Annotated in this window: 57 protein-coding genes (2 of these 57 running past the window's edge); 26 read left to right on the top strand and 31 right to left on the bottom strand. The window is 75.0% G+C overall.

Translation table 11 applies throughout. The features are described from left to right. Both Cpa01nite_RS00845 and Cpa01nite_RS00840 read left to right on the top strand, forming a co-directional pair. A protein-coding gene (locus tag Cpa01nite_RS00845) for an AAA family ATPase (RefSeq protein ID WP_275406178.1) crosses the window boundary here: on the top strand, positions 1-19 show its final stretch. 971 nt of this gene lie to the left of the window's left edge; the window shows 19 of its 990 coding nt (coding positions 972-990); its start codon lies beyond the left edge, outside the window; the stop codon is at positions 17-19. Beyond that, positions 16-1275 carry a ParB/RepB/Spo0J family partition protein gene (locus Cpa01nite_RS00840; protein WP_203666828.1) on the top strand — a complete coding sequence of 420 codons (1260 nt, stop codon included), beginning with the start codon at positions 16-18 and terminating at the stop codon, positions 1273-1275. Before Cpa01nite_RS00845 ends, Cpa01nite_RS00840 begins: the two co-directional genes overlap by 4 nt. A gap of 119 nt (positions 1276-1394) precedes the next feature. Here the strand turns inward: Cpa01nite_RS00840 and Cpa01nite_RS00835 are convergent, their stop codons facing one another. The 8 genes from Cpa01nite_RS00835 to Cpa01nite_RS00800 form a co-directional block, all read right to left on the bottom strand. Then, a complete protein-coding gene (locus Cpa01nite_RS00835) occupies positions 1395-2354 on the bottom strand; it encodes a D-alanine--D-alanine ligase family protein (RefSeq protein ID WP_203666925.1) in 960 nt (319 codons plus the stop codon). Positions 2355-2516: 162 nt separating this feature from the next. Continuing rightward, positions 2517-3857, bottom strand: coding sequence for an aminotransferase-like domain-containing protein (locus Cpa01nite_RS00830; RefSeq protein WP_203666827.1), 1341 nt, complete (start codon positions 3855-3857; stop codon positions 2517-2519). Between the two features lie 150 nt (positions 3858-4007). Beyond that, positions 4008-4349: a thioredoxin gene (trxA, locus tag Cpa01nite_RS00825; protein WP_203666826.1), complete on the bottom strand. Its 342-nt coding sequence runs from the start codon at positions 4347-4349 to the stop codon at positions 4008-4010. A gap of 7 nt (positions 4350-4356) precedes the next feature. Continuing rightward, a complete protein-coding gene (gene trxB, locus Cpa01nite_RS00820) occupies positions 4357-5418 on the bottom strand; it encodes a thioredoxin-disulfide reductase (RefSeq protein WP_203666825.1) in 1062 nt (353 codons plus the stop codon). A gap of 108 nt (positions 5419-5526) precedes the next feature. Continuing rightward, positions 5527-8481 (bottom strand): protein kinase family protein, encoded by a 2955-nt coding sequence (locus tag Cpa01nite_RS00815; RefSeq protein ID WP_203666824.1) that lies wholly within the window; start codon positions 8479-8481, stop codon positions 5527-5529. A 166-nt stretch (positions 8482-8647) separates the two neighbouring features. Beyond that, positions 8648-10360 carry a murein biosynthesis integral membrane protein MurJ gene (gene murJ / locus Cpa01nite_RS00810; protein ID WP_203666823.1) on the bottom strand — a complete coding sequence of 571 codons (1713 nt, stop codon included), beginning with the start codon at positions 10358-10360 and terminating at the stop codon, positions 8648-8650. Further along, positions 10357-12771 carry a DUF6049 family protein gene (locus tag Cpa01nite_RS00805; protein WP_203666822.1) on the bottom strand — a complete coding sequence of 805 codons (2415 nt, stop codon included), beginning with the start codon at positions 12769-12771 and terminating at the stop codon, positions 10357-10359. Before Cpa01nite_RS00805 ends, murJ begins: the two co-directional genes overlap by 4 nt. Further along, the gene (locus tag Cpa01nite_RS00800; RefSeq protein WP_203666821.1) at positions 12768-13316 is read right to left on the bottom strand and encodes an NUDIX hydrolase; all 549 of its coding nucleotides are present in this window, start codon (positions 13314-13316) and stop codon (positions 12768-12770) included. The genes Cpa01nite_RS00805 and Cpa01nite_RS00800 overlap by 4 nt, the downstream gene beginning before the upstream one ends. Before the next feature lie 226 nt (positions 13317-13542). Between Cpa01nite_RS00800 and Cpa01nite_RS00795 the strand changes: the two genes are divergently transcribed. After that, entirely contained in the window at positions 13543-15009 is a 1467-nt protein-coding gene (locus Cpa01nite_RS00795) for a CCA tRNA nucleotidyltransferase (protein ID WP_373307292.1), read from the top strand. Between the two features lie 28 nt (positions 15010-15037). Here the strand turns inward: Cpa01nite_RS00795 and Cpa01nite_RS00790 are convergent, their stop codons facing one another. Continuing rightward, complete coding sequence (locus Cpa01nite_RS00790) at positions 15038-16333, bottom strand: MFS transporter (RefSeq protein ID WP_203666820.1); 1296 nt, start codon at positions 16331-16333, stop codon at positions 15038-15040. 84 nt (positions 16334-16417) lie between these two features. Here Cpa01nite_RS00790 and Cpa01nite_RS00785 point away from each other — a divergent pair, with 84 nt between their 5' ends. Beyond that, entirely contained in the window at positions 16418-16894 is a 477-nt protein-coding gene (locus Cpa01nite_RS00785) for a hypothetical protein (RefSeq protein ID WP_203666819.1), read from the top strand. Positions 16895-16907: 13 nt separating this feature from the next. Here the strand turns inward: Cpa01nite_RS00785 and Cpa01nite_RS00780 are convergent, their stop codons facing one another. The 4 genes from Cpa01nite_RS00780 to Cpa01nite_RS00765 all read right to left on the bottom strand — a co-directional run bounded on the left by Cpa01nite_RS00780 (position 16908) and on the right by Cpa01nite_RS00765 (position 19652). Continuing rightward, entirely contained in the window at positions 16908-17516 is a 609-nt protein-coding gene (locus tag Cpa01nite_RS00780) for a hypothetical protein (protein WP_203666818.1), read from the bottom strand. After that, positions 17506-17850: a DUF4333 domain-containing protein gene (locus Cpa01nite_RS00775; RefSeq protein ID WP_203666817.1), complete on the bottom strand. Its 345-nt coding sequence runs from the start codon at positions 17848-17850 to the stop codon at positions 17506-17508. The genes Cpa01nite_RS00780 and Cpa01nite_RS00775 overlap by 11 nt, the downstream gene beginning before the upstream one ends. Before the next feature lie 70 nt (positions 17851-17920). Further along, a complete protein-coding gene (locus Cpa01nite_RS00770; RefSeq protein ID WP_203666816.1) occupies positions 17921-18913 on the bottom strand; it encodes an NADH-quinone oxidoreductase subunit I in 993 nt (330 codons plus the stop codon). A 1-nt stretch (position 18914) separates the two neighbouring features. Next, positions 18915-19652, bottom strand: coding sequence for a TorD/DmsD family molecular chaperone (locus tag Cpa01nite_RS00765; protein ID WP_203666815.1), 738 nt, complete (start codon positions 19650-19652; stop codon positions 18915-18917). Positions 19653-19818: 166 nt separating this feature from the next. Here Cpa01nite_RS00765 and Cpa01nite_RS00760 point away from each other — a divergent pair, with 166 nt between their 5' ends. Then, entirely contained in the window at positions 19819-20127 is a 309-nt protein-coding gene (locus tag Cpa01nite_RS00760; RefSeq protein ID WP_203666814.1) for a DUF6457 domain-containing protein, read from the top strand. Here the strand turns inward: Cpa01nite_RS00760 and Cpa01nite_RS00755 are convergent. From Cpa01nite_RS00755 to Cpa01nite_RS00725, 7 genes are all read right to left on the bottom strand, one after another. Then, the gene (locus Cpa01nite_RS00755) at positions 20124-22562 is read right to left on the bottom strand and encodes a DMSO/selenate family reductase complex A subunit (protein ID WP_203666813.1); all 2439 of its coding nucleotides are present in this window, start codon (positions 22560-22562) and stop codon (positions 20124-20126) included. The two genes, Cpa01nite_RS00760 and Cpa01nite_RS00755, sit on opposite strands and share 4 nt — an antisense overlap. An 11-nt stretch (positions 22563-22573) precedes the next feature. Beyond that, positions 22574-23506, bottom strand: coding sequence for a dimethyl sulfoxide reductase anchor subunit family protein (locus tag Cpa01nite_RS00750; protein ID WP_203666812.1), 933 nt, complete (start codon positions 23504-23506; stop codon positions 22574-22576). Then, positions 23506-24135 (bottom strand): DMSO/selenate family reductase complex B subunit, encoded by a 630-nt coding sequence (locus tag Cpa01nite_RS00745; protein ID WP_203666811.1) that lies wholly within the window; start codon positions 24133-24135, stop codon positions 23506-23508. The genes Cpa01nite_RS00750 and Cpa01nite_RS00745 overlap by 1 nt, the downstream gene beginning before the upstream one ends. A gap of 242 nt (positions 24136-24377) precedes the next feature. Continuing rightward, complete coding sequence (locus tag Cpa01nite_RS00740) at positions 24378-25646, bottom strand: ATP-binding cassette domain-containing protein (protein ID WP_203666810.1); 1269 nt, start codon at positions 25644-25646, stop codon at positions 24378-24380. After that, positions 25643-26401, bottom strand: a complete 759-nt coding sequence (locus tag Cpa01nite_RS00735) for an ABC transporter permease (protein ID WP_239068422.1) — start codon at positions 26399-26401, stop codon at positions 25643-25645. Before Cpa01nite_RS00735 ends, Cpa01nite_RS00740 begins: the two co-directional genes overlap by 4 nt. A gap of 119 nt (positions 26402-26520) precedes the next feature. Next, positions 26521-27339 carry a molybdate ABC transporter substrate-binding protein gene (modA, locus tag Cpa01nite_RS00730; RefSeq protein WP_239068421.1) on the bottom strand — a complete coding sequence of 273 codons (819 nt, stop codon included), beginning with the start codon at positions 27337-27339 and terminating at the stop codon, positions 26521-26523. After that, complete coding sequence (locus Cpa01nite_RS00725; protein ID WP_203666808.1) at positions 27336-27731, bottom strand: TOBE domain-containing protein; 396 nt, start codon at positions 27729-27731, stop codon at positions 27336-27338. Before Cpa01nite_RS00725 ends, modA begins: the two co-directional genes overlap by 4 nt. A gap of 171 nt (positions 27732-27902) precedes the next feature. Here Cpa01nite_RS00725 and Cpa01nite_RS00720 point away from each other — a divergent pair, with 171 nt between their 5' ends. Next, positions 27903-28466, top strand: coding sequence for a molybdenum cofactor biosynthesis protein MoaE (locus Cpa01nite_RS00720; protein ID WP_203666807.1), 564 nt, complete (start codon positions 27903-27905; stop codon positions 28464-28466). Positions 28467-28479: 13 nt separating this feature from the next. Here Cpa01nite_RS00720 and Cpa01nite_RS00715 read toward each other — a convergent pair whose 3' ends face one another. Both Cpa01nite_RS00715 and moaA read right to left on the bottom strand, forming a co-directional pair. Continuing rightward, a complete protein-coding gene (locus Cpa01nite_RS00715; RefSeq protein ID WP_239068420.1) occupies positions 28480-28743 on the bottom strand; it encodes a MoaD/ThiS family protein in 264 nt (87 codons plus the stop codon). Continuing rightward, positions 28740-29780 carry a GTP 3',8-cyclase MoaA gene (gene moaA / locus Cpa01nite_RS00710; protein ID WP_203666806.1) on the bottom strand — a complete coding sequence of 347 codons (1041 nt, stop codon included), beginning with the start codon at positions 29778-29780 and terminating at the stop codon, positions 28740-28742. The genes Cpa01nite_RS00715 and moaA overlap by 4 nt, the downstream gene beginning before the upstream one ends. An 87-nt stretch (positions 29781-29867) precedes the next feature. Here moaA and Cpa01nite_RS00705 point away from each other — a divergent pair, with 87 nt between their 5' ends. Genes Cpa01nite_RS00705 through Cpa01nite_RS00695 form a run of 3 tightly spaced genes read left to right on the top strand, consistent with a single transcriptional unit; the run spans position 29868 to position 32045 of the window. Then, a complete protein-coding gene (locus tag Cpa01nite_RS00705) occupies positions 29868-31082 on the top strand; it encodes a molybdopterin molybdotransferase MoeA (RefSeq protein WP_203666805.1) in 1215 nt (404 codons plus the stop codon). A gap of 44 nt (positions 31083-31126) precedes the next feature. Then, positions 31127-31555: a cyclic pyranopterin monophosphate synthase MoaC gene (moaC, locus tag Cpa01nite_RS00700; protein WP_239068437.1), complete on the top strand. Its 429-nt coding sequence runs from the start codon at positions 31127-31129 to the stop codon at positions 31553-31555. After that, a complete protein-coding gene (locus Cpa01nite_RS00695; RefSeq protein WP_239068419.1) occupies positions 31548-32045 on the top strand; it encodes a MogA/MoaB family molybdenum cofactor biosynthesis protein in 498 nt (165 codons plus the stop codon). Before moaC ends, Cpa01nite_RS00695 begins: the two co-directional genes overlap by 8 nt. On the opposite strand, the gene Cpa01nite_RS00690 is transcribed toward Cpa01nite_RS00695, so the two are convergent. From Cpa01nite_RS00690 to Cpa01nite_RS00680, 3 genes are all read right to left on the bottom strand, one after another. Then, positions 32039-33208, bottom strand: coding sequence for a ThiF family adenylyltransferase (locus Cpa01nite_RS00690; protein ID WP_203666803.1), 1170 nt, complete (start codon positions 33206-33208; stop codon positions 32039-32041). The genes Cpa01nite_RS00695 and Cpa01nite_RS00690 overlap by 7 nt on opposite strands. 273 nt (positions 33209-33481) lie before the next feature. After that, positions 33482-34576, bottom strand: a complete 1095-nt coding sequence (locus tag Cpa01nite_RS00685; protein ID WP_166941576.1) for an inositol-3-phosphate synthase — start codon at positions 34574-34576, stop codon at positions 33482-33484. Further along, positions 34573-35229 (bottom strand): PadR family transcriptional regulator, encoded by a 657-nt coding sequence (locus Cpa01nite_RS00680; RefSeq protein WP_203666802.1) that lies wholly within the window; start codon positions 35227-35229, stop codon positions 34573-34575. Before Cpa01nite_RS00680 ends, Cpa01nite_RS00685 begins: the two co-directional genes overlap by 4 nt. Positions 35230-35570: 341 nt before the next feature. On the opposite strand from Cpa01nite_RS00680, the gene Cpa01nite_RS00675 reads away from it, so the two are divergent. The 6 genes from Cpa01nite_RS00675 to Cpa01nite_RS00650 all read left to right on the top strand — a co-directional run bounded on the left by Cpa01nite_RS00675 (position 35571) and on the right by Cpa01nite_RS00650 (position 40287). Then, positions 35571-37952 carry a penicillin-binding protein gene (locus tag Cpa01nite_RS00675; RefSeq protein ID WP_203666801.1) on the top strand — a complete coding sequence of 794 codons (2382 nt, stop codon included), beginning with the start codon at positions 35571-35573 and terminating at the stop codon, positions 37950-37952. Between the two features lie 172 nt (positions 37953-38124). Next, positions 38125-38418, top strand: coding sequence for a 30S ribosomal protein S6 (gene rpsF, locus Cpa01nite_RS00670; protein WP_147795064.1), 294 nt, complete (start codon positions 38125-38127; stop codon positions 38416-38418). Between the two features lie 67 nt (positions 38419-38485). Continuing rightward, positions 38486-39025 (top strand): single-stranded DNA-binding protein, encoded by a 540-nt coding sequence (locus tag Cpa01nite_RS00665; RefSeq protein ID WP_147795063.1) that lies wholly within the window; start codon positions 38486-38488, stop codon positions 39023-39025. 113 nt (positions 39026-39138) lie between these two features. Continuing rightward, positions 39139-39375, top strand: coding sequence for a 30S ribosomal protein S18 (gene rpsR, locus Cpa01nite_RS00660; RefSeq protein ID WP_013772910.1), 237 nt, complete (start codon positions 39139-39141; stop codon positions 39373-39375). A gap of 14 nt (positions 39376-39389) precedes the next feature. Beyond that, positions 39390-39839, top strand: coding sequence for a 50S ribosomal protein L9 (gene rplI, locus Cpa01nite_RS00655; RefSeq protein WP_203666800.1), 450 nt, complete (start codon positions 39390-39392; stop codon positions 39837-39839). Positions 39840-39966: 127 nt separating this feature from the next. Then, positions 39967-40287, top strand: a complete 321-nt coding sequence (locus tag Cpa01nite_RS00650) for a YbaN family protein (RefSeq protein ID WP_203666799.1) — start codon at positions 39967-39969, stop codon at positions 40285-40287. Here the strand turns inward: Cpa01nite_RS00650 and Cpa01nite_RS00645 are convergent. Next, positions 40274-40705 (bottom strand): arsenate reductase ArsC, encoded by a 432-nt coding sequence (locus tag Cpa01nite_RS00645; protein ID WP_203666798.1) that lies wholly within the window; start codon positions 40703-40705, stop codon positions 40274-40276. The two genes, Cpa01nite_RS00650 and Cpa01nite_RS00645, sit on opposite strands and share 14 nt — an antisense overlap. Then, positions 40702-41466 carry an arsenite methyltransferase gene (arsM, locus tag Cpa01nite_RS00640; protein WP_203666797.1) on the bottom strand — a complete coding sequence of 255 codons (765 nt, stop codon included), beginning with the start codon at positions 41464-41466 and terminating at the stop codon, positions 40702-40704. Before arsM ends, Cpa01nite_RS00645 begins: the two co-directional genes overlap by 4 nt. A gap of 101 nt (positions 41467-41567) precedes the next feature. On the opposite strand from arsM, the gene Cpa01nite_RS00635 reads away from it, so the two are divergent. Further along, positions 41568-41936, top strand: a complete 369-nt coding sequence (locus tag Cpa01nite_RS00635) for an ArsR/SmtB family transcription factor (protein WP_373307287.1) — start codon at positions 41568-41570, stop codon at positions 41934-41936. A gap of 26 nt (positions 41937-41962) precedes the next feature. On the opposite strand, the gene Cpa01nite_RS00630 is transcribed toward Cpa01nite_RS00635, so the two are convergent. Then, positions 41963-43279 (bottom strand): MATE family efflux transporter, encoded by a 1317-nt coding sequence (locus tag Cpa01nite_RS00630; RefSeq protein WP_239068418.1) that lies wholly within the window; start codon positions 43277-43279, stop codon positions 41963-41965. Positions 43280-43608: 329 nt separating this feature from the next. Here Cpa01nite_RS00630 and dnaB point away from each other — a divergent pair, with 329 nt between their 5' ends. The 3 genes from dnaB (at position 43609) to Cpa01nite_RS00615 (ending at position 45862) form a co-directional block, all read left to right on the top strand. After that, on the top strand, positions 43609-44979 hold the full coding sequence (dnaB, locus tag Cpa01nite_RS00625; RefSeq protein ID WP_203666794.1) for a replicative DNA helicase: 1371 nt from the start codon (positions 43609-43611) through the stop codon (positions 44977-44979). Positions 44980-45133: 154 nt separating this feature from the next. Continuing rightward, complete coding sequence (locus Cpa01nite_RS00620) at positions 45134-45541, top strand: hypothetical protein (RefSeq protein ID WP_203666793.1); 408 nt, start codon at positions 45134-45136, stop codon at positions 45539-45541. A 36-nt stretch (positions 45542-45577) separates the two neighbouring features. After that, positions 45578-45862: a hypothetical protein gene (locus Cpa01nite_RS00615; protein WP_203666792.1), complete on the top strand. Its 285-nt coding sequence runs from the start codon at positions 45578-45580 to the stop codon at positions 45860-45862. A 382-nt stretch (positions 45863-46244) separates the two neighbouring features. On the opposite strand, the gene Cpa01nite_RS00610 is transcribed toward Cpa01nite_RS00615, so the two are convergent. After that, positions 46245-46985, bottom strand: coding sequence for a hypothetical protein (locus Cpa01nite_RS00610; RefSeq protein WP_203666791.1), 741 nt, complete (start codon positions 46983-46985; stop codon positions 46245-46247). Positions 46986-47243: 258 nt separating this feature from the next. Between Cpa01nite_RS00610 and Cpa01nite_RS00605 the strand changes: the two genes are divergently transcribed. From Cpa01nite_RS00605 to Cpa01nite_RS00585, 5 genes are all read left to right on the top strand, one after another. Then, positions 47244-48443 (top strand): XRE family transcriptional regulator, encoded by a 1200-nt coding sequence (locus Cpa01nite_RS00605; protein ID WP_203666790.1) that lies wholly within the window; start codon positions 47244-47246, stop codon positions 48441-48443. Next, positions 48440-48913 carry a DUF4411 family protein gene (locus Cpa01nite_RS00600; RefSeq protein ID WP_203666789.1) on the top strand — a complete coding sequence of 158 codons (474 nt, stop codon included), beginning with the start codon at positions 48440-48442 and terminating at the stop codon, positions 48911-48913. The genes Cpa01nite_RS00605 and Cpa01nite_RS00600 overlap by 4 nt, the downstream gene beginning before the upstream one ends. Before the next feature lie 537 nt (positions 48914-49450). Then, positions 49451-52894, top strand: coding sequence for a VWA domain-containing protein (locus Cpa01nite_RS00595; RefSeq protein ID WP_203666788.1), 3444 nt, complete (start codon positions 49451-49453; stop codon positions 52892-52894). A gap of 29 nt (positions 52895-52923) precedes the next feature. Further along, entirely contained in the window at positions 52924-53493 is a 570-nt protein-coding gene (locus tag Cpa01nite_RS00590; RefSeq protein WP_203666787.1) for a hypothetical protein, read from the top strand. Next, the gene (locus Cpa01nite_RS00585) at positions 53486-53899 is read left to right on the top strand and encodes a hypothetical protein (protein ID WP_203666786.1); all 414 of its coding nucleotides are present in this window, start codon (positions 53486-53488) and stop codon (positions 53897-53899) included. The genes Cpa01nite_RS00590 and Cpa01nite_RS00585 overlap by 8 nt, the downstream gene beginning before the upstream one ends. Positions 53900-54070: 171 nt before the next feature. Here the strand turns inward: Cpa01nite_RS00585 and Cpa01nite_RS00580 are convergent, their stop codons facing one another. Further along, positions 54071-54259, bottom strand: a complete 189-nt coding sequence (locus tag Cpa01nite_RS00580) for a hypothetical protein (RefSeq protein ID WP_203666785.1) — start codon at positions 54257-54259, stop codon at positions 54071-54073. Between the two features lie 95 nt (positions 54260-54354). On the opposite strand from Cpa01nite_RS00580, the gene Cpa01nite_RS00575 reads away from it, so the two are divergent. Both Cpa01nite_RS00575 and Cpa01nite_RS00570 read left to right on the top strand, forming a co-directional pair. Further along, complete coding sequence (locus tag Cpa01nite_RS00575; protein WP_203666784.1) at positions 54355-54708, top strand: lipopolysaccharide assembly protein LapA domain-containing protein; 354 nt, start codon at positions 54355-54357, stop codon at positions 54706-54708. Next, positions 54705-55142: a hypothetical protein gene (locus tag Cpa01nite_RS00570; protein ID WP_203666783.1), complete on the top strand. Its 438-nt coding sequence runs from the start codon at positions 54705-54707 to the stop codon at positions 55140-55142. The genes Cpa01nite_RS00575 and Cpa01nite_RS00570 overlap by 4 nt, the downstream gene beginning before the upstream one ends. Before the next feature lie 177 nt (positions 55143-55319). On the opposite strand, the gene Cpa01nite_RS00565 is transcribed toward Cpa01nite_RS00570, so the two are convergent. After that, a protein-coding gene (locus tag Cpa01nite_RS00565; protein WP_203666782.1) for a DUF6221 family protein crosses the window boundary here: on the bottom strand, positions 55320-55474 show its 3' end. It continues 199 nt past the right edge of the window; the window shows 155 of its 354 coding nt (coding positions 200-354); its start codon lies off the right edge, out of view; its stop codon occupies positions 55320-55322.

Genomic DNA, 55474 nt, shown 5'->3' with positions numbered 1-55474 from the left:
GCAGAAGGAGGACGCGTGAGCGAGAAGCGGCGAGGTCTCGGGCGCGGCCTGGGTGCGCTCATCCCGACCGGTGCCGAGCCGCGCGACGGCGACCGTCCCGTCGACGTGTTCTTCCCGGACCGCAGCCAGGACGCCCGTCCGGCCGCCAGCAGCGCCCTGACCAGCGGGAACGGGCGCGCCGACGACGACGACGACGGCCGGGCCGCGGGGGAGCGGGCCGCCGACCGGGCCGCGGGGGAGCGGGCCGCCGACCGGGCCGCGCCGACGGCCGCGCCGGCCGAGACCTCGGCCCCGCCCGCGGCACCGACCCGGTCGAACGGCCGCAAGGGCGTCCCCTCGCTCACGGTGCGCCAGCCGCGGTCCCGGGCGCAGGCGGACGCGCCGACGCCCGAGGCGGCAGCGCCGGTCGCCGAGGTCCCGCCGATGCCGCCCACCGCCGAGGTCGACGACCTCGTCCCCGTGCCCGGCGCGACGTTCGCGGACCTGCCGGTCACGGCGATCCGGCCCAACCCGCGGCAGCCGCGGTCCGTGTTCGACGAGGACGCGCTCGACGAGCTCGTCGGCTCCATCCAGGAGATCGGCGTGCTCCAGCCGGTCGTGGTGCGGCCCGTCGACGACGGCTACGAGCTGATCATGGGTGAGCGGCGGTGGCGCGCGACCCAGGCCGCCGGCTTGGACACGATCCCCGCCATCGTCCGGCAGACGGAGGACGCGGACCTGCTCCGCGACGCCCTCCTGGAGAACCTCCACCGGTCGCAGCTCAACCCCCTCGAGGAGGCCGCGGCCTACCAGCAGCTGCTGGACGACTTCGGCTGCACGCACGACGAGCTGGCCCAGCGCATCCACCGCTCGCGCCCGCAGATCTCGAACACCCTGCGCCTGCTCCGGCTGCCCCCGCTCGTGCAGCGGCGGGTCGCCGCCGGCGTGCTGTCGGCGGGGCACGCGCGGGCCCTGCTGGGCCTGGCCGACGGTGCCGCGATCGAGCGCCTCGCGCAGCGGATCGTCGCCGAGGGGCTGTCCGTCCGCGCGGTCGAGGAGATCGTCGCGCTCGGTGCCGAGGACGGCGCGCCGAAGCAGCGGCGCCCGCGGGCGGGCCTGCGGAACGAGGCGCTGGACGACCTGGCGAGCCGCCTGTCGGACCGGTTCGAGACGCGGGTGAAGGTCGACCTCGGCAAGCAGCGCGGCAAGCTGACGGTCGAGTTCGCCTCGGTGCAGGACCTCAACCGCATCCTGTCGAGCCTCGCGCCCGACGACCCGGGCATCCTGCGCTCCTGACGGGTCGGCGGCCCGTGCGGCCACCGCGCAGGACCGACGAAGGCGCCGGTACCCTCCCCGGGGTGTCGGCGCCTTCGTCGTCGGCGGGTGCCGGGCCGTCGCGGGCCGCGGCGCGGCCGTCAGGAGGCGGCGAGACCGGCCTCGACCAGGCGGCGGTACAGCGTCGGCAGGTGGTGCCCGCCGGCCTCGGCGCCCTGGGGGAACAGCGACGTCTCGGTCATGCCCGGGGCGACGTTCACCTCGAGGAACCAGGGCTGCCCCTCGGCGTCGATGATGAGGTCGGTCCGCGACAGGTGCCGTAGGCCGAGGACCTGGTGCGCGGCCACGGCCGTCTCGGCGGCGCGCGCCGCGAGCTCGTCGGAGAGCCGCGCCGGCGCGAAGTACTCCGTGCGCCCGGGGTTGTACCGCGCGTCGTAGTCGTACGGGCCGTCGGTGACGACCTCGACGGCGGGCAGCGCGACGGGCGAGCCGTCGAGCTCCACGACGCCCACGGCGACCTCGACGCCCTCGACGGCGCGCTCGATCAGCGCGGTGTCGCCGTACGCGAAGCACGCGACCATCGCCCCCGGGAGCTCCTCCGCCGTCCGCACGAGGGTCACCCCCAGGGCGGAGCCCCCGCGCGACGGCTTCACGACGAGGGGCAGGCCCAGCCGCGCCACGACCGCGTCCATGACGCGGCCGGCCCCGAGCTCGCGGAACAGGCTCTGCGGCAGCGTCACGAACTCCGGCGTGGCGATGCCCGCCCGGGTCACCGTCGTCTTGGCGATCGGCTTGCTCCAGGCGACGCGGCTGGCGCGCGGGCCCGTGCCGAGGCTCCGGACGCCGAGCAGCTCCAGGACGTCGCGGACCGACCCGTCCTCGCCCCCCGCGCCGTGCAGCAGCGGCCAGACGAGGTCCGGGCGCGTCTCGGCGAGGGCCGGGACCAGGTCGGCGTCGACGTCGTGCACGGAGACCTCGACGCCGGAGGAGCGGAGCGCCTCGGCCACGCGCCGGCCGGAGCGGATCGAGACGTCCCGCTCGTGCGAGAGGCCGCCGGCCAGGACGACGACGCGCGGGGTGGCGGGGACGGGGTGCGGCACGGTCGGGGCCTCCTGGTGGCGGCCGCGCGGCGGCCGGTCGTGGACGGTGGGGCGGCGGGACGGGACGAGCGGCACCGGGAACCCGGCGGACCCGCCGAGCACCGCGCGCCTCCCCGACCGTACTAGCCGCGGGGACGCGCCCGGACGCGCCGGGGCGGCGCGTCAGGCCAGGTCGGGGCCGGGGGACTGCACGTCGCCGCGGACGGCCTGCCCGCCGGTGCCGAACAGCGACACGAGCTCGCTCTCGGCGGAGACGACACCCGCCAGCCGGCGGACGCCCTCGCGGATGCGCTCCGGGGTCGGGAAGCAGAACGACAGCCGCATGTGGTCCGCGCCCTGCCCGTCGAAGTAGAACGCCGTGCCGGGCACGTACGCCACGCGGGCTGTGACAGCGCGGGGCAGCATCGCCTTGGCGTCCAGGCCGTCGGGCAGCCGGACCCAGGTGTAGAAGCCGCCGTCGGGGACGGTCCAGGAGGCGTCGGGCAGGTGCTCGGCCAGCGCGCCGATCATCGCGTCCCGCCGCTCGCGGTACAGCTCGCGGAAGGCCTTGACCTGGCCGCGCCAGTCGCACGTCGCCAGGTAGGCGCTGATGGCCAGCTGCGAGGCGTTGGAGGGGGACAGGATCGCCGACTCGGACGCCAGCACGAGCTTCTCCCGGACGGCGTGCGGCGCGACGGCCCAGCCGACCCGGTAGCCGGGTGCGAACGTCTTGGAGAACGACCCGAGGTAGATGACGCCCTCGTCGCTCATCGAGCGCATGGCGGGCAGGGGCTCGCGGTCGAAGCCGAGGAGCCCGTACGGGTTGTCCTCGAGGACGAGCACGCCGTACCGGGCCGCGATCTCGAGGATCCGGGGCCGGCGCTCGGCCGAGAGGGTCACGCCGGCCGGGTTGTGGAAGTTGGGCACCGTGTACAGCAGCTTGACCCGACGGCCCTGACGGGCGAGGTCGGCGAGCGTGGCCTCCAGCGCCTCGGGGACGAGCCCCTCGGCGTCCAGCGGCACGTGCACCACGTCGGCCTGGTACGCGCGGAACACCCCCAGCGCGCCGACGTACGACGGCGCCTCCGCGACGACCACGTCACCCGGGTCGACGAAGAGCCGGGTGACGAGGTCGAGCGCCTGCTGCGACCCCGTCGTGACGACCACGTCGTCCGGGTGCGCCTCGATGCCCTCGAGCCGCATGACGTCGAGGATCTGCTCGCGCAGGGTCTCGTCGCCCTGGCCGGAGCCGTACTGGAGGGCGGTGGTGCCGCGGGTGGCGACGACGCGCTGGGCGAGGTCGCCGAGCACGTCGAGGGGGAGGCCCTCGAGGTACGGCATGCCGCCGGCGAGCGACACCACCTCGGGGCGGTTCGCGACGGCGAACAGCGCGCGGATCTCGGAGGCGCGCATGCCGTGCGTGCGCTCGGCGTAGGAGCCGAGCCAGCGGTCGAGCCGCGTGCCGGCGGCCGGGGTCGGGTGGGGGCCCGACGCCGTGCCGTCGGGCCGCTCGAGAGCGGTCATCTCCCGAGTGTGCCACGCCACTCCGGCGGTCCGGGGCCCCGTCCACCACGGGCGCGCCGCCCGCGCACGAAGCCTCCCCGTCCGCGCGACGGGCGCACGCCGGGGTCGGCGGGGCGCGACGCCCGGCTCAGCCGGCGCGCGGCCCCGGAGTCACCAGGTCGCGATCTCCGTCAGCGCCGCGTCCAGCTCGGCGGCGTAGGCCCGCTTCTCGCGCGCCCCGACCAGCGTCCGGACGAGCTCGCCGGAGTGGAACACGTACAGCGTGGGGATCGAGACGACGTTGTACCGGGCGGTCAGGTCCTGCTCCGCCTCGGTGTCCACCGCGACGAACCGCAGCCGGCCCGCGTAGACGCCCGCGAGCTCCTCGAGCACGGGCGTGACCATGCGGCACGGCACGCACCAGGCCGCCCAGAAGTCGACGACGACGGGCAGCGGCGACCGCAGGACCTCCTGCTCGAAGGTCGGTGCGGTCACCGCGAGCGCGGCGACCACGGCGCGGTCAGTGCCCGGCGGCGGCCGCGGCCGACGCGGTGTCGGCTCCCTGCGCCTCGAGGGCGTCGGCGGCGTCGACCTCGGCCTGCTCGACGGCGGGCGGGATCTCCGACGGCGAGGCCGGGTCCACGTCGCCGAGCGCGGCGAGGTAGTGCTGCGCGTCGAGCGCGGCGGAGCAGCCGGACCCGGCCGCGGTGATCGCCTGGCGGTAGGTGTGGTCCACCGCGTCGCCGGCCGCGAACACGCCCGGCAGGTTGGTCCGGGTCGACCGGCCCTCGACGACGATGTAGCCGTTCTCGTCCAGGTCGACCTGCCCGGCGAGCAGCTCGGTGCGCGGCACGTGACCGATCGCCACGAACACGCCGGTGGCGCCGTGCTCGCGGGTCTCCCCGGTCACGGTGTCGCGGAGCGTCACGCCGGTGACCTTCTCGTCGCCGTGGATCCCGACGACCTCGGAGTTCCAGGCGAACTGGATCTTCGGGTCGTTCTTCGCGCGGTCGGCCATGATCTTCGACGCCCGGAGCTCGTCACGGCGGTGCACGATCGTCACCGACTTGCCGAACCGGGTGAGGAACGTGGCCTCCTCGACCGCGGAGTCGCCGCCGCCGACCACGATGATGTCCTGGTCGCGGAAGAAGAACCCGTCGCAGGTCGCGCACCACGAGACGCCACGGCCGGACAGGCGCTTCTCGTCGTCCAGGCCCAGCTCGCGGTACGCGGAGCCGGTCGACAGGATCACGGCGCGGGCGCGGATGGTCTCGCCGCCCCCGGTGACGACCGTCTTGACCGGGCCGGCCAGGTCGAGCTCGACGGCGTCGTCCCAGAGCACCTCGGCGCCGAACCGCTCGGCCTGCTTCTGCAGGTTGTCCATGAGGTCCGGGCCGAGGATCCCGTCCGGGAAGCCCGGGAAGTTCTCGACGTCCGTGGTGTTCATCAGCGCGCCGCCGGCGGTCACCGACCCGGCCACCACGTAGGGGGCCAGGCCCGCGCGCGCCGCGTAGATCGCGGCGGTGTACCCGGCGGGGCCGGAGCCGACGATGACGATGTCGCGGACGGGGGTCTCGGTCACGGTGCTTCCTCGAGGTCGGGGAACTTGCTGATGCAGCGGAGAACAGATCCTAGGCGCGGTCTGTTCCGCCCCCGCCGGACCCGAGGCGGGACCCGGCGGGGACGGAGGTCAGGACACCGCGAGGTTGGAGATCTCGATCCGGTTCTGGCCGTCCGGGGTCTGCGCGAGGGCCGGGAACCACAGCACGATGCTCTGGGTCTCGGTCGGCTGCGCGAGCGTCAGGACGGTCTGCGGCGCGAGCGCGCTCGACGCCAGCACGTCGCCGGCGGTCGGGTTCGCCGCGTCGGTCGACCGGACCTCGACGGCGCCGCCGGAGCCGTTGACGTCCAGCGTGATCGCCGTGACGGTGGCCGGCTGCTGGAGCGTGATGACCAGGCCCACCGCGTCCTTGAAGCCGGCGTAGTCCGGGCGGTTGTAGGTGTGCGTGTACCAGGTGGTGGCCGGGTCGCCGTCGGTCAGCCGGCCGACGAGCTCCTCGTGCTCGCCGTCGCCGTCCGACGGGTCGATGCTGTTCACCGCCGCGATCGCGGGCGGGACGGCCGCCGGGGGCTCCTCGCCGGCCGCGCCCTCCTCGCCCTCGGCGGGGGCCGGCTCGGCGGCCGGGGCGGAGGTCGCCGGCGCCGGTGCGGGCTGCGCGTCGCCGTCACCCGGGGACCGGAACGGCGAGAGCACCGTGTTGATCGCGACGACCAGGCCGATGACGACCGCCAGCGCCACGCCGCCGAGCACCCAGCGGGTGGGGTCGATCCGGCGCTGCGCGATCGGTGCGTCGCGGTCCTCGGACGGGAACGGGAGGTCCCACCGGGGGCTGGCCGCGGTGTCCTCCGCCGCGTCCGCGGCGGAGGGCGCGCCGGTCCCGTCGCCGCGCGCGGGCGTCGCCGCCCCGGGCAGGAGCGCCGGGGGCTCGTCGGCGTCCGCGGGGACGGGCGGCGTCCAGGCGGCGGGGACCCCGGCCCCGGACGCGGTGCCGGCTGCAGCGGTTCCCCCCGCCGCAGCAGTGCCCGCCGCCTCAGCGGGGGTGGCGCGCTCGGCGGACGGGCGGCGGAACACCGAGGTGGCGCGCCGGACCACGGCGGCCGCGGAGCCCGTGCCGGCGCCGTCGGAGGCGGTCGCGGACGGGTCGCGACGGTCGTCGTCGCCGGCTCCGGTGATGCCGGCCACCGCGAGGTCCGCGGCGTCCGGCTCGCGCGACGCGGTGGCCGGGGTCGACGCGGCGGCCGGCGCCGCCTCGGTCCGGGGGGCGTCGGCGGACGTCCCGGCGCGGGTGGCCGCGCGCGCGCCGGCCGCCTCCGCGGCGGGCTCGGCGGCGGGTTCCGTCGCGGGCGCGGGCTCGGCGGGGGACGAGGAGCGGGCCGGGGGCACGGCGGGCGGGGCGTCGGGCGTCGTCGAGGCGGCCGGGGTCGTCCGGCCGGGGTCGGGCGCGCCGGAGTCGTCCGTACCGGCCCGGGCCGGTGCACCGCCGGTGGCGGTCGCGGCGGTGGCCGTCGCGCCGGTGGCCGCCGGCGTGCCCGAGGCGGTCGGACCGCCGCCGGACGCCGCGCCGCCGCCGGACGCCGCGCCGCCGCCCGACGCCGCGGCGTCCGCCGTCGGGGCCGGCACCGCAGGCGTGCCCCGGGTCGAGGTGCGGACGGGCGACCGACCGGAGGGCGGGATGGCCGCGGGCTGGCCGGCCGGCGGGATCGCGGGGGGCGGGGTGCCCGGTCGGCGGGCGCCCGCGCTGGGCGTCGACCCGAACGCGGACCGCACCGACTGCCGCGCGACGCCGGTCGCGCCCGCGGCCGCAGCACCCGCAGCGGCCGCACCCGCAGCGCCGGCACCCGCGCCGGCAGCGCCCGCGGCACCGGCCGCGGCAGCACCCGCCTGGCCACCCGCGCCACCCGCGCCGGCCTCAGCCGCCGCACCGGCGCCGGCCGCTCCGGCGCCCGGTCGGGACCCGTCGCGCGGGCTGCCCGTCGCCGGGGTGGCCGTGTCGTCGGAGGCGGGCTGCTGGTCGTCGCTCATCGGGCTGCTTCCCGTCGGAGGTGCGGTGGTGGTGCGGGGGGCCGCGCCGGGGGCCGGGGTCACGCGGGACGAGGCGACGCCGACCGCGGCGGCACCCGCCGCGGCGGCGACCCCGGCCGCCCCGGCACCGGTGCCCTGCGACGGCAGCGCGGGCCAGCGCCCGGCGTCCGCGGCGCGGTAGATCTCGTCGACGCGGACGGCCCGCCACGGCTCGAGCTCGCGCACGAGCTCGCCCGGGCTGTGCGGCCCGTCGTCGTGCGGGCCGAGGGTGACGGCGCAGAGCGTGTCGAGGTCCGCGGGGACGCCGGGCACGAGGTCGACGGGCGGCAGCGCGGTCCCGTCGTGCTCGGGGGCGTCGGGCAGGCCGGCGTCCAGCTCGACCACGGCGGGCGCGGGCGCGCCGTCGGCAACCGACCACGCGGCGAAGCTCGGCACCGGGGCGGAGCCGGGGGCCACGGCCGGCCAGCGGCCGGTGAGCGCGGCGTACAGCACCCGGACCAGCCCGACGGCATCGGCGCGGCTCATGGCGTGCGCGGTCCCCCCGGCGGCGCCGACGAGCTCGCCGTCGACGGCCAGGCCCTCGAGGACGACGCGGCCGCCCGGCGTGAGCACGAGGGCGTCGGGACGCAGGGCGAGGTGGTGCACGCCGCGCCGGCGCGCGGCCTCGAGCGCGGCGGCGGCCTCGCCCACGACGGCCCGGGCCTGGTCCGCGGGCAGCGGCGCGCGCCCGGCCAGCGCGGCCAGGCTGCGGCCCTCGACGGCGGCGGTCACGACGTACCCCGTGCCGTCGGCGGTGCCGACGTCGAGGATGCGGGCCAGGCGCGGCTCGACGACGAGCGCGGCGCGCCTGGCGGCGTCGAGCACGGCGGCCGTGCGGGCGCCGGACACCAGGGTCACGGCGACCGGGCGCGCCAGGATCGTGTCGGTGGCGGACCACCGCTCGGCCTCGGGCAGGTCGGTGGGGCGGCGCTCGTCGAGCCGGTACCGGCCGGCGACCGTGCCGCCGAGCCGGCCGAGCGCGGGGGCGTCGGGGCGTCCGGGGTCGCCGGGGCGGGCCTGCACCACTCGGTCCTCCGTCCGTCGTCGGGTCTGCGCGCGGGCGCGGCCGGTCGGGGCCGCGCCTCCCGGTCATGCTAGACGGGAGGAGGGGTCCGGCGTCCGGCACGGGGCCGCACCCAGCGCCGGACCGGGCCTCCGCGAGCCGCGCGCCGGGGGAGGCGCCGCCGGGTCAGCCGCGCCCGAGGCGGCGCAGCACGGGCGCCGCGAGCGTGCGCAGCTCCCGGACCCGGAGCAGGGCGAGCACGCCGACGTACACCGCGGTCATCAGCGCTCCGCCCAGCACGCACGCCAGCACGGCCCGGCCCCAGGAGTCGACCGGTCCGAGCAGGGCGAGCAGCCCGAGGCCCGCGCCCGCGGCCAGGACGGCGCCGACGGCGGCCTTGAGGTGCAGGGTCAGCACCCGGCGGCCGTCGACCCCGCCGAGCCGCCTGCGCACGGACACGAGCGCGACCACGGCGCCGACCGCGTACGACACCGCCATCGAGAGGCAGGCCGCGGCGACCCAGTACCGGTCGTCGAGCGTGGCGCGCCCCAGCTCGGTGCCGCCGACCACGACGGCCGCCATCAGCAGCTGGACCGGCACCATCGACCGCGCGTCCTCGTAGGCGTAGTAGACGCGCTGGCACAGCGACCACACGCCGAACGCGACCAGGCCGAGCACGAGGGCGACCACCGACATCGCGAGCGCGTGCACCTCTCCGTCCGGCTGGTCCGGGAACAGGGCGCGGCCCAGCGGGAACGCGAGCACCGCGATGCCGGTGGTGGCCAGCACGGTGAAGACGCCGACGGTGCGGAGGCCGAGCGACAGGTCGGTGCGCACGCCGGCGGCGTCGCCGGAGGCCGCCCGGCCGGACAGCCGGGTGAACAGCGCGGTCGCGAGCGACACCGTCACCAGCGAGTGCGGCAGCATGAAGATGAGGAACGCACGGTCGTACACCGCGTTGCCGGCGGCGCCCTCCGTGGCGACCGAGCTGGCGACCACGCTGATCCGCCAGACGCCGACCTGCCCGATGAGCAGCCCGAGGAACGTCCAGGTCGCCACGCGCCCGGCGCTGCCGAGGCCGGACCCGCGCAGGCCCCACCGCGGCCGGTAGCGGAACCCGCTGCGGTACAGCGGGACGAGCAGCACCAGCGCCTGGACGACGATGCCGAGCGTGGCCGCGCCGCCGAGCAGCGCCGTCTGGCCGGCGGTCCAGTCGCCGGCGGTGTCGCCCTCGCCCGTCCGCCCGGCCACCTGCACGAGCACGAGGAGGCCGACGACGAACACGACGTTGTTCACGACCGGCGCCCACATGTAGGGGCCGAACGACCCGCGCGCGTTGAGCACCTGCCCGAGCAGCGAGTACAGCCCGTAGAAGAACACCTGCGGGATGCACCAGAACGCCAGCGCGGTGGCGAGCCGCGTCACCTCCGGGTCGGGGAACGAGGAGTAGAACGCGACGAACAGCGGCGCGGCGGCGGTCAGCACGAGCGTCAGGCCCAGGAGCCCGACGACGCCCACCGTCAGCAGCCGGTCGACGTACTGCTGGCCGTCGGCCCGGCGGTACGCGCGCACGACCTGGGGGACCAGGACGGCGTTCAGCACGCCGCCGGCGATGAGCAGGTAGAGCGTGTTCGGCAGCTTGTTCGCCACGGAGAACGCGTTGGCGACCTCGCCCGTCAGGCCGATCGCCCAGCCGAGCAGCGCGGTGTTGACGACGCCGAGCACGCGGGACGCGGCGGTGCCGGACGCCATGACGAGCGACGAGCGGCGCAGGCCCACCGCGGGGGTCGAGGCGCCGGCCGGCGCGCCGGCGCCGCCGTCCGTGCCGCCGCCGGCCGTCGTGCCGGCCGCGGTGCCGTCCGGGTCGCCGGCGCGCGCGTCGCTGGCGGGGGTGGTCATCGCGGGTCCTGTCGTCCGGGGGAGGTGCCGGGGCCGCCGGCGGGTGCGGCGCTCGCGGGCGGGCCGTCGGCGGGCGGCGTGCCGCCGTCGGGGTCGCCGCCGGCCGGCTCGCCCGAGGCGGGCGGGTCCGGGTCACCGGGCGCCGGGTCGGGCACCACGCGCGCCCCGCGCCGCGCGGTCTGGCCGCGGCGCACCGTCCGCCAGATCCCGAACGCGAGCACGAGCGCCAGCAGCACGCCGACGACGATGCCGCCGACGCTCTCGATCGTCGGGGCGACCCGCGCGGAGAACTCCTGCGGCGTCGCGAGCTGGCGGCCGGTCTCGGACACCAGGCTCACCTCGACCGTGACGTCGCAGTTCGCGCTCGCCCGCAGGGTCAGCTGCACGGTGGTGTCGGCGTCCGGGGCCACCTCGGTGACCGGCGAGCGCGTCGTGTCCAGGCAGCCCTTCTGCGGGCGCAGCTCGACCCGCACGCGCGCGGCCTGGTCGAGGTCGTTGCGCACCGCGACGCTGATCTGGGCGGAGCTCGAGATCACCGTGAGCTGCTCGTTGAGCACGACCGAGAGCCCGGACTGCCGGGCCTGGGACTCGGCGATCGCGACGTTGATCGCGGCGGCGCGCCCGTCGACGTCGTCCCGCCACGCGACGGCGAGCGGGGCGACCAGGTCGGCGTCCAGCCCGGCGAGCAGCGCGGCGGGGTCGTCGACGACGGCCGCGAACTCCTCGGCCGACCGCCACTGCGCCGCGAGCGCGTTCACCCATGCGGGGGTGAGCTCGGCGTCGCCGCGCTGGGAGGCGGGCAGGGCCTCCCGCGCGGCGCCGTCCCCGTCCGCCTCGCCGGCCGCCTCGGCCGCGAGCATGTCCGCGACCGTCGCGGTCTCGACCCAGTCGGCGCCCGCCAGGGCGTCGAGCTGCGCCTGCGCGACCGCCGTGGTCGGCTGCCAGTCGCGGGGCGTGGTGGCCAGGACGTACGTGGTGGCGGCGTCGTCGGACCGCGCGATGACCGCCGACTCGGCGAGCACGCGCTGGGCGGCGGTCGCGGGGGTCACGCCCGGCTGCGAGGCGGCGGGGTCGGCGAGCAGCCCGGACAGCGTCGCGTCCGGCGCGAGCGTCGCCAGGGCGCCCGACGGGGTGCTGACCGACGTCGGCGAGCTCGGCACCTCGGAGTCGTCGGCGGGCAGCGCGTCCGGGCCGACGACCCAGGGGGTGCCGGGGTCGGAGTGCGCGGCCCGGTCGGCGGTGACCTGGTCGGGGACGTCGTCGGCCGCCCACAGCACCGGCGCCGCGTCCTGCCACAGCGCGCCGCCGTGCTGCGAGGCGACGCCGCGGGCGAGCGCGAGCAGGTCGGCGGCGCTGTCGGCGGACCCGGCGTGCGCGATCGCGGCGAGGTCGGGGTCCGCCCACGGCAGGCGCAGCACCTCGCGCCCGTCGGCGGCCTCGGTGAGGCCGGTCAGCCAGGTCTGGGCGGCGCGCGACCCGGTCGCGGCCTGGTCGACGAGGGCCGGGTCGACCGCCCACGAGACGAACGGGTGGTCCGCGGTGGCCTGCAGCAGCTTCGTCAGCCGGCCGCCCGACGCGGTGAGCGCCGTGAGCCGCTCGTCCTCCTCCGCCGCGGCGGCGCCGTCCTGCTCCTCGGCCGCGACGTCGTCCTGCTCCTCCTGCTGGCCGGTCGCCGCGGGGGAGCCGGTGGGCGTCGGCGCGGGCGTGCCGGTCGGGGCGGGTCCGCCGTCCGCGGCCTCCTCGTCGTCGCCCGCGGCGGCGCCGCTGGTGGCGGGGTCGGTCGCCGGGCCGACGACCGAGGACAGGACGCCGACGTGCGCCGTCGGCACCTCCTCGGCGGAGTCCCACAGCAGGTACGTCCGGTCGACGCCGACCCGGGTGCGGCCGTCGCCGACGTCGAGCGTGACGCCGCGGGGTCCCCACGCGTCCTCGGTGCGCAGCAGGCCGACGTCCGCGGCGGGCACGGTGACGGTGACGGTGGCCGTGGCACCGGGCGCGAGCGGCGCGTCCAGCGCGACGGTCGCGGCCACGTCGCCGATCGGGCTGGAGTCGCCCGCCTCCGCCCAGCTCGCGACCTGCTCTCGCGTCGACATCCGGTACCGGTAGATGCGGACGGACGCCCGGGGCTGCTCGACGACCTCCTCGCCGTCGTTGCGCAGCGTGGCGGTGACCGTCAGGTCCTGGCCCGGCTGGAGCACCTGCGGGGACACCGCGGTGACGGCGACGCTCACCGGCAGGTCGTCCGTCGACGGCGCGGCCGGGGCGGTGGTGGCCGCGACCCGGGCCGGGGCCGGGGCGGTCGCGGCGGCGGGCGCCCCTAGGGCGGGGACGCCCGGCAGCGCGACCACGCAGGCGGCCAGGACCGCCGCCGCGACCGCTCGTGCGCGCCCCGCCGTGCCGCGCAGCCTCATGCCCCGCCGACGAGGACCACGTGCGCGGCCTCGGCCAGTCGTCGCTCGTTGGGGTACGCCAGACGCCCCGGCAGGTCGAGCACCGGTACCCACGCCACGTCCTCCGCCTCACCGTCGGGATCTCCCTCGACGGTCAGCTCGCCGCCGACCGCGCCGAGAAGATAGTGGTGCACCATCTTGTGCACGCGGCGGTCGTCGCCGGTGAACCAGTAGTCGATCACCCCGAGCCGCCGCACGATGCGGCCGACGATCCCGGTCTCCTCGGCGATCTCGCGGACGGCCGCCTGCTCCGGCGTCTCCTCGCCCTCGAGGTGGCCCTTGGGCAGGCACCACTCCAGCCGGCCGGCGCGGTTGCGGCGCGCGATCACCGCGGCGACGTGCAGGCCGCCGTCCAGGCGGACGACCAGACCGCCCGCCGAGGTCTCCTCGACGACGGGGAGGTGCGGGTGCCGGGTGCGGGTCGACCGGGGGTCGATGCGCAGGGCGTGACCGCCCGGCGGCGCGGGGACGCCCTGCGGGGGCAGGGCGCGCGCGGGCTCGGGCATGCAGGCCACTGTAACGACTCCCTCACGGCGCCCGGACGCGCTCCGGTGGAGGAGCTGTGCGCGTCGCCGGGCTCGGCGCCCCCACCCGGGCCGGCCCCGACGCCGCTCGTCGGCGGGCCGGGGCGCCGATCTGGCAGGCTTGGGCGTCGTGCCGTCCGACGACCTTGACCCCCGCACCGCGCCCGCCGCCGCACCCGCCGAGGCCCCCGCGTCCGCGGCTCCCGACGTGGACGCCGAGGCGCTGCTCGCGCTGCAGAAGCGCGCGCTCGGCGTGATCGCGGGTCTCGCGCCGGCGGCGCTCGAGCTCGGGGACCTGTTCCGCGCGGCCGGGCACGAGCTCGCGCTGGTCGGGGGGCCGGTGCGCGACGCGTTCCTCGGCCGCCCGAGCGCCGACCTCGACTTCACCACGTCGGCCACGCCGGACGAGACCGAGCGGATCCTCGCGGCGTGGGGCGACGCGCACTGGGACATCGGGCGCGAGTTCGGCACCATCGGCGCGCAGCGGCGCGGGCGCCGGGGCGCCGAGGATGTCGTCGTCGAGGTGACGACGTACCGCACCGACGCGTACGACCCGTCGTCCCGGAAGCCCGAGGTCGTGTTCGGCGACTCGCTCGAGGGCGACCTGTCCCGCCGCGACTTCACCGTGAACTCCATGGCGATCCGGCTGCCCGAGCTGACCTTCGTCGACCCGTTCGACGGCCTGCGCGACCTGGCGCGCGGCGTGCTGCGCACCCCGGTCGACCCGCGGCAGTCCTTCGACGACGACCCGCTGCGCATGATGCGGGCGGCACGGTTCGCGGCGCAGCTCGGGTTCCACGTGGAACACGCGACCCTCGCGGCGGCGACCGACATGGCGGACCGGCTCGCGATCGTGTCGGCCGAGCGGGTCCGGGACGAGCTGGTGAAGCTGCTGCTGTCCCGCCAGCCGCGGCCCGGCCTGCGGGTGCTGGTCGACACCGGCCTCGCGCAGCACGTGCTGCCGGAGCTGCCGGCGCTGCGGCTCGAGATCGACGAGCACCACCGGCACAAGGACGTGTACGAGCACTCGCTCACGGTGCTCGACAAGGCGATCGCCCTGGAGACCGGCCCCGACGGCGCCGTCCCCGGGCCGGACCTGGTGCTCCGCCTGGCCGCGCTGCTCCACGACATCGGCAAGCCCGCGACCCGCCGGTTCGAGTCGGGTGGTGGCGTCTCGTTCCACCACCACGAGGTCGTCGGCGCCAAGCTCGTCGCGAAGCGGCTGCGCGCGCTGCACTTCGACAAGGCCACCGTGCAGGCCGTCGCGCGGCTGACCGAGCTGCACCTCCGGTTCCACGGCTACGGCGAGGGCGCGTGGACCGACTCGGCCGTGCGGCGGTACGTCACCGACGCGGGCCCGCTGCTCGAGCGGCTGCACCGGCTGACCCGGTCCGACTGCACGACGCGGAACGTGCGCAAGGCGCGCCGGCTGTCCCAGGCGTACGACGACCTCGAGGAGCGGATCGCGCGGCTGGCCGAGCAGGAGGAGCTGGACGCGATCCGGCCCGACCTCGACGGCACGCAGATCATGGCGATCCTCGACATCCCGCCGGGCCGGGAGGTCGGCGCCGCCTACAAGCACCTGCTGGAGCTGCGGATGGAGCACGGCCCCCTGGGGGAGGAGCGCGCGCGGGCGGAGCTGGCGGCCTGGTGGGCGGCGCGGTCGCAGGGCTGAGCCGGCCGGTCCCGCGGTCGGCCGCGCGTCAGGCCCGGACCGGCACCTCGGACGGCTCGGTGGCCCGCGTCCGGTACACCAGCGCGGTCGCGAGGTAGGCGACCGCGAGCAGCGCGAACACCCCTCGCGACCAGCCCGTGTCCGGCAGCGCGACCGCCGCCAGCGCGGCGGCGCCCACGAACGCCGCGTTGTAGAGGACGTCGTAGAGCGCGAACGCGCGCCCGCGGAACTCGTCGGCGGTGTCCCGCTGCACGATCGTGTCGACCGCGATCTTCGCGCCCTGCGCCGCCAGGCCGAGCACCAGCGAGCCGGCGAGCACCGCGGGGTACGCGACGGTGACCGCGAGCAGCGCCTGGGTCGCGGCGGCCAGCACCAGGCAGACCGTGATCCAGGCGTGCGGGCCGACGAGCGGCGACACGATCGGCGTGACGACGATCGCCAGCGCGAACCCGACGCCGGTCACCGCCGCGACCGTGCTGAACGTGACGAGCCCGGCCCGGGCGTCGCCGGGGTCGGACAGCAGGTTGCGCGAGATCAGCAGGCTCGCGATGAACACGGCGCCGTACAGGAACCGGTGCACGGCCATCACGCCGAGCGCGCGGGCCGGTGTGCCGCGCCGGACCAGGTACCGGGCCCCGCCGACCAGGCCCCGGGCCAGCGTCCGGAGCGCCTGCCGCATCTCGGAGGCGTCCGCCCGCGCGTCCGGGCCGAGCCGGTCGCGCCCGAGCCGGGTGGCGAGCAGTGCCGCGGTGGTCATGAGGGCGGCCGCGGCGACGAGCGACGCGACGTCCCGGGCCGCGCCGCCCGGCAGCACGAGGCTCAGCAGGAAGCCGACGCCCCAGCCGACGCCGGACGACACGGTGCCCAGCGTCGGGGTGATCGAGTTGGCGGTGAGCAGCAGCGGCCCCGCGACGACCCGCGGCTGCGACGCCGACAGCGCCGACAGCAGGAACCGGTTGACCGACAGCGTCACGAGCGCGAGCACGTACACCGCGGGGCCGACGCCGGCCGTCGCCATCACCAGGGCGGTGACGAGGGTCAGGGCCGTGCGGACCAGGTTGCCGACCAGCAGGACCTGCCGCCGGCGCCAGCGGTCGAGCAGCACGCCCGCCCACGGCCCGACGACCGTGAACGGCAGCAGGAGCACCGCGAAGGCCGCGGCGACGCCGGTCGCGGTGGTGGCGTTCTCGGGCGAGAAGAAGAACAGCGTGGCGAGCCCCGCCTGGAACAGGCCGTCGGAGCACTGGCTGACCAGCCGCACCGTGAGCAGCCGCCGGAAGTCCACCAGGGGCCACAGCTGCTTCAGATCGGAGACCACCTGCACCGGGCCAGGCTAGCCGGGCCGCGCGGACGGCCCGCCCCCGAGCCGCCGCCTAGACTCGGCGGACCCCCGGACCCGAGGAGACGCATGACCACCGACCCGCAGGACGCGCCCGCGCTGCCCGAGGGCTGGCACCTGATCCCGCCGGCCTCGCTCGGCACGCCCGGCATCGCGTTCGCCGCGGCGCACGAGACCCCGGACGCCGGGTTCACCGCGAACGTCACCGTCGGCGTGCAGCGCACGGCCGACCTCGGCCTCGCCGTCGCGCTGGGCGCCGAGGCGGTCCGCGCGATCGAGGCGACCGAGCAGGACGTCGCGCTCGCCCGCCGCGAGCAGACGGGCGACCTGGCGGTCGCGCAGGAGGTGCACTTCACGACGACGGTCGACGGCGTCGCGGTGCCGATGACCCAGGTGCAGGAGTTCGTCGCCGTCCCCGGCGCGGACGGCGGGCCGGCGACGGTCTGGACGGTCTCGGCCACGGCCACCCGCGCGCAGGCGGAGGCGCTCGCGGACGGGCTCACGGAGCTGCTCGGGTCCCTGCGGGCGGAGATCGCCGCGTCCTGACCGCAGCGGCCGGTCAGAACCGGCCGAGGAGCAGGGCCACCACCAGGCCCACGAGCGTCACGCCGGCGCCGACGGCCGCGACGAGCGCGAACGCCCGGCCGACCCGCTCGGCCGTGCCCCTGCGCTCGTGCCACCCGAGGTCTCCGGCGGCCGTGCGGATGTGCTGGAGCGCCTCGCCCGAGTCGAACCGCCGGGCGTCGACGAGGCGCTCGCCGCGCGGTCTGCGGGGGTCCCAGGTCGCGCTGAAGGACACCTCGCGGACCCGGCCCCGTCGGTGCTCCACCCGGATGCCGGCGCCGAGGACCGGCACCTCGGAACCGGGGGTCGCGCCGGCGCGCCACGTCACGTCCACCTGCTCGTCGGTGACCGTCATGACGAAGCGGCGCTCGTCCAGCACCACGTGGTGCCGGACCAGGGTCCGGGTCCGCCGGTCGCGGCGCGGCCGGTGCACGTGCTGGTGCGTCAGGTCGGCGTGCACCACGAACCCGTCGGGCGTGCGCTCCACGACGTAGGCGGACCCGGCGAACCGCTCCGTCACCGCAGCGACCAGCTCGTCCGCGGGACGCACAGCGTCGTCCGCGGGGCGCACCGGGTCGTCGCCGCGCGCGGTGTCAGGTGCCACGCGGCTCGTCGTCCACGGTCACGTCCAGCTCGACGTCGTGGCCCTCGACCGCGGTCGTCGTGACGACGGCGTCGACGGACCCCTCGGGCACGTCGACCGTGCACCGCACCGCGGCGCCGACCTCGGCGAGCAGCGGCTCCGGGCAGTCGATCGCGTCGGGCGCCCGACCGAGCCGGTCCTCGAGCACCCGGTCCAGCCGCGCCTCCACCTCCGAGCCGGACAGGCCGGCGTCCCCGGTCGCGCGGACGGACACCGAGCAGCCGGCGGCGGCGAGCGCCACGCAGGCGACGGCGGGGACGACGGCGACGGGGGTGCTGAGCAGTCGAGCGGTCACGGCCGATCATCCTGGCACGGCGACCGCGGTGGACGAAAAGCGCCCGCAGGCCGGCGACCACGTCCCGCCCTCACCCGCGCGGCACGGCCGTCGACCCGAAGGGGTGCGCCCGGCGGTAGGCGCAGACCGGGCAGAGGCGCGCGTCGCCGGCGCCGCCGAACCCGGAGCCGCAGCGCGCGCAGGTCCGGATGACGACCCGGGCGACGTCGTGGAGGCCGTCCCCGACCACCGCGGCCCACGCCGGCGCGGGGACCAGGCGCAGGACGCCGGGCGGGCAGAGATCGACGCACCACCCGCAGGCGGTGCACGCGGCGACGTCCTGGCGGAGGATCGCGCCGGTGCCCGGCCCCGTGCCCCCACAGGATCCCGCGCCCGCGCTCGGCCCGGTGCCCCCGACCCCGGCAGGCGCCGTCCCCGACCCCGCGCCCGGATCGACCAGCGACAGCGCTCCCTGGGGGCAGGCCCGGGCGCAGACGCCGCACGCGGTGCACCCGGGCGCGTCCAGCACGCGCACCGTGCGGTCACCGCCGGGGCCCGGTGGGGCGTCGTCGGGCCGGTCCGCCGGCAGGCCCAGCGCCGTCAGGGCGTCGCGCAGCCGGGCGCGTTCCGTACCCGCCCGCCACCGGCCGCCGGGTCGGACCGAGCCGGCCGGTGCCAGCACCGCCCGGCGGGGGAGGCCGAGGCTCGCGGCGTCCGGGACGGGCCGCGGCCGGCGCCGTCGTGCGGGACCCGGCGCGTCGTCCGGAGCGGCGCTGATCCGCTCGGGCCGTCCGGCGCGCTCGAGGACCGCGTCCGCCGCCCCCGCGGCCGGAGCAGGATGCGGGTCGCGCACGGTCACGGAGAGCGCGCCGGCGGCGACGAGCTCGAGGTACCCGGACAGGGGGAGGTCGGCGGCGCAGCCGGCCAGTCGGACCGCCACCGCGCGCCGCGGCACCCGGAGCCGCGCAGGTGCGGTCGCGCACAGCAGGTGCAGGTGCACCGGGTCGGGCAGCCAGGCGAGCCAGCGCACGACCGGGCCGAGGGCGTCGGAGGCCGACCCCGGCGCGTCACCGGGGCGGGTCACGTCAGCCCTCCTCGACGAGCCCCGCCGCGAACGCCAGCAGGCCCGCACCGAGCAGCGCCACGCCCCGGAAGAAGTCCGTGCGGGCGCGGTCCTCCACCAGCGCCAGGCAGTCCGCACCCCACGTCAGCACGTGGTCGGCGAGGAACTCGCGCAGCGCGACCAGCGTCGCGTCGGCTCGGGGCTCGTCACCGGCGTCCACCGCGTCCAGCACCCGAAGGGCGAGGTGGGCGACGAAGTCGAGCTCGAGACCGAGGTGGTCGTCGGGCTCGCGGTTGAGCGCCGGCGCGACCCGGTCGAACGCGCGGTACGCGGCACGCACCTCGAACGTCGGGGCCTCGAACAGCAGGCGCTCGCGGCCGCGGTGCACCGACTCGTACGGCGGGGCGAGCAGCGGGCCGGGCCCGACGAACAGGGCCTGGTGGTCGCGGCGCACCGCGTCCAGGTCGGCCCCGGCGCCGCGGGCGACGAGGGCGGCGCCCGCGCGGGACCGCTCGTCGGTGAGCGGCCAGGCGTCCATGAGTCCGGGCTCCCGGAGCCGCGCCAGGAGATCGGCGTCGGGGGCGGCGAGCAGCAGGCGGGACACCAGGACGCTGCAACCGGCGAGGTCGTCGAGGTGCGCGGCGAGCTCCGGCGGTGCGCCGGGGGGCAGGAGCGGATCTGCGGGCGCGGCGGGTGTCGCCCCGGTGGGCATCGCCCCGGTGGGCATCGCTCCGGTGGGCATCGCTCCGGTGGGTGTCACGGTGTCGGCTCCTCGGTGGGTCTGGCGGGAACGGCGTCGGCGCCTCGGGCGGGATCGGGTCGACGCGTCGGGGGCCGAAGGTCCCGGCCGCTGCGTGCCGCCGGCGCGGGAGCCTGGTCCGGAGGATGCGGCGCCCGGCGCCGCCGGACGACGCGGGAGGGTCGCGATGGACGAGATGCAGCGGTGGACCGCGGCGGCGGCCGCGGAGCTCGGCGTGGCGCCGGACCTGCTCCCCGGGGTCGCCGGGCCGGTGCTCGACCTGGTCCGGGAGGTGGCGCACGGCGTCAGCCGCCCCGCCGCTCCGTTGAGCGCGTTCCTCGTGGGCGTCGCCGCCGGCTCCGCCGCCGCGTCCGTGCCCGGGTCTCCCGCGTCCGGTGCCGTCGCACCCGACGTCGCGGTCGACCCGGCGGACGCGCTCGCCGCCGTCGGCCGCCTGCGGGCGCTCGCCGCCGCCTGGCAGCCCGCCGCGGACTAGGTCCTCGTCACCTCCACCAGGTTGGTGTGCTGGGCGTTGCCCTTGGCCAGCGGCGACGGGTGCAGGCTCGTCAGCGTGTTGACGCTGCCGCCGAGGTCGACCCCGTCCGCGTCCGGCGCGAACCACGCGCCCTGCGGGATCGACACGACGCCGGGCGCGATCCGCGGCGTCACGCGGGCGACGATCCGCACCCGCCCGCGGTCGTTCACCACGTCGACGGTGTCGCCGCTCCGCACGTCGCGGTCCGCCGCGTCGGCCGGGTTGATCCACATCTCCTGCGGGTGCGCCTCCTGCAGCCAGGGGACGTTGCCGTAGGTGGAGTGGGTCCGGGACTTGTAGTGGTGCCCGATGAGCTGCAGGGGGTACCGCTCGCGCAGGGGGTCCTCCGGCCCCTCCCGGGACTCGACGTACTCGGGCAGCGCGGTGACCCGGTCGCCCTCGGGCAGCTCCCAGGTGTCGGCGATCTCCTGCAGCGCGGCCGAGTAGATCTCGATCTTCCCCGAGGGGGTGCTGAGCGGGTTCGCCTCCGGGTCGGCCCGGAAGTCGGCGAGCGGGACCACGGGCCCGTCGGGGCTCATCTCCTTGTAGATGCCCTGCCGCCGGAACGTCTCGAAGTCGGGGACGGCGGGCGTCAGCTTGCGGGTCTCGGCCAGCACCTCGCGGACCCAGTCCTCCTGGCTCCGGCCCTCGGTGAACTCGTCCGCGACGCCCATCCGCTCGGCGACGCCGGTGAGGATGTCGTAGACCGGCCGGCACTCCCACATCGGCTCGATGGCCCGGTCGGCGAGCACGAGGTAGCCGAGCGCGCCGGCGGAGCCCTGCTGCGCGAGGTCGACCTGCTCCGGGGTCGACGCGTCGGGCAGCAGGATGTCCGCGTACCGGGCGGACACGGTCATCTGGTGGTCGATCACGACGATCGTCAGGTCGTCCGGCTCGGACAGGATCTCAGCGGTCCGGTTGATGTCGGCGTGCTGGTTGACCAGGGCGTTGCCCGCGTACTGCCAGATGAACCGGATCGGCGCGGTGAGCCGGTCGGCGCCCCGGACGCCGTCGCTGAGCGCCGTCATCTCGTCGTGGCGGTAGATCGCGTCCGTCCAGTTGAAGACCGACACCTCGGTGCTGACGGGGTTCTTCAGGGTGGGGAACGCCGCGGTCGCCATCGAGTACGCGGCCTCCCGGCCGCCGGTGCCGCCGCCGGGCACACCGATCTGGCCGATCATCGCCGCGAGGGTGAACACGGCGCGCGCGGAGTTCTCCCCGTTGGAGTGCCGCTGCGGTCCCCAGCCCTGGTTGATGCTGCACGGCTTGGCGCCGGCGATCTCGCGGGCGAGCCGGGTGATCGTGCCGGCGGGCACCCCGGTGATCGCGGCGGCCCAGTCGGGGGTCTTCGGGGTGCCGTCGGGCCCGCGGCCGAGCACGTAGGACCGGTAGGACGAGCCGGGGGCCGCGCCGTCGGGGAGGTGGTCCTCGTCGAACCCGACGCAGTACCGGTCGAGGAAGGCCTGGTCCTGCAGGTCCTCGCTGATCATCACGTGGGCCAGGCCGGCCACGAGCGCCGCGTCGGTGTTCGGCCGGATCGGCACCCACTCGTCGGCCAGGGTCACGGCGGTCTCGGACTGCCGCGGGTCGATGACGATCGTCCGGACCTGCGACGCCTGCTTGGCCCGGGTCGTGACGAACAGCTCGCCGCCCCCGCTCATCCGGGTCTCGTGCGGGTTGTTGCCGAACAGGACGACGAGCTGCGAGTTCACCAGGTCGTCGAAGGAGTTGCCGGAGACCCACTCGCCGTAGTGGAACGGGTACGCGGTGGTGATCTGCGCGGTCGAGTAGTCCGAGTAGTGGTTGAGGTAGCCGCCCAGCAGGTTCATGAGCCTGGCGACGCCGGTGGCGGCGGGCGGCCACGAGCACGCGACGGTCGCGCCGAGCACCCCGGTGCCGTAGTTGAGGTAGACGGCCTCGTTGCCGTAGCGGTCGATCGTGGACCGCAGCGCCTCGGCGACCGCGTCGAACGCCTCGTCCCAGGAGATCCGCTCGAACTCGCCGGAGCCGCGCGGCCCGACCCGGCGCATGGGGTGCTTGAGCCGGTCGGGGTTGTGCACGCGCTGCCGGATCGCCCGCCCGCGGACGCAGGCGCGGATCTGCGGCAGCTCGAGGTCGTCGCCGCCGGTGGGGTCCGAGTCGACCCGCGTGATCTGGCCGTCCTCGACCGTGAGCAGCACGGGGCACCGGGAGCCGCAGTTCACCATGCAGGCGGACCAGACCTGGCGGGGGCCGTCGCCGCCCGTGGCCGCCCGGGCCGGGGTGAGCGGCAGCAGGCCGAGCCGGGCGCCGGTGCCGACGGCCGCGGCGGCCCCGCCCGCGGCGGCGCTCCAGGCCACGAACGAGCGCCGGGTGACCGGGGTGTCGAGCGGGGTGCGGGGGGTGGTGGTCGTCATGGCGGGCTCCCTCAGATCCCGATGCGGGCGTAGGACTCGAAGAACTGCACGCGGCCGACCGTCTCGGCGACCAGGACCAGCACGAACGCGCTGCCGGCCGTCACGAGCAGCAGCCGCCGGCCGCCCGCCGCCGCGGCGCGGTACAGGAACAGCGCGAGCACGCCGCCGCCGAGCACCGCGAGCACGAGCCGCAGGTGCAGCCAGCCCCCGGCGGTCAGGGCGGCGGCCGCGGCCGTCGCCGCCGGGCTGCCGTCGTTCGCGAGGCCGAGCAGCCAGGCGGGCAGCACGAGCAGCTCGACGGCGAGCACGGCGATCGCGGTGAGGCCGATGCCACGCAGGCTGCTGCGCAGCATCGCGTCCACCTCGGCCTCGGCCTCGGGTCGGGCGCCCTGCGCGGCAGCCCGGCGGGTGCGCACGGAGGCCGCGACCACGAATGCCGCGCCGACGGCGAGGCAGCCGAGCAGGAACGTGGTGGCGAGGAACGCGACCGGCGTCGTCCACGTGTCCCAGGCCGGGACCGTGGGGATCAGGTAGACCTGCGCGCTCGCCCAGACGAACACGAGCCCGACGACCGCCGTCACCGCGGCGACGGCCTGCCGCACGCCGGGCGTGAGCCAGCGCCGCCACTGGCAGAGCGCGAAGGCCGCGCCCAGCGCGGTGAAGGCGCAGCCGAGCAGGATCTCCCGGGACAGCCAGGACGACCCGAGGTTGTTGAGGACGTTGAGCAGGTTCACCGGGTTGCCCAGGTGGAGCAGGGAGACCGCCAGCGCGGCGACCATCACCGGGCCGATCGCGTAGAGCGCGGGGTCGGACAACCGGTCGACGGTCGCCGCGGGGTACCTCCGCCGCGCCAGCACGTGCACCGCGCCGAGCGCGACGAAGGAGCCGACCGACATCTGGGTGAGGAGCGTGAACAGGACGAGCGGGAGCTCACCGACGGGCATCAGATCTCCTCCGGGTTCGTGATGGTGCCGGTGCCCGCGTCCGTGGGCTCGGCGTGGCGGTGCGGGGTGATCACGAGGTTGGGCCGGGTGATCGACGGGTCGGGCAGCGGGGCGACGTCGGCGCGGTCCCCGTGCTCCGCGCGCAGGTCCGCGATCTCGCCGTAGTGCAGGACGCGCGACGGGCAGGCCGCGACGCAGGCCGGGTCGCGACCCTCGGCCAGCTCGTCCGCGCAGAGGTCGCACTTGGTCATCACCCCGGCGGTCGGGTCGAACTGCGGCGCGGAGTACGGGCAGGCCCACTCGCAGAACCGGCACCCGACGCACTTGGCCGGGTCGACCGAGACGATCCCGTCGGCGCCCTTGTGCATGGCGGTCGTCGGGCACACCGCGACGCAGATCGGGTCGTCGCAGTGGTTGCAGGAGATCGACGTGTAGTAGGTGAAGACGTTCGGCGCGAAGGTGCCCGCCGCCGGGTCGGTGGACCACGACCCGCCCGAGTACTCGACCACCCGGCGCCAGGTCACGCCGAGCGGGAGGTCGTGCTTGTCCTTGCAGGCGACCTGGCAGGCCTTGCACCCCGTGCAGTACTGCTGGTCGATCCAGAAGCCGAGCTGCTGCGCCATCGTCATGCCCTCTCGATCTCGACGAGGTCGGTGTGCTGCGGCCGGTCGGACATGGCGAGGGGCTCCAGACGGCGAACGGCACAGGCGGACCTGGTGCGGGCGTGGCGACGTCGACGTCGCCTGCGGCTGCGCTCGCGCGGACCCCTCCAGTGTCCGAACCGCCCCGCCACGGCCGTGGGACCGAGGTCCCGCCCTGGCCCCCTGACCTGCGGTGCCGCGGGCCGGGGTGAGGCTCGCCTTCCCGTGCGTCAGGCGAGGGGGTCGCGGACGAGGTGCTCTGCGAGCGCCAGGTCGGCCGGCTCGTCGACGTCCAGCGCCTCCGCCGGGTCGAGCGGGACCGGGCGCACCGCGAGCCCGTCGAGCGCCGCGCGCAGCGGGGCCCCGGGCCGGACGCGCGCGAGCCGCGGCCGCAGCGCTGCCGCCCGGTACGCGGCCAGGAGCGGCTGGGACCGGCCGCCGCCGTCGACGCCGACCGCGGCGTCCGTGCCCGGGTGCTCCGCGAGCGCCCGCAGCAGCCGCGGCACCGCCGGCCCGGCGAACGGCTGGTCCCCGGCGAGCGCCACCAGCACGTCGACGTCGCCGAGGGCGGCGGACCCGGCGGCGAGCGCGGCGGCCGGTCCCGAGCCCGGAGGGCGCTCGCGGACCCACCGGGCGTGGGGGTGCCGGCCCATGACCTCCGGCTCGGGCGGGTCGGCGACGACGACCGTCGGCGTGGGCGCGAGGTCGGCGAGCAGGCGGTGCAGGATCGGGCGACCGCCCACCTCCAGCGCGGTCTTGTCACCACCACCGATCCGCCGTGCCGTGCCCCCGGCGAGGACGACGGCCCCCACCCGTGCCGGCGCACCGCCCACCGCCTGCCGTCCGTCCGCGAGGTGGACCGTGCGGTCCGCGAGGTCGGCCGCGTCCGCGGGGTCGTGGGTCACGAGCAGCACCGGCGGGGCGCCGCCCTCGGCCAGCGCGGCGCGCAGGACGGCCCGGACCCGCGGGCGTGCGGCGGCGTCGAGGGCCGCGAACGGCTCGTCGAGCAGCAGGAGGCGGGGCCGGGCCGCCAGCGCGCGGGCCAGCGCGACCCGCTGGGCCTGCCCGCCGGACAGCGACGCCGCCCGGGTGCGGGCCTGGGCGGCGACCTCGAGCCGGTCGAGCCAGCCGAGCGCGTCGCGCCGTGCCCGCCCGGCGGGCGTCCCGCCGGCACGCGGCCCGAACGCGACGTTCTCGACGGCGGTCAGGTGGCCCACCAGGTGCAGGCCCTGCAGCACGACCCCGCACCGCCGGCGCTCCGGCGGCAGGTGCACGCCCGGTCCCTCCAGGACCCGGCCGTCGAGGTGGACCCACCCGTCGGGGCCCCGGCCGCCGGGCACGAGGCCCGCGAGCGCGCGCAGCGCCGTGGACTTGCCCGCGCCGTTCGGCCCGACGAGCGCGACGACCTCACCGGGAGCGGCGGACAGGGCGACGTCGAGCTCGAACGACTCCCTGGTCCGGCGCACCCGCGCGGCCAGGCCGTGCTCGTCAGCCGTCACGCCCGGACCCCGCCGACCCAGCGCCCGCGCAGCGCGACCAGCACCGCGAGGGACAGCGCCACCAGCACCAGGGACAGCGCGACGGCTGCGTCGGGGTCCCGCTCGAGGGCGAGGGCGATCGCGAGCGGCATGGTGCGGGTGGTGCCGGGGAAGCTGCCGGCGAACGTGAGCGTCGCGCCGAACTCGCCGAGCGCGCGGGCGAAGCAGAGGACGGCGCCGGCGGCGATCCCTGGCGCGACGCGCGGCAGGGTGACGCGACGGACCACGTACCAGCGGCCGGCGCCGAGCGTGGCGGCCGCGTCCTCGACCGCGGGGTCGGTCGCTCGCAGCGTCCCCTCCACCGAGACCACCAGGAACGGCAGGGCGACGAACGCCTGCGCGACCACCACGGCGGCCGGGGTGAAGGGCAGCGTGACGCCGAACCACGCGTCGAGGTGCCGGCCGAGCAGCCCGCGGCGACCGAGCAGCATGAGCAGCGCGACGCCACCGACGACGGGCGGCAGCACGAGCGGCACGGTGACGAGCGCGCGGAGCACGCCGAGGCCCGGCAGGTCACCCCGGGCGAGGACCCAGCCGAGCGGCACGCCCACGAGCATGCACGCCGCGGTCGCGACCGTGGCCGTCCGCAGCGACAGGCCGAGCGCCTGGACGACCTCGGGCGACGTGGCCAGGCGCGGCAGGTCGGCCCACGGCGCCGCGGCCACGAGGGCGGCGAGCGGGGTGATCAGCAGCGCGGCGCCGGCCAGCGCGGGCACGAGGAGCGCGAGCGGTGGTGCGCGCCGGGCGCGGGGGCGGCGGCCGCGGGTCGGTCGGGGAGCGGGTGCCGCGCGGGAGACGGTGCCGGCACGGGCGTCGCGGGAGGCGCTGCGCACCGCTACCCGCCGGCGAACCCGGCGGCGACGAGCACCGCGCGCGCCTCGTTCCCGAGCAGCAGCGCCACGAACGCCCGTGCCGCCGCGGGGTTGGGCGCGTCCGTCAGCACCGCGACCGGGTAGTCGTTCACGGCCGCCACGGCCTCGGGGAACGGGATGCTCTCGACGGCGTCGCCCGCCGCCAGCACGTCCGTCCGGTAGACCAGCGCCGCGTCGACCTCACCGAGCACGACCTTGGTGAGGGTCGCGGTGACGTCCGCCTCGTAGGTGTCCGGAGCGGGCGCCAGGCCGGCGACCTCGAGCACCCGCGCCGAGGCGGCGCCGCAGGGGACCTCGACAGCGCAGAGGGCGATGAGGCGCGCCGGGTCGGCGAGGTCGGCCAGCCCCGACACCGCGCCGGGGTTGCCGGGTGGCACGGCGATCTCGAGCGTGTTCCGGGCGAACACCACGGGGTCCTCGGTCACCTCCGCCGCGTCCGCCATGGTCGCGGCGCTGGCGGCGGCGAACAGGTCGGCGGGCGCACCGGCGAGCAGCTGCCGCGCGAGGGCCGAGGACCCGCCGAACGACAGCGTCACGGTCACGCCGGGGTGCGCCTCCTCGAACACCGCGGCGAGCTCGGTGAACGTGCCCTGCAGCGACGCGGCGGCGAGCACGACCAGCTCGCCCGCCACGGCGTCCCCGGCGGCGGGGGAGGTGGCCGTCCCCGGGCCGCTCGCGCCGTCCGCGCGGCCCGGGCCGCTCGCGCAGCCGAGGACACCGAGCACGAGCAGCGCCGCGAGGGCCGCGGGGATCGCGCGGCGCCGCGGGCCCCGGCGGGTCACCGCGGCACCTCCACCACGACGCTGGTCGCCTTCACCGACGCGACGGCCAGGACGCCCGTCTCGAGCCCGAGCTCGTCGGCCGCCTCGCGGCTCACCAGCGAGACCAGCCGGTGCGGACCGGCCTGCACGTCGACCCGCGCCATGACGGAGTCCCGGGCGACCCGGGTCACGATGCCCGGCATGCGGTTCCGTGCGGAGACGACCCCCCGCCCGCCGACCGTGGGCGCCGCGCCGAGGTGCTCGGCGAGCGCGGCGAGGTCGGCGCCGGCGACCGCCCAGCGCCCGGACCCGCTGCGGTGCGCGCGGAGCCGACCGACGTCGACCCACCGCCGGACGGTGTCGTCGCTGACGCCCAGGAGGTCCGCCGCCTCGGCGATCGTGAAGTCGGCCATGCGGGCACGGTGGCAGGCGGCGACCCGCACCTTCGGGACCGGAGGTCCCACTCAGCCGCGCCAGCGGGGCTCCGACCGGTTCGGTCGCCGCGGCTGCGGGCGCCATCGGCACCACTCACGCAGCGCACCGGGCGCCGGTGAGCGCTCCGGGCGCCGCCCTAGCGTGGCCCGATGGCACCCGAGGACGCGACGCCCCCCGAGCCCGTGACCGCCCCCGAGCCCGTGGCGCCCGTCGACGGCGCCGCGCTCGCCGACCGCGCCGTGCTCGCCGACCGCGCCGTGCTCGCCGACCGCGCCGAGCCCGCGGCCGCCCCGGCGGCGGTCGTGCGCGCCGAGGTGACGTCCCTCCCCGTCGACCCCGACGACCTCGCCCGCGCCGTGGCCGGCCCGGGGGCGGGCGCCGTCGTGACGTTCTCGGGCGTGGTCCGGGACCACGACGAGGGCCGACCGGTCTCCGCGCTCACCTACGTGGCGCACCCGTCGGCAGGCGAGGTCCTCGCCGCGGTGGCGGCGGACGTGGCGGCGAGCGCGCCGGTGGCCGCCCTCGCCGCGGTGCACCGCGTGGGCGACCTCACGATCGGCGACTGCGCGCTCGCGGTCGCCGTGGCGTCGCCGCACCGGGCCGAGGCCTTCGCCGCGGCGGCGGCGCTGGTCGACGAGGTGAAGCGCCGGCTCCCGGTGTGGAAGCGCCAGGTGCTGATGGACGGTGCCGAGGAGTGGGTCGCCTGCCCGTGACCGGGGATCGTGGTCACCCGCCGGCGAACGGCGGCAGCAGGTCGACGGTCGTCCCGGCGGCGAGCGGGCGCGTCCGGTCCGGGTCCAGCACGCCGTCCACCAGCACGCTGCACGCGCCCGCGACCCGCACCAGGTCGGCGCCGTGCCGCGCGCACGCCTCCGCCACGAGGGCGCCGGTGGTCGTCCCCGCCGGGACGGCCACCGGCTCCTGGTCGAGGCCCGCGGCCGCGGCCGCGCCCGCGTAGTACCGCAGCAGCACCTGCACCGGCACGGTCACCCTCCGATCGCGCTCATCGTGCGGGAGGCCGACGCGGGGGTGAGCGTCCCCGCGGCGTGGCCCGGCCCCTTGCGGGCGACGGCCCCGGCCCAGGCGGAGGCGACCGCGTCGTCGTCCGCGCCGGAGCGCAGCAGCGCGCGCAGGTCGGCGTCGTCCTCGCCGAACAGGCAGCTGCGGACCCGGCCGTCGGCGGTGAGGCGCACCCGGTCGCACGCGCCGCAGAACGGCTGCGTCACCGAGGCGATGACGCCGACCACGCCGGGGCCGTCCGGGTCGGCGCCGTCCACCGTCCACGAGCGGGCGGGGTCGGAGCCGCGCCGGCCCGGGTCGACCGGGCGCAGTGTGAACGCGGACCGTAGCCGGTCGAGGATCTCCTCCGCCCGGACCACCTGCGCGGGGTCCCAGGCGCCGGCGGGGCCGAGCGGCATCTCCTCGATGAACCGGAGGCGGTACCCCTCGGCGAGCGCCCAGCGGAGCAGCGGCACGGCCTCGTCGTCGTTGACGCCGCGGAGCAGGACGGCGTTGACCTTGACCGGAACCAGGCCCGCGTCCCGCGCGGCGGCCAGGCCGGCCAGCGCGTGGCGCAACCGGTCGCGGCGGGTGATCCGGGCGTACCGGTCGGGCTGCAGCGTGTCGAGCGAGACGTTCACGCGGCCCAGGCCGGCGGCGGCCAGCGCCCTCGCGCGCCGGTCCAGGCCCAGCGCGTTCGTGGTGAGCGAGGTCGCGGTCGGCGTCCCGTCGGCTCGGCGGAGCGCCGCGGTGGCGGCGACGACGCCCTCGAGGCCGCGGCGCAGCAGGGGCTCGCCGCCGGTGAACCGGACCTCCCGGACCCCGAGGCGCTCCACCGCCACGCGGACGAGGCGGACCACCTCGTCGTCGGTGAGCACGTCGTCGCGCGGCAGCCACGGCAGACCCTCGGCCGGCAGGCAGTAGGAGCAGCGCAGGTCGCACCGGTCGGTCAGGGACACGCGCAGGTCGCGGGCGACGCGGCCGAACCCGTCGACCAGCGGCCCGGGCGGCGCGGACCCGGCGGACATGACCACGACGCTAGGCGCGGCGTCCCACCACTCAGCCCGGGCCGCGCGGCCGCTGAGTGGTCGCCGGCGCGGCTAGCGTCGAGCGCCGTGAGCGAGGAGCAGCGCGATCGGACCGTCGAGGAGCACCGTGCGGCGGTGCTCGACGGCCTGCGACCGACGCCGGCCGCCGACCTCGACCCGGCGGAGGCGCTCGGCCTCGTGCTCGCGGAGCCCGTCGCCTCCCGGGTCGACGTGCCCGCCTTCGACAACGCGGCGATGGACGGCTACGCGCTGCACGCCGCCGACCTGGACGGGCCGCGGGACCTGCGGGTCGTCGACGACGTGCCGGCCGGGCGCGTGCCCGCGGCCGCCGTCGCACCCGGCCACGCGGTCCGCGTGATGACCGGCGCCCCCGTGCCGGAGGGCACCGCCGCGGTGGTCCCGGTGGAGCGCACGGACGGCGGCGAGCGCCGGGTCCGGGTGCACGCGCCCCCGGCGCCGGGCGCGCACGTGCGGCGGCGCGCGGAGGACGTCGCCGCCGGCGCGGTCGTGCTCGCGCCGGGCGCGGTCGTCACGCCACCCGTCGTGGGGCTGCTGCACGCCGTCGGCCGCACGGCGGTCCGCGTGCACCGCCGGCCGCGCGTGGTGGTCCTGTCGACCGGCGCCGAGCTCGCCCCGGCCGGCGCCGCGCTCGCGCCGGGCCGGATCCACGACGCGAACGGGCCCATGCTGCTGGCCGCCGCCCGCGAGGCCGGGGCGGACGCGGTGCTCGGCCCGGTCGTGCCGGACCGCCCGGGGGCGGTCCGCGCGGCGCTGGAGCCGCACCTGGCGGACGCCGACCTCGTCGTCACCTCGGCGGGGGTGAGCGCGGGCGCGCACGACGTGGTGAAGGCCGACCTCGCGGGAGCGGGCGTGGTGTTCACCCGGGTCGCGATGCAGCCCGGGCGGCCGCAGGGCTGCGGGCGCCTGGGGGAGCGCGGGGTGCCCGTGGTCACCCTGCCCGGCAACCCGGTCAGCGCCCTCGTGTCCTGGCACCTGTTCGCGCGGCCCGCGGTGCGCCGGCTGCTCGGGCTGCCCGACGCCCTTGGCCCGGTGCGACGGGCGGTCCTCGCCGCACCGCTCGTCTCGCCCCCGGGGCGCCGGCAGTACGTCCGCGCGGTGGTCGCGCCCGCGGCGGAGGGGCCGCCCGCGGCGCACCCGGGCTCGCACCTGCTGGGCGCCCTCGCCCGGTCCGACGGCCTGGTGGTGGTGCCCGAGGACGTCACCGCGCTGCCCGAGGGCGCGGTCGTCGACGTCCTCCTGGTCCGGGACGACGCCTCGTGAGCGCCGACCGCCTGACGCACGTGGACGCCCGGGGCGCGGCCCGGATGGTCGACGTCAGCGGCAAGGAGGTCACCGCCCGGACGGCGACCGCGGCCGGCTTCGTCGCCACCGCGGGGACCGTGGTGGCGCTGCTGCGCGGGTCCGGGGTGCCGAAGGGCGACGCGCTGGCCGTCGCACGGGTCGCCGGGATCCAGGCGGCGAAGCGCACCCCGGACCTCGTCCCGCTGTGCCACCCCGTCGCGGTGCACGGCGTCACGGTCGACCTCGTGGTCGAGGACGCCGGCGTCGCCATCACGGCCACGGTGCGCACCGCCGACCGCACGGGGGTCGAGATGGAGGCGCTGACCTGCGTGGCCGCCGCCGGGCTCACGCTGATCGACATGGTGAAGGCCGTGGACCGCGGCGCGGTGCTGACGGACGTGCGCGTGACCGCCAAGTCGGGCGGGCGCAGCGGGACCTGGCGCCGTGCCTGAGGCGGTCGCGCCGCGCGCCCGCGTGGTCACCGTGTCCACCCGCGCCGCCGCCGGCGTCTACCGGGACCGCGCGGGGCCCGCGCTGGCGGCCGGCCTGGCGCGGCTCGGTTTCGTGGTCGAGGGTCCCGAGGTCGTGCCCGACGGCCCGCCTGCGGGAGCGGCGATCCGGGCGGCCGTGCGCGCGGGCTGCGCACTCGTGGTCACGGCGGGCGGCACGGGGGTCGGCGCCGGCGACGAGACGCCGGAGCAGACCGCACCGCTGCTCGACCGGGCGCTGCCGGGCGTCCCCGAGGCCGTGCGCGCGGCGGGAGCCGCCCGGGGCGTGGCCGCGGCCGTGCTGAGCCGCGGGCTCGCGGGCGTCGCCGGCGCGACGGTGGTGGTCAACCTCCCCGGGTCCGAGCGGGCCGTGCGCGACGCGCTGGCCGCCGTGGGCCCCGCGCTGCGGCACGCGGTCGACCAGGTCGCCGGCCACGACCACGCCCCTCAGTAGCGCGGCAGCGTCGGGTCCACCTCGTCGACCCAGGCCAGGATCCCGCCCGCGAGGTGCACGGCGTCGAACCCGCGCGCACGGACCAGCGCCAGCACCTCCGCCGACCGCGCGCCCGACCGGCAGTGCAGGACCAGCGGCCGGCCGGGGTCGAGGTCCCTGAAGGCGGACCCGTCCAGGAACGCGGACCGCGGCACCAGTCGGGCGCCGGGGACGGCGACCAGCGCGTGCTCCGCGGGCTCGCGCACGTCCACCAGGTCCAGGTCGTCGCCCCCGCGCGCCCGGGCCGCGAGCCGGGCCGCGAGCTCAGGCGCCGTGATCGTCGGCAGCGCCTCGCCCGACGGGCAGGCGTCCGGGAGGTCCGCCAGGGCGGTCGCCGGGTGCCCGCCGGGGCGCGGGTGCACGGGCACCTCGCGCCACCGGCCGCCGAGGGCGTCGAGCACGAGCACCCGGCCCAGCAGCGGCTCGCCGGTCCCGGTCAGGAGCTTCACGACCTCGACGGCCATGGTCGACCCGACCACCCCGCACACGGCGCCCAGCACGCCCGCCTCGGCGCAGGACGGCACGGTGCCCGGAGCCGGCGGCGTGCCGAGGACGTCCCGGTAGCGCACGCCGGCGCACCCCGAGGTCGCGGGCGGATCCGCCCAGAACAGCGACACCTGCGCGTCGAACCGCAGCACCGCGCCCCACACCAGCGGCAGGCCGGCGAGCGCGCACGCGTCGTCCAGGAGGAACCGGGTGGCGAAGGTGTCCGTGCCGTCGACCACCACGTCGTACCCCGACAGCACGCCCGGGGCGGTGGCCGCGGTCAGGCGGACCCGGTGCTCGACCACCGTGACCAGGGGGTCCAGCGCCCGCACGGCGTCCGCGGCGCTCGCGGTCTTCGCGCGGCCCACGTCGGCGTCGGCGTGCACGACCTGGCGCTGCAGGTTGGACGGCTCCACGACGTCGTCGTCCACGATCCCCAGCGTCCCGACGCCCGCCGCCGCGAGGTACAGCAGGACCGGCGACCCCAGGCCGCCCGCGCCGACGACCAGCACCCGCGCGCGGCGCAGCCGACGCTGCCCGCGTTCGCCGATCCCGGGCATGAGCAGGTGCCGGGAGAACCGGGCGCGCTCCGCGGCGGTGAGCGGCGGTCCGGGGTCGACCAGGGGCGGCAGGGGCATCGCGGGGCTCCGGCGTCGGAGGGCGGGTGCCGCCGACGTTAGCGACGCGCGGCCGCGGCCTCGGGGGGCCGAACGTCCCGGCCGGCCCGGACCCGGGCCGGCCCCGGGCGCGACGGGGCCCCGGTGACGCGGACGTCACCGGGGCCCCGTGGTCGATCAGCGGATCAGCCGATCAGCCGATCATCGCTCGATCCTGCGGTCGCGCTGATCCTGCGCTCCGCTGCGGGCGGGTCGCTCGCTGCGCTCGCGCCCCACCCTCCGCTGCGCTCCGGATCAGCGCTCGATCTCGCCGCGGATGAACTTCTCCACGAGCTCCCGGCCGTGCTGGTCCTCGTGCTGGACCGGCGGGGACTTCATGAAGTAGGTCGACGCCGACAGGATCGGGCCGCCGATGCCGCGGTCCTTGGCGATCTTCGCGGCGCGGACGGCGTCGATGATGATGCCGGCCGAGTTGGGGGAGTCCCAGACCTCGAGCTTGTACTCGAGGTTCAGGGGCACCTCGCCGAACGCGCGGCCCTCGAGGCGGACGTACGCCCACTTGCGGTCGTCGAGCCAGGCGACGTAGTCCGACGGGCCGATGTGGACGTTGCGGTCGTCCTTCTTGCCGGCCAGCGGGCCGTCCTCGAGGTTCGAGGTGACGGCCTGGGTCTTCGAGATCTTCTTGGACTCCAGGCGCTCGCGCTCGAGCATGTTCTTGAAGTCCATGTTGCCGCCGACGTTCAGCTGGTACGTGCGGTCCAGGATGACGCCGCGGTCCTCGAACAGGCGGGCGAGCACGCGGTGCGTGATGGTCGCGCCGACCTGGGACTTGATGTCGTCGCCGACGATCGGCACGCCGGCCGCCTCGAACTTCGCCGCCCACTCCGGGTCGGAGGCGATGAAGACGGGCAGCGCGTTGACGAAGGCCACGCCCGCGTCGATGCAGGCCTGCGCGTAGAACTTGTCGGCCTCCTCGGAGCCCACCGGGAGGTAGGAGACGAGGACGTCCACCTTCGCGTCCTTGAGCGCCTGGACGACGTCGACCGGCTCCGCGTCGGACTCCTCGATCGTCTGCGCGTAGTACTTGCCCACGCCGTCGAGGGTCGGGCCGCGCTGGACGGTCACGCCGAGCGGCGGGACGTCGGCGATCTTGATGGTGTTGTTCTCCGACGCGACGATGGCCTCGGAGAGGTCGAAGCCGACCTTCTTGGCGTCGACGTCGAACGCGAGGACGAACTCCAGGTCGGAGACGTGGTAGTCGCCGAACTGCACGTGCATGAGGCCCGGCACCTTGGTGCTCGGGTCGGCGTCGGCGTAGTAGTGCACGCCCTGGACAAGCGACGAGGCGCAGTTGCCCACGCCCGCGATCGCAACGCGGATGGCGGTCATCCTCGCTCCTTCTGAGGGGGTTGTGCCGCGACGATGGAGTCATCCTCGACAGCGTTCGTGCGGGCGTCGGCCGGCCGGCCGACACCTCGGGGACGGGCGCCGCGGTTGCTGCGCTCGTGGTCGATGAGGTCGTCGAGCCAGCGGACCTCGCGCTCGACCTGCTCGAGCCCGTGGCGCTGCAGCTCGAGGGTGTACTCGTCCATGCGGACGCGGGTGCGCGACACGGAGTCCTTGATGAGCTCCAGCCGCTCGGTCATCCGGGTGCGCCGGCCCTCGAGGATCCGCAGCCGGGTCTCGGCGTCGGTCTGGGCGAAGAAGGCGAACCGGAAGCCGAAGTTCTCGTCCTCCCACGCCGCCGGCCCGGAGGAGGCCAGCACGTGCTGGAACTGCTCCTTGCCCTCGGCGGTGAGCTGGTAGACGATCCGGGCGCGCTTGCCGGCGAGGCCGTGGGCCGGCGCCTGCTGCGGGTCGGAGCCCGCGATGAGGCCCCGCGCCACCAGCGACTTGAGCGCCGGGTAGAGCGAGCCGTACGACAGCGCGCGGAACGAGCCGAGCAGCAGGTTGAGCCGCTTGCGCAGCTCGTACCCGTGCATCGGGGAGTCGTGCAGCAGGCCGAGGATGGCCGACTCGAGCACGTCGGAACGTCCGCGCACCGTGGCCTCCTCCCGCTCGTCCGCACCTCGATGTATCGAACTGATACATCGGGGAGGGTAGGACGATCCGGGTGATCCGGGCAACACCTGGCGCCGCCGGGCGCGTCGGCGCGGCCGGTCACGTGTCCGAGTCGCAGGTCACGTGCCGTGGCGGGGGCGCGACTGGGAGGATGCTCACCGGGCGGGGGAGCCGGGCGGGGGACCTCGTGGCGATCGTGTGGAAATCGCCGGGAACGGCCGTCCCGCCCGGGGCCTCGCGGGGTCGCTCGCGCATACTGATCCGGGCCCGGACGGCTCCCTGCCGCTCGCAGCCCCTCTTTCGTCCACAGGAAGGCAGTGCGTTGGCAGGCTCTGACCGACGGTCCACGACGACCGCCGCGCGCGGTGGGTCCGCGTCCGGCGGCCGGCGCCGGGTCTTCGACTACCCCCGACGGGGCTACCGCGGCCTGCACCGCTGGCTGCCCTCGTGGCGGTTCGTGGTCGGGTCCGTGATCGGCTTCGTCTTCCTGTGCCTCGGGGTGGGCGTCGCGGCGTACGCGATGACCGACGTGCCGGCTCCGGACGACTTCGCCGAGGAGCAGGCCTCGACGGTCTACTTCGCGGACGGCACGACCGAGCTCGGGACGTTCGAGGGCCCCAACCGCAACCTCGTGGACTACGAGACGCTGCCCGAGTTCGTCGGCCAGGCCGTCGTCTCCGCCGAGGACCGCACCTTCTTCGAGAACCAGGGGATCTCGCCCACCGGCATGGTCCGCGCGTTCCTCAACAACATCCAGGGCGGCGCGACGCAGGGCGCGTCCACGCTGACCCAGCAGTACGTCGAGCGGTACTACGTCGGCGAGACGACCACGTCGTACGTCGGCAAGGCCAAGGAGGCGCTGCTCGCCATCAAGATCGCGCAGTCCGAGACCAAGGAGCAGATCCTCGGCCGGTACCTGAACACGATCTACTTCGGCCGGAACGCGTACGGCATCGACGCCGCCGCGCAGGTCTACTTCGGCAAGCCCGCCGCCGAGCTCGACGTCTCGCAGGCGGCGCTGCTCGCGGGGCTGATCCCGTCGCCGAACAACTGGGACCCGGCCGTCAGCCCGGAGAAGGCGCAGCAGCGCTGGGAGTACGTGCTCGACGGCATGGTCCGCGACGGCTACCTCACGCAGGCGGACCGCGACGCGCTGGTCTTCCCCGGGACGATCGCCTACGAGCGCAGCGACCGGTACGGCGGCACCAACGGGTACCTGCTCGACTACGTGCGCCAGGAGCTCGAGGCGACCGGGTCGATCACCGAGGACATGCTCGGGCGGCGGGGCCTGTCGATCGTCACGACGATCGAGCCGGACGTGCAGAACGCCGCGGTGGCGTCGGTGGACCAGATGCGCGCCGGCGCCCTGTCGGACGGCGAGACGCCGTCCGCGGCGCTCAAGGTCGGCGTCGTCTCGGTCGACCCGGCCAACGGCGCCATCGTGTCGATGTACGGCGGGCCGAACTTCCTCGAGGACCAGATCAACCGCGCGACCCGCAGCACGGGCATGCAGGCCGGCTCGACGTTCAAGCCCTTCACGCTGATCGCCGCGCTGGAGAACGGGATCCCGCTGACGAAGCGGTACCCGGGCTACTCGCCGCAGGAGTTCGACACCTGGCGGGTCAACAACTTCGGCGGGACCGACTTCGGCAACATCGACCTCGTCAAGGCCACGGAGCAGTCGGTCAACACGGTGTACGCGCAGGTCAACCTCGAGGTGGGCCCGGAGAAGACCGCGGAGGTCGCGTCGCGCGCGGGCGTGACCTCGCCCGTCAACAGCGAGCCGTCGAACGTGCTCGGCACCGACGACGTGAGCCCGCTGTCGATGGCCTCGGCCTACGCGACGATCGCGTCCCAGGGTGTCTACCACAAGCCGTTCATGGTGGCCACGGCCACCTACCCCGACGGCGAGGTCGCGTACAGCGGGGCCACGCAGCCGCTGCAGCAGTTCGACGCGGGCGTCATGGCGGACGCGACGTACGCGATGACGCAGGTCGTGGAGAACGGCTCGGCGGAGAACTACATCTCCCCGATCGGCCGGGACATCGCCGGCAAGACGGGCACCTCGAACGAGAACAAGTCGGCGTGGTTCGTCGGCTTCACGCCCCAGATCGTCACGGCCGTCGCGCTCAGCCAGGTCGGCGACAACGGCGCCGACCAGGTGACGATCACGCCGTGGGGCGGCGTCCGCGAGGTCACCGGCGGCACGTGGCCGTCCGCGCTGTGGGCGCAGTACATGACGCCGGTGCTGCAGCTGCCCAAGTACGCGACGCCGGTGCCGTTCCCGGATCGGGCGAACGTCAACGCCGCCGCCGTCCCGACGTCGGAGCCGACGACGTCGGCGCCCGTGGAGACGCCGACGCCCGAGGCGCCCGTCGAGCCGACGACCATCGCGGTGCCGTCGGGTCTGACGGGGCAGCTGTCGGGCGACGCCCAGGCGGCGCTGCAGAACGCGGGCCTGGTGCCGACCACGGTCGAGGAGGTCAACCCCGCCGCCGCCGGCACCGTCCTCGGGGTGAGCCCGGGGGAGGGCTCGCAGGTGGCGCCCGGCTCGACCGTGACGCTGCGCGTGTCGTCCGGGCCCGCGCAGCCGGCGCAGCCGGAGCCCGAGCCGACCCAGAACCCGCAGCCGGGGAACGGTCAGGGTGGCGAGCAGGGCGCCGGCCAGGCGAACCCCGCCAACCCGGCCAACCCCGGCGGCTGACCACGCGCCGGCCACCCGGTCCGGCGATCCCGCGGGGCCGCCGGACCGGGTAGACTGGTGCGCTGCTGCGCCCGCTCGACCGTCGCCATCGACGGACGGCGCGGGGGAAGCGACGCAACGACACCCTCCTGCCACGGAACGACCGTGGCCGCCGAGACCAGAGGAGGTGGGTATGAGCCTGCGTCAGTACGAGATCATGATCATCCTCGACCCCAGCATCGACGAGCGCACCGTCGCCCCGTCGCTCGACAAGTACCTGTCGGTCGTCAAGACCGACGGCGGCTCCGTCGACAACGTGGACATCTGGGGCCGTCGCCGCCTGGCGTACGACATCAAGAAGAAGTCCGAGGGCATCTACGCCGTCGTCGACTTCTCCTCGACGTCGGACACCGCCAAGGAGCTGGACCGTCAGCTGGGCCTCAACGAGGTCGTCCTCCGCACGAAGGTCCTCCGCAAGGAGTCCTGACTGTCGGACCGCGCGCGTACCGTGCGGGACACCCTTCGACGAGCAACGACGAGAACGAGGAGCTGGCATGGCTGGTGACACCACCATCACGGTGATCGGGAACCTGACCGCCGACCCGGAGCTGCGGTTCACGCCCTCCGGCGCTGCGGTCGCGAACTTCACCGTGGCGTCCACGCCGCGCACGTTCGACCGCCAGAGCAACGAGTGGAAGGACGGCGACACGCTGTTCCTCCGCTGCTCGATCTGGCGGGAGGCGGCGGAGAACGTCGCCGAGTCGCTCACCAAGGGCACCCGCGTGATCGTCAGCGGCCGCCTCGTCCAGCGGTCCTACGAGACCCGCGAGGGCGAGAAGCGCACCGTCTACGAGCTGCAGGTCGACGAGGTCGGCCCGTCGCTCCGCTACGCCTCGGCCAAGGTCACCCGGACCCAGCGGTCCGGTGGCGGCGGCGGTGGGTTCGGCGGCGGCGGTGGCGGCGGCTTCAACGGCGGTGGCGGCGGCGGTGGCGGCTTCAACGGCGGCGGCCAGTCCGCGCAGCAGGACGACCCGTGGGCCACGCCCGCGGGCGGCGGCGGCGCGGGCGGCTACTCCGACGAGCCCCCGTTCTGATCGAGCACCGCTGACCGCCAGGTCGGCACCGGCGCGACGCGCGCCACCACGAACATCCCATCCCGGGGCATGGCAACGCCCCGGGCTCCGTACGTAGAACAAGGAGCACCACGATGGCCAAGGCCGTTGTCCGGAAGCCCAAGAAGAAGCAGAACCCGCTCAAGGCGGCGAAGATCGAGTCGGTCGACTACAAGGACACCGCCCTGCTGCGGAAGTTCATCTCCGACCGCGGGAAGATCCGCGCCCGCCGCGTGACCGGCGTGTCCGTCCAGGAGCAGCGCGCGATCGCGCGGGCCGTGAAGAACGCCCGCGAGATGGCGCTCCTGCCGTACTCGTCGTCGGCTCGCTGAGAAGGAGCAACAAGATGGCCAAGCTCATCCTGACCCACGAGGTCACGGGCCTCGGCGCTCCCGGCGACGTCGTCGACGTCAAGGACGGGTACGCCCGCAACTACCTCGTCCCGCGCGGTCTCGCGACCACGTGGAGCAAGGGCGCGGAGAAGGAGATCACGGCGATCCGCCGTGCTCGCAAGACCCGCGAGATCGCGACCCTCGACGAGGCGCGCGCCGTGCGCGACTCGCTCCAGGGCAACCCGGTCACCGTGTCGGCGAAGTCCGGCGACGCCGGCCGCCTGTTCGGTGCCGTCACGACCGCCGAGATCGCCGAGGCCGTCAAGGCCGCCGGTGGCCCGTCGATCGACCGCCGCAAGATCGAGGTCGCGCAGCCGATCAAGTCGACCGGCGAGTACGCGGTGCAGGTCCGCCTGCACCCGGAGGTCTCCGCGAAGCTGACCGTCAAGGTCGTCGCCGCCTGACCCCACGCGCCCGCGCGTCACGCACGCCCCGTCCCGGTCCGCCGGGGCGGGGCGTGCGTGCGTCCCGGGTGCAAGATCCGTCTCGCGGCCGAGGCGCCGGCGCGCCGGGCCGCCTACGGTCGAGGGCATGACGGACCAGCCGACCACGCCGCCGTCCGAGCCGGACGGGCCCGGCCGCGCGCCCACCGAGGCCGGCGCGGAGGACGAGCAGAACCGGGCGGCCTTCTTCCCGATCGGCCTCGTGTTCCTCGTGCTCGGTCTCATGGGGTTCGCCAACGACTCGATGCGGTACGCGTCGTTCGCGTTCCTGCCCGTCGGCGTGGTGTTCCTGATCCTCGCGGCGCAGGGGCGCTCGGGAGGGGCCGAGGACGCCGCCCCTGCGGCGGAGCCGCCTGGTTCGCAGCCCGGTCCCGGCCCGGCGGAGGGGCCGGACGTCACACCCCGCTGAGCGGACCCGCCTGCGGCACGCCGAGCTCGGCGAGCAGCTCCTCGACCCGGCCGCGGATCTCGTCGCGCACGCGCCGCACCATCGCGAGGTCCTGGCCGGCCGGGTCCTCGAGGACCCAGTCCTCGTAGCGCGTCCCCGGGAAGTACGGACAGGCGTCGCCGCAGCCCATCGTCACGACGACGTCGGACGTCTGCACCGCCTCGGGCGTGAGCACCTTCGGCCGCTCGGCGGTGATGTCGATGCCGAGCTCCGCCATCGCCTCGACCGCGACGGGGTTGACCCGGTCGGCGGGAGCGGACCCGGCCGAGCGGACCTCGACGGCGCCGCCCGACAGCGAGGTCAGCAGGCCCGCGGCCATCTGCGAGCGGCCGGCGTTGTGCACGCAGACGAACAGCACGCTGGGGCGGGGGTCGGTCATCGGGGGTTCTCCTCGGTGGTGTCGGGTCCCGTGGGGCGGGAGGCGCGCACGATCGCGCCGTGCATGCCGTCGGCGACAGCATGCGTGAAGGTGACGTCCGCGTCGACGAACCCGGCCGCGGCGAGCAGGTCGAGGTACTCGGTCCGGGAGAGCGCGCCGGCGATGCAGCCGACGTACGAGCCGCGCTCCGCGCGCTGGTCCGGCGTGAGGTGGTCCTCGGCGACGACGTCGGAGATGCCCAGCCTGCCTCCGGGCGCGAGGACGCGGAACGCCTCGGCCAGCACGCGCGGCTTGTCGGGGGACAGGTTGACCACGCAGTTCGAGATCACGACGTCGACGGCGGCGTCGGGCAGCGGGAGGTCCTCGATCGTGCCGCGGTGGAACGCGACGTTCGACGCGCCGGCCCGGGCGGCGTTGGCGCGGGCGAGGTCGAGCATCTCGTCGGTCATGTCGACGCCGTGCGCGAAGCCGGACGGGCCGACGCGCCGCGCCGAGAGCAGGACGTCGATGCCGCCGCCCGAGCCGAGGTCGAGCACGCGCTCACCCGGGCGGAGGTCGGCGACCGCCAGCGGGTTGCCGCACCCCAGCGACGCGAGGCGGGCCTCCACGGGGATGCCCGCGAGCTCGGTGGCGTCGTACAGCGTCTCGCCGAACCTCCCGGCCTCGCCCGTCGGCGCCTCGGGCCCGCAGCAGCCCGGCCCGGCCGGAGCGGTGGCCGCGGCGGCGTACCGGCGCCGGACCTCGTCGCGCACATCAGCCATGGTCGTCTCCCTCGTATCGATGTCTGTCGATGAATCGTGGCAAGGGTCGGCTTTCCGTGTCAACCATCGACATCGATCGATGTGTGCGCCACGATGGTCCCGTGACCTCGACGACCCCCGCCCTGCTGCCGATCGCCGGCGACGCGTGCTGCTCCGGCGCTGCGGACGCCGGGGCGCTCGCCGAGCCGGAGGCGCAGGCGCTCGCCCGGCGGCTCAAGGCGCTGGCCGACCCGACCCGGCTGCGGCTGCTGTCCATCATCGCCGCGCACGAGGGCGCCGAGGCGTGCGTGTGCGACCTCACCGAGCCGGTGGGGCTGTCGCAGCCGACGGTGTCGCACCATCTCAAGCAGCTCGTCGACGCGGGGCTGCTCAGCCGGGACAAGCGAGGGGTGTGGGCGTACTACGCGCTGCGGCCCGGCGCGCTCGACGACGTCGCTCACGCGCTGGTCGCGGGGGTGGCGCCGCGCTGACCCCGCGCCGGCCCCGCGCCGGCAGGTCAGGCGCCGGTGACCATCCAGGTGTCCCGGCGGGCGCGCAGCCCGGTCGTCACCGCGCGCGCGAGCATGAACACGCCCGCGAACGCCGCCCACAGCCACGCCAGCCCCGCCCAGCCCTCCGGCGCCCAGGCCCGCACCGCCAGCGCGACCGGGACGTACGCGACCAGCGTGACCATGCCCGCGGCCGCGAGGAACCGGCCGTCCCCGGCCCCGATCAGCACGCCGTCGAGGACGAACACCCAGCCGGCCATCGGCATCAGCACGGCGGCCACGACGAGGCTGACGGTGATGGCGTGCCGGACGTCGGGGTCGGTGGTGAAGGCGGCGGACAGCCACCAGCCGAGGCCGCCGAGGACGACGCCCAGCACCGCCCCCGCACCGACGCCCCAGGCCAGCGTGCGGCGCAGCAGGGCGCGGACCAGGCCCGTGTCGCCCGCGCCGAGGGCGTGCCCGATCAGCGCCTGGGCGGCGATCGCGAGCGCGTCGAGCGCGAACGCCGCGAACCCCCAGATCGCGTTCACCACCTGGTGGCCGGCGAGGGCGACCGGGCCGAGGCTCGTGGCGACCCACACGGTCAGCAGGATCGCCGCGCGGAGCGACAGGGTGCGCAGCAGCAGCGGCGTGCCGGTGCGGACGCCCGCGAGGATGCCGCCCGGCGCCGGGCGCAGGGACGCCCCCGCGGCCCGCGCGCCGCGCACCACCACGACGGTGAGCGCGACGCCCATCGCCAGCTGGGTGGCGGCGGTCCCGGCGCCGGAGCCCGCGATGCCGAGGTGCAGGCCGTAGACGAGGACGACGTTGAGGACCGCGTTGACGGCGGCGCCGACGCCGGCGACGACCAGGGGCGTCCTCGTGTCCTGGAGGCCGCGCAACGCGCCCGTGGCGGCGAGCACCACCAGCATGCCGGGCAGGCCGGGCGCTGAGGCGCGCAGGTAGGTCGTGGCCTGGCCCGCCACGTCGCCGGTGGCGCCCAGCGCCCCCACGGCCCACGGCGCGACGACGAGGGCCACTGCGGCCAGCACCACGCCGAGCCCCGCGGCGAGCCACAGCCCGTCCACGCCGACCTGCAGCGCCCCGGACCGGTCGCCCGCGCCGGTCCTCCGCGCCACCACCGCGGTCGTGGCGTAGGCGAGGAACACGCACAGGCCGACCACCGTGACGAGCAGCGTCGACGCGAGGGACAGCCCGGCGAGCTCGGTCGTCCCCAGGCGGCCGACGACGGCCGAGTCCACCAGCACGAACAGCGGCTCGGCGACCAGCGCGCCGAGCGCGGGCACGGCGAGGCCGAGGATCTGGCGGTCGACGGTGGACGGCACCTGTCCGAGGCGTGAAATGGCGGCCAACTTCTTCCCGTCCACATGGGTCAGCGGTGTTTGCGCCGGTGAGAACGCCCTGCTCACAGGCTCGTCCGGCTCTGTCCACACCTGTGTCCACGACCTGTGGACAAGATGCGGCGTGCGTCCACAGCCTTCCACAAGCTCGTCCCCAGGCCCTGTGTGCGTCTCGCTCGACGGGCCGTCCGGCGGGCGCCTACCCTCGCGACGGCGCGTGAGCCGGGACCCGAACCCAGGGGTCCCGAGCGTGTCGGAGGCTGGTGCGACCATCGGTTCGGGTCGACGGCGGGGACGAGCGAGGGCGGGGCACTGTGACGATCGACGAGCTGGAGTTCGGGGCACCCGCGGGGCAGGGCCGCGCGGCGTTCGACCGCACGCCGCCGCAGGACCTCGACGCGGAGCAGAGCGTGCTCGGCGGCATGATGATCTCGAAGGACGCCATCGCCGACGTCGTCGAGGAGATCCGCGGCACCGACTTCTACCGGCCCGCGCACGAGGCGATCTACGACGCGATCCTCGACCTGTACGGCCGCGGCGAGCCCGCCGACGCCGTGACGGTCGCGGACGAGCTGACCAAGCGCGGCGAGATCACCCGCGTGGGCGGCGTGCCCTACCTGCACACGCTCATCTCGATGGTGCCGACCGCGGCCAACGCCGGGTACTACGCCCGCATCGTCCAGGAGCGCGCCGTGCTGCGCCGCCTGGTCGAGGCCGGCACCCGCATCGTGCAGCTCGGCTACGCGACCGAGGGCGGCGACGTCGAGGAGATCGTCAACAACGCCCAGGCCGAGGTGTACGCGGTCAGCGACCGGCGCACCACCGAGGACTACCACCGGCTCGGCGAGGTCGTCGCCGGCACCCTCGACGAGATCGAGTCCGCCGGGCACCGCGGCGAGGGCATGGTCGGCACCCCGACCGGCTTCGCCGACCTGGACCGCCTGACCAACGGCCTCCACCCCGGGCAGATGATCGTCATCGCCGCCCGACCGGCCATCGGCAAGTCGACGCTCGCGCTGGACTTCGCCCGCGCCGCGTCGATCAAGCACCAGCAGGCGTCCGTCGTGTTCTCCCTCGAGATGAGCCGCTCCGAGATCACGATGCGCCTGCTGTCCGCCGAGGCGCGCGTGCCGCTGCAGAAGATGCGCAACGGCACCATGGGCGACGACGACTGGCAGAAGCTCGCGCAGATCCAGGGCAAGCTCACCGAGGCGCCCCTGTTCATCGACGACTCGCCCAACATGTCGCTGATGGAGATCCGCGCGAAGTGCCGGCGGCTCAAGCAGAAGAACGACCTCAAGCTCGTCATCATCGACTACCTGCAGCTGATGTCGTCCGGCAAGCGCGTCGAGTCCCGCCAGCAGGAGGTCTCGGAGTTCTCCCGTGCGCTCAAGCTGCTCGCGAAGGAGCTCGAGGTCCCGGTCATCGCGCTGTCGCAGCTGAACCGTGGTCCCGAGCAGCGCACGGACAAGAAGCCCGCCATGTCCGACCTGCGTGAGTCCGGGTCCATCGAGCAGGACGCCGACATGGTGATCCTGCTGCACCGCGAGGACGCGTACGAGCGGGAGTCGCCGCGCGCCGGCGAGGCGGACCTGATCGTGGCCAAGCACCGTAACGGCCCGACCGACGTCATCACCGTGGCGTTCCAGGGGCACTACTCGCGGTTCGTGGACATGCAGGCCTGAGCCCGGTTGCTGAGCAAACGCGTAGATGCGAATCGACCGTCCCGATGCGAACCGATGCGAGGACTCAGCATCGATACCTCTGACTGAAGTGGTGGATGCGAATCCTGTGCCCGGATCCGGGTTGGTCTAGGTCGATGAGAAGGGAAAGGCCGAGGTGGCTGACTACATCTGGGGCGATGCCTCGGTCACGTACGATGACTGGCACGGGACTGCGCAGCTCGATGAGCGGATGACCGGTCGGTTGCTGAACAAGCTCGTGGGTCTCGACGCCGAGGACTGGTGGATCGTCGGTCTCGACATCGGCGGCGGTGAGCGCGTGCACGAGCTACGAGTCCTTGCGGTGCATCGCGATGTCGTCCCCGAGGGTGGCGACGTGCTGCGGAAGATCGCAGCAGCGAACGATGGCGAGATCCCAGTGACTAGCTTCCTCATCCACGACGTGGACCCGTACGCGGTACTGCGGGCGATGACGCACTCGTTCGACCTCCGCCTGCGGCGCAGGGGCACCGTCGGATTGCCTGTCCGTGTCCAGCGGCTGGCCGACGTGCCCGAGCAACACTGACTGCGCCGCTAGCGGCGGAGACGAGCAGTGAAGCCGGTGGAGCCGCTGATCTCTGCTGACTTGCTACGCGCACTTCGGTACCTGAACCTCGTCAACGAATCCGGGGCAGGAGTTCCCGGCAACCATCTGGACGCCTGGCTCAACGTCACTCCGCCCGTGGAGTTGAGCAGGCTGGACTCGTCGATGCGTCAGTTCGAGCTGCTGATCGGGCGCGACTACGGGTACGCCGAGTACATCGACATGGTCGGCAGGGCAGAGGGCGAACCGATGCGGCTCACGGCGACTGGCCGCGCGATCGCGCGAGCAGGCTTCGTGAACTGACGGACAGGCATCACGGGGGCCCGAGTCGGCGACGACTCGGGCCTTCGTCGTTCTCCGTACACCACGAGCTCGCTACGGCCTGGAAGCCGTGTGGGAGCCGCGCGCTGCGCTCTGAGTTACGACGACTGCAGAGGGGCGTCCAGCGCTCGCCGCCGACCCGTGCGGTGATGTCGACGCGTTGCAGCTCGCTCTACGCGCCGCCCGTCGGCGCCGTCCACGCAAGCAACTGGCCCAGACTGGGACGCCTTCCGCGGCACTTGGGAGCAGATCGTCGAGGACGCAGTCGCTGCGGCGGGCGCTGGCGCCGATGAGCTGATCGTCGACCATCGCCGGGATGGTCACCCGGTCGTGACGGCCGCCGTGGGGACGTCCAGGCAGCACGTCACGTCGTGGTTCGTGCCTCTTGCTCGACCATGTCGCGCCAGATCGACACGATGTTCGGTCGAAAACGCTCCTTAGCCACGCGATGGCGGCGACCAGCGGTGATCTCGCGGGCGAACTGCGCGACGGTGCGAGCGGACTCGAACGAGCCGTCCGCCGCGAGGATCGCCCGAGCCCAGAAGTCGGGGTCCAGGGAGTAGCCGGCGTCACGCAGTGCCCGCAGCGCGTGGATCACGGTGTCCTTACCTCGACCGCTGGCGAGACCGTTGTACTCCTCGGACACCATGGTCCGCGCCGCTCTCAACGCCACGGGATCTGCGGACGCGGTCGACTCGCTGGCGAGCAGGTTCGTCGCAGCCCGGCTCTCGAGCCACAAGCGGATCAGGTCCTGCTCGCGCCACACCATCACAAGAGCCGGCACCGTGCGGTGGTCAGTGAGGAAGTCCCGAGTCGCCTGCTGCTCGTCGTCCGAGTAGGGATGGACGAACACGAACGGAAGATCCGGCGGTGGCGCCAGGTGGCGCAGCTCGCTGTACTCCAGCACCTGGATGCGCGTGTTCGACGCACTGATGAAGTCCATGGCGACCCGGTCGTTGTCCTGGTCGCTGGCCAGACGCCCGCGATCCGGTACGACGACGGCGTGGTGACGCTCGGAGAGCCAAGAGCGGGCAGGCCGCGAGTTCGCCTCCATCTGGAAACGGTGCGCCCACTGCCACCGATTCAGGTAGACGAGCTGTTCCACCGGACCTCCCTCTCGCGACGCGAGCGCCCCCCGGGGAGGCAGCTCGACTGAGTGCGTGAACCCTAGCGACGGAGACTGACACCGTAGGGGCATGGTCACTTGCCGGGCGGGGGGCTAAGTCGACGCGCCGCGGTGTGTTCGTCGCGGCGCGTCGCAAGCGGTGCCCTTTGGGCCGATCGGGGCATTCGAGGCGACTCGCTGGCCGGCGAGTTGCGGAACTCCCGCGCCGTGTCGCACGTCGGTGTCACTCTGGGCGTCATGGCTGCCATTCCGGCACTGGTGGAACCGACGATGCTCCGCTGGGCGCGCCAGACGCAGGGTTACTCGGTGCTCGCTGCTGCCCGGAAGATCGGCATCGATGAGGACAAGCTCGCGGCGTGCGAAGCCGGCTACGAGCGCCTCACCATCGAACAACTCCGAAAAGCGGCCAAGGCGTACCGGCGAAGTTTGGCCGTGTTCTTCCTCGACACACCGCCGGAAGGCATCGACACCCTTCGGGACTTCCGCCGCGTCGCCGGCAGCGAGAGCGGCGAGTGGAGCCCCGAGCTGCACACCGAGTTCCGTCGCGCTCAGCAGCAGCGCGACTGGCTGATCGACCTGCTCGAATCGGAAGACACGCCCGTGCCCACTGCGTGGAGTCTGCCTTCGTCCGAGGTCGCACGACTGAGCGACGCCCAGCTCGCCTCGCGCATCCGGTCGCACCTCGAGGGACTAGCAGGTTCTAGCGGTCCCACGACGAGCGACCGCTACGCGCACTCGAGCTTCTGGGTCTCGACCCTGGAAGACTCCGGTGTGCTGGTCCTGCATACCAGCGGTGGCGGCGTGGCCACCCAGGAGATGCGCGCGATGTCGCTGTACTTCGATCGCGTGCCGGTGATCGTCCTGAACGGCTCCGACGCCGTGCGCGCCCGAACGTTCTCCCTCGTGCACGAGTACGTCCACCTGCTGCTGCACGCGGACGGGTTGTGCGACATGGTGACCACGACGCGGGCTACCAACCCGAACACGGCGCTGGAGGCGCGATGTAACGCCGTCGCTGCTGAGGTCCTGATGCCTGCTGCGGCGGTGCGTGCTGCGACCGAGTCGCTCCGTGGGCGTCCGGTCGATGAATGGACCTACGAGCGGATCGCATCTGCTGCCGTGCGCTTCGGTACAAGCGCAGAAGCGCTGCTGCTGCGACTGGTGAATCTCGGGTTGGCATCACGATCCCTCTACGAACAGCGGCGTGAGGACTTTCAGCGGGCGTACGTCGAACAAGAGCGGAGCGCCGCTACCGGGGGCGACTTCTACCGCACGAAGGCACGCGACATCGGCAAGGGATACGTCCGCCGCGTGGCCGGGGCCCACAGGCGCAAGGTCATCGACAGCTTCACGGCCGCGACGTACCTGGACGTGAAGGTCGGGCAGATCACCCGTCTCGCCGAGGCGGCCGGTTTCGCCAGCGCGAGTGGCAGATGACGCTCGGCTCCTTTTACTCGTTCGACACGAGCGCGTACATCAACGGGCAACGCGACCAGTTTCCACCCGACCTCTTCCCCCAGCTGTGGCCGCAGATCGACGCTCTCGCAGTCGTCTGGCAGGTGCAGTCGGTCGACGTCGTCCGCGAAGAGCTGGCCAAGAAGGACGACGACGTCCACGTGTGGGCGAAGGCACGCCCGTACCTTTTCGTGCCGCTGTCGGAGGACGTGCAGGCGAGCACCAAGGAGGTGTTGCGTGCCTGCCCGCGGCTCATCGGCGTCGGCAACGGTCGCAGCGGCGCGGATCCGTTCGTCATCGCGCTCGCGATGTGCAACGACGGCGTGGTGGTGACCGATGAGAGCCCGAAGCACCCGTCGAACCCCCGCATCCCCGACGCGTGCGAAGTGTTGGGGGTGCGGTGCCTCAACTTGGTCGGGTTCATCCGCGAGCAAGGGTGGACGTTCACGTAGCGGGGCTGTGCTGGTGTCGTGCTGCGGGGTCAGGCTCTCCATGCCCAGTTCACGCGCATGCGACGCACGTCCGTGGCGCCGGATCTGACCCCGAAGTCGAAACTCACCGTGGCGGGCCTCGGTCACATCGTGACCGTCTGGGACGCAGGTTCCACGAACTTGACGGACGCGCTGGCGTGCGCGTCCTCGATGGTCCCGTTCCAAATCCCGGCGACCGTGACCCGAACGCCAGCAGTCACCCTCCACTTCACGAGGAGCGTGGCGTGGTGAGCGGCACATCACGCCCTCGACCCTTTGGGGGCGAGACGCCGCGCCGGAGAGCTGGCTGGACCCGACTGGACGCGGGAAGGCCGGCGGTGCGCCTGCGGCTCTGTGAGCGTGCCCTGGGCGGTTGCGCCGTCTGAGTGACGAAGGTCCGATCGCCAGTGGCCGCCTTGGTCTGGACCCTACGTTTTGGTCGTCACCGACCCGGACGAGGGAGTGCTCGTGCAGCGTTCATCTATCCGCTCTGCCGCGGCGCGCACGCTCGCGAGCATCGTGGCAGGCACCGTCGTGGCCACCACCATCGCAGTCGGTCCGGTTTCGGCAGCGCCGTCCACCACGGCCACTCCCTCATGCACCATCACAGGCACCGACGGCCCGGATGTACTGACCGGGACGCCAGGCGCCGACGTCCTGTGCGGCCGCAACGGGGACGACACGCTCATCGGCCTGGGCGGCGACGACGTCCTGATCGGCGGCACGGGTTACGACCGCCTGGAGGGTGGGGACGGCGACGACACGTTGCTCGGCGGCAACGAGGGCGACACCCTCCTCGGCGGGTCGGGCGATGACACCCTCACCGGCGGCACCGGGGACGATCAGCTCGACGGCGGCGCCGGGAACGACCAGCTCGCAGGTGAGAACGACCACGACACCCTGGTCGGGGGTGAGGGCGACGACGTCCTCACCGGTGCGACCGGTGAGGACCGCCTCGACGGCGGCGCTGGTACGGACATGCTCGACGGTGGGAACGACGCCGACCTGCTCGTGGGTGGTGACGGCCCGGATCAGCTCGTCGCCGGGCACGGAGCCGACAACCTCGAGGGCGGGCGTGGCGACGACACCCTCGACGGCGGTCCGGATGCGGACCGTTGCGACGGCGCGACCGGGAGCAACACGTTCTTGCGTTGCGAGAGCACCGTCGAGGACCCGACCCCCGAGGAGCCGCTCGACCCGCAGGCCGACACCGACGCCGACGGCCTGCCCGACGCCCTCGAGGAGCGGTTGGGTTCATCCCTCACGGGCTCGGACACGGACGCTGACGGTCTCGGCGACGCCGCCGAGTTCGACACGGCGACCGACCCGGTGGTCGCCGACACGGACGGCGACGGCGTCCTCGACGGTGCGGACGACACGGACGGCGACACGCGGACCAACGCCGAGGAGCTCGCGGCCGGCACCCACCCGGCACGCTCGGACACGGACGGTGACGGGCTTGACGACGGCCAGGAGCTCGCGGCTGGCACGGACCCTCTGCTCGCGGACACCGACGGCGAAGGGCTCGGCGACCACGACGAGGTCCTCGTCGGCTCTGACCCGACCCTCGTCGACACCGACGGCGACGAGGTGTCCGACGCAGAGGACACGTTCGACCGGGCGGTCACGGACGACACCACAGGCGCACGCCTCGACGTGAGCGGGACCGCCGCGCAGGTGCTCGGCGTGCGGCTCGACCCGGCAGGTGACGAGCGGCTCGAGGGTCAGGCGGGCGTCCGCGGTCCTCCGGTCGACCTGGAGCTGCCCGAGGGCGCCGGAGGGACGCTCACGCTGCCCTTCGATACGACGGGGCTCGACGAGAACGCGTACATCGCCGCCTTCCGCCTCGACGAGGAGACGGGCACGCTCGCCTGGACGCCGCACGCGACCGACCTGGACGCGGGCGAGGTACGGATCGACGTGGGCGCTGGGCACAGCGTGCCTACGCTCAACCGCGCCGCCACGGCGTCCGAAGCGTCCGCGGCGCGGGAGAGCGTAGGCGTTTCGGCCGGCGAGGTGTGCCTGCCCGGCGACCCCGCGGCGTTCCTGCCGCGCAACACATACGTCGTGCTCGATGTCCGCGAGTTCGAGCAGATCTGGAAGGACCAGATCGAGGTCCCGCGGGACAAGCACGAGCACATCGACGTCGTCCTCACCCTCGACTCGTCCGGTTCGATGGTGTGGAACGACCCCGAGGGCGCGCGCCGGACCGCCGCGACGGCGTACGTCGACGCGCTGCTGGGGGGCGACCGCGCGGCCGTCGTCGACTTCGACGACCAGGGCTACGTGACCCAGCCCCTCACCGAGGACAGAGCGGCCGCACGCGACGCGATCGCCGCGATCGACGACGTCGGCGGCACGCACATCGCGTACGCGGTGCAGGCGGCGCTCGGCGAGCTGGACCAGAACGGCGACCCGAAGCACCAGCGGGTGATCGTCCTGCTCACCGACGGCGAGGGACCGTACTGGCAGGAGCTCACCGACCGGGCGGCGGCGACGGGAACGGTCGTCTACACGGTCGGTCTCGGGCCCAGCACCGACACCGCGCTGCTCTCGGGCATCGCCGAGGCGACCGGCGGGCAGTTCTACCTCGTCCTCGACGCCGACGACCTCGAGGGCATCTTCGAAGACATCCGCGACCGCGTCGGCGATGTCGTCGACGGGGACACCGGCGTCGCCGACACCGACGGCGATGGCCTCTCCGACGCCGCCGAGACGGCGGGCATGCGCACGGGGACGGGGGCCCTGTACCGGACGGACCCGACGCGCGACGACACCGACGGGGACGGCCTCACCGACGGCGACGAGATGGGTTCGCTGTGCAGCACCGGCGCCTTCGGTGCTGGCACGTACTACCGGGCCAAGGCCGACCCGACCCGGGCCGACTCGGATCGCGACGGCCTCGACGACTGGTACGAGGTCGCCAACACCAGCTACCCGTTCAAGGCGGACTTCGACCGTGACGGCTTGAACGATCACGCCGAGCTCATGGTCCACGGGACCGAGCCGCTGTCCGAAGACACCGACGCGGACGGCTTCGCCGACGACTGGGAGATCGACAACACCGCGGCGGGCTTCGACCCCCGGTCGTACGACGAAACCTACGAGTGGTGGGAGTACGCCGGGGACTTCTCCCGTGGTGCGCTGTGCGGTGACGTGTCCGGAGTCTTCGGCTTCTGCGACGGCGACTCGGTGCCGTACGTCGTCGGCGCCATCACGGCGGGCATCGCCGGGGTCGGCGACATCCGCGACGGACTCGCGAACCTGGCGAAGGGAGACCTGGTCGCGGCCGGTCTGAGCCTCGGTTCGCTCGTCCCGGTCGCCGGGGACGCCGCGTCGGTCGTGACGAAGTCGGTGAAGTTCCTCAAGCAAGCCGTGGGGACGCGGGCGGCTGCGCTCACCCGGCACGTCGCCCATGCCGGCTATCTGCCTAGGTGGGCAAAGATCCAGGTGCTCGACCTGGCCTCGGACGGTGCCGTTGCGTCCATCAAGAGCCGTGGTCTCGTGGACGCCGACGTTCTGGCGTTCGCCCGGCGAGGGATACCCGCTCAACACCTGAGGAAGATCCTTGACGCCGCCGAGGAAGTGCGCCCCGCGGCCGGTCGATTCCGGCTCGAGGACGCCGCGGAGAGGACTCTTCGGGCCGACCTGCCGTCTCCGATCACCGGACGTCCGGGCCGCGCCATCACGCCGGGTGGGCCCCGCAACCAGCGCTATCTCGACGTCATCGACACGGAGCTGCGCACGGGGTTCGAGGTGAAGCACGGCTACGTCGACGAGGCGGGGAGGGCGGGGGTCCAGCTGTCCAAGGACGCGCAGATGGTGTCCACCGGTGCTGCACCCGACATCGACAGGATCGAGTGGCATTTCTTCGCGAACAGCGACGGCCTCTTCGGGCCTGATGAGTTCCTGCTGCAGGACCTGATCAACAACGGCATCCCGTTCGTCATCCACCTGCCGTGACTGACAGGACGACTGGGAGACTCGTCAACATGTACTTGCAGATGACGCGGGACGAGGCGGAGCGCAGGTTCGCCGAGTGGATCGGGGCCGAGGACGACCGCCGCGACAGGCTCCACGCACGGGTCGCCGCCACGGGCGGCCCGGTCCTGGCCCCGACGCTCGAGAGCCTGCGTGCGCTGAACGTCTGGTACCACGCGCGGGCTGTGGAGGCGCAGGGGGACCCGTCGCCGGGTCGTCCGCCGTGGGCGCCGCCGCCGAACCCGGACTTTGTGCCCCGGCCCGGTGGCCCACGCCCGGCGAGCGACGCCGTTATGCGGCTGTGGGACCTCATCACCGTCCACGTCGCTGACGTCCTGCGTGCGCAGCTGCCCGGTTCGACGTGGATCTGCTTCCGCAACGGTGACCGGCGCGACGACCGTAACGGCAAGCCGATGCTGGACATCGGCTGGCCCGAGAACCCGGCCGACGTCATCATGCTCGCTCATGGCAGCGTCCCGGCGGCCGTGAGCAGCGGACGACCGTTCCTGCCCGACGACCTGCACGACAAGGTCGTGCGGACGCTGTCGCAGCTCGAGGCGTACCGGAGCGCCCGTGGCTGAGGAGCTCGTCCTCGCCGCCGGCCACCCGGACGACTTCCTCGTCGGTGTCCTGCCCGCGCTCGACGAGCCACTCGCCCGGACGCTGCTCAGCGCGCTGGGCGTGGACGTCTCCGCCGCGCCTGAGGGAATCCTCGACGCTGGCGGGGGCACGGTCTTCTGGCAGCTCGCCCTGGAGACCGACGCGCAAGGGGCGCTCAAGCAGCTCGCCGGCGAGGTGTACGGCGACCCGCCGGTGGCACTGGAGGACGTCCGTGCCCTTTGGGGGACGCTGCAGGACCTGGCCGCCGCATTGGGCGTACGTGTGTGGGTCCGCATCGGCGGAGTTGCGGAACCGCTGACCGCGGGACTGCTGGCCGCGGTGGTGGGAGCGAGCAGTGATGATCATGGCCGAGGCCCGCAGCCGTAGCAGGCGTGCTGCCGCGACCCTGCTCAGTTGCCGCACAGCGGACCGAGAAGATGAGGTCGTCACGGCGTGTGACCACTGTGACTCATGAGACCAGTGGGGCCACCTTCCCGTACCGGGTGTCTAGGCCGTTCCCAAGACCCGCTTCAGGGCTGGTCGAATTCCTACCAGCCCTCAAACCCGGCAAGCGGTGGAGGTTCCACGTGACTTCTTCGTGTTCCACGTCTGGTCTTCGGTAGCGCCTCGGGGTTCCAGCGCCGCCTGCGGTGTCGAGGTGAGCGGGAACTGGACCGCGGACAGCGCGAGCAGCGCCCAGGCTGACCGCCGGTTGAACCGCAGGCCCAGCAGGATCGCGATGGCCATGAGCGTCTAGGCTGCCGCGGGCGTAGGCTGGCTCTAGCCCGGTGTCGAGGACCTCTCAGCGAGGTGACGACCCGGATCCAGCATCGGAGGGCGTCATGCCCGTCCAGCCTGCTTCCCACTCCACCCGCAGCCGTCAGCCCGTCGAACCTGAGGTGCGGGCCCCTGGCGCTGACACACCCACCCGCGCCTCGGGAACCCGCACCAGCGCCGCGTGGTTCGGTGTCTGCGTCGGCGTCCTGGTCCTGGTCGCGCTCGTCGTGTTCATGCTGCAGAACACCGGGCCAGTCGCGGTTTCCTTCCTCGGCATGACCGGGACAGCGCCGCTGGCCCTAGCGCTGTTGATCGCGGGGCTAGGCGTCGGGATCGTGGTCCTGGTCTTCGCCTCTCTGCGCATCGGCCAGCTCCGTCGCCGTGCCGCCGGCGGTCACCCGACCGGAGCACGACGATGACCGCCTACGGCGAAGTCGCCACCGACGAGCAGCCGCTTCGGCTCGCCTCGATCTTGACCAGCGCCCTCCCGGCGCTGCTCGGAACGAGCCAGGCACCGACGCAGTACACGGTCCCGGCCGTGTTCTCCCGCCAGGTGTCCGTGCCCGAGAAGACCGCGATCGAAGGACCGGACACCGTCCGTCGGCTCGCCGAACGCGGCTACCGGCAGGTGACGCTGCAGGTCTCGGACAGGCGCCTGCTCATCGGCCACACCAGCCTCGAGCAGCTCGAGGATGGGCTCGCGCACGAGATCGCGCTGATGCTGACCGAAATCGGGCGTGCCGTCTCCCGGGAGCGCGACGAGCGAGCGGCCGAAGCGACCGCGCGTCAGTCCGTGGAGGCCGACCGCGCGGTCGACGTGCAGCGGTCCGTGGACCGCATCGTCTTCGAGTAGGCGCCGCCGGCCGGCGACGCGATCCCGGTCGAGCCCGATCGATCTGGAGAGCCAGCGCGCGGCGGCCGCGCCACGCCGCACACCCTCGGCTCGTCCGCGGGCGCAGGGGGTCCGCGGACGAGCTGGCGCGCCGGCCACACCTATCGCGTCGACGCCCGGGCGAGCACGGCCTGCCGCTCAGGCCCGCCACGCCGGCTCGAAGTCGGGGTGCCCATCGTACAGCGACGCAATGGCGCGCAGGATCCGGTCCCCGACATAGAGCACTCCGCTGTCGTGCCGCGAACCGGCCTCTCGTTCCATGTCCACGGTCTCGTCGAGGCCCGTCGCCTCGT

Source organism: Cellulomonas pakistanensis, assembly GCF_016862755.1.
In the GTDB taxonomy this organism is placed as follows: Bacteria; Actinomycetota; Actinomycetes; order Actinomycetales; family Cellulomonadaceae; genus Cellulomonas; species Cellulomonas pakistanensis.
The sequence above is the reverse complement of the archived record's forward strand: the minus strand, read 5'-3'. Positions and strand labels throughout refer to the sequence as shown.

Excerpts from the sequence above, each read along its gene's own strand:
- Cpa01nite_RS00830 (WP_203666827.1), bottom strand. The coding sequence starts at position 3,857 with ATGACCGCTCTCGAGCGGCCCGACGGCACGGCGTCGGGCCCCCACCCG.
- murJ (WP_203666823.1), bottom strand. The coding sequence starts at position 10,360 with ATGACCACCCCCGCCAGCGACGCGCGCGCCGGCGACCCGGACGGCACC.
- Cpa01nite_RS00805 (WP_203666822.1), bottom strand. The coding sequence starts at position 12,771 with ATGAGGCTGCGCGGCACGGCGGGGCGCGCACGAGCGGTCGCGGCGGCG.
- Cpa01nite_RS00800 (WP_203666821.1), bottom strand. The coding sequence starts at position 13,316 with ATGCCCGAGCCCGCGCGCGCCCTGCCCCCGCAGGGCGTCCCCGCGCCG.
- Cpa01nite_RS00785 (WP_203666819.1), top strand. The coding sequence starts at position 16,418 with ATGACCACCGACCCGCAGGACGCGCCCGCGCTGCCCGAGGGCTGGCAC.
- Cpa01nite_RS00760 (WP_203666814.1), top strand. The coding sequence starts at position 19,819 with ATGGACGAGATGCAGCGGTGGACCGCGGCGGCGGCCGCGGAGCTCGGC.
- Cpa01nite_RS00755 (WP_203666813.1), bottom strand. The coding sequence starts at position 22,562 with ATGACGACCACCACCCCCCGCACCCCGCTCGACACCCCGGTCACCCGG.
- Cpa01nite_RS00750 (WP_203666812.1), bottom strand. The coding sequence starts at position 23,506 with ATGCCCGTCGGTGAGCTCCCGCTCGTCCTGTTCACGCTCCTCACCCAG.
- Cpa01nite_RS00745 (WP_203666811.1), bottom strand. The coding sequence starts at position 24,135 with ATGACGATGGCGCAGCAGCTCGGCTTCTGGATCGACCAGCAGTACTGC.
- Cpa01nite_RS00725 (WP_203666808.1), bottom strand. The coding sequence starts at position 27,731 with ATGGCCGACTTCACGATCGCCGAGGCGGCGGACCTCCTGGGCGTCAGC.
- Cpa01nite_RS00720 (WP_203666807.1), top strand. The coding sequence starts at position 27,903 with ATGGCACCCGAGGACGCGACGCCCCCCGAGCCCGTGACCGCCCCCGAG.
- moaA (WP_203666806.1), bottom strand. The coding sequence starts at position 29,780 with ATGTCCGCCGGGTCCGCGCCGCCCGGGCCGCTGGTCGACGGGTTCGGC.
- moaC (WP_239068437.1), top strand. The coding sequence starts at position 31,127 with ATGGTCGACGTCAGCGGCAAGGAGGTCACCGCCCGGACGGCGACCGCG.
- Cpa01nite_RS00690 (WP_203666803.1), bottom strand. The coding sequence starts at position 33,208 with ATGCCCCTGCCGCCCCTGGTCGACCCCGGACCGCCGCTCACCGCCGCG.
- Cpa01nite_RS00685 (WP_166941576.1), bottom strand. The coding sequence starts at position 34,576 with ATGACCGCCATCCGCGTTGCGATCGCGGGCGTGGGCAACTGCGCCTCG.
- rpsF (WP_147795064.1), top strand. The coding sequence starts at position 38,125 with ATGAGCCTGCGTCAGTACGAGATCATGATCATCCTCGACCCCAGCATC.
- Cpa01nite_RS00665 (WP_147795063.1), top strand. The coding sequence starts at position 38,486 with ATGGCTGGTGACACCACCATCACGGTGATCGGGAACCTGACCGCCGAC.
- rpsR (WP_013772910.1), top strand. The coding sequence starts at position 39,139 with ATGGCCAAGGCCGTTGTCCGGAAGCCCAAGAAGAAGCAGAACCCGCTC.
- rplI (WP_203666800.1), top strand. The coding sequence starts at position 39,390 with ATGGCCAAGCTCATCCTGACCCACGAGGTCACGGGCCTCGGCGCTCCC.
- Cpa01nite_RS00650 (WP_203666799.1), top strand. The coding sequence starts at position 39,967 with ATGACGGACCAGCCGACCACGCCGCCGTCCGAGCCGGACGGGCCCGGC.
- Cpa01nite_RS00645 (WP_203666798.1), bottom strand. The coding sequence starts at position 40,705 with ATGACCGACCCCCGCCCCAGCGTGCTGTTCGTCTGCGTGCACAACGCC.
- arsM (WP_203666797.1), bottom strand. The coding sequence starts at position 41,466 with ATGGCTGATGTGCGCGACGAGGTCCGGCGCCGGTACGCCGCCGCGGCC.
- Cpa01nite_RS00605 (WP_203666790.1), top strand. The coding sequence starts at position 47,244 with ATGGCTGCCATTCCGGCACTGGTGGAACCGACGATGCTCCGCTGGGCG.
- Cpa01nite_RS00600 (WP_203666789.1), top strand. The coding sequence starts at position 48,440 with ATGACGCTCGGCTCCTTTTACTCGTTCGACACGAGCGCGTACATCAAC.
- Cpa01nite_RS00590 (WP_203666787.1), top strand. The coding sequence starts at position 52,924 with ATGTACTTGCAGATGACGCGGGACGAGGCGGAGCGCAGGTTCGCCGAG.
- Cpa01nite_RS00580 (WP_203666785.1), bottom strand. The coding sequence starts at position 54,259 with ATGGCCATCGCGATCCTGCTGGGCCTGCGGTTCAACCGGCGGTCAGCC.
- Cpa01nite_RS00575 (WP_203666784.1), top strand. The coding sequence starts at position 54,355 with ATGCCCGTCCAGCCTGCTTCCCACTCCACCCGCAGCCGTCAGCCCGTC.
- Cpa01nite_RS00570 (WP_203666783.1), top strand. The coding sequence starts at position 54,705 with ATGACCGCCTACGGCGAAGTCGCCACCGACGAGCAGCCGCTTCGGCTC.